This window comes from Streptomyces mobaraensis NBRC 13819 = DSM 40847 (assembly GCF_017916255.1).
Lineage (GTDB): Bacteria > Actinomycetota > Actinomycetes > Streptomycetales > Streptomycetaceae > Streptomyces > Streptomyces mobaraensis.
The window spans coordinates 854,172-911,842 of the sequence record NZ_CP072827.1; the positions used below are offsets into that span (position 1 = coordinate 854,172).

Below are 57,671 nucleotides of genomic sequence, written 5' to 3' on the forward strand. Positions count from 1 at the left end.
CAGCAGCCGCTGCTGCGGGTCCATGGCCAGCGCCTCGCGGGGGCTGATGCCGAACAGCGCGGCGTCGAACCGGTCGGCGTCCTCGATGAAGCCGCCCTCGCGGGTGTAGGTGGTGCCGGGGTGGGCGGGGTCGGGATCGTAGACGGCTTCCAGGTCCCAGCCCCGGTTCTCGGGGAACGGGGTGATCGCGTCGCGCCCGTCGGCCACCAGACGCCAGAGGTCCTCGGGGCCGGCGACGCCGCCCGGGAAGCGGCAGGCCATGCCGACGACGGCGATCGGATCGTCGTCGGGCGCCGTGGTCAGGGCGGCGGGCGGGACGTCCCGCGCGTCCTCGCCGAGGAGTTCGGCGAGGATCCGGCGGCTCAGCGCCTCCGGGGTCGGGTGGTCGAAGACCACCGTCGCCGGGAGCGGCAGGCCCGTCGCCGCGCGCAGCCGGTTGCGGAGCTCCACGGCGGTGAGCGACACGAAGCCGATCTCGTTGAACGGCCTTCCGGGCTCGACCCGTACCTCCTGCCCGAGCACGGCGACGGCGTGCGCGGCCACCAAGTCGACCAGCACCCGGACCCGTTCGGCCTCGGGCAGTCCCTCCAGCCGCCGGCGCAGCGCGGACGCGGCCGTGTCGGGCTCCTCCTCTTCCCGTACCCGGGGAGCGCGTTCGGCGCGCCGGGACCACCAGGCCGACAGGGTCGGCAACAGGGCGTCCAGCCGGGCGAGTTCGTCGGGGTCGGCCAGTTCGAGGAGGGCCGCGAGCCCGTCGTGGTCCTCGTCGGCGACGGCCGTCCAGAACCGCTCCTCCAGCGGGTCCCGGTCGCCGGGTCGGGTCTCGACCCAGTAGCCGCGCCGCTGGAAGGCGTAGGTGGGCAGGTCGGCGAGGCGGCGGGTGGCGGGCGGGAAGGCCGGGGCCCAGTCCACGGCGAGGCCGCGGGTGTGCGCCTCGGCCACGGAGGTGAGGAAGCGGCGCCAGTCGCCCTCGTCGCGGCGGAGCGAGCCGACGGCGACGGCGGGCATGTCCGCGTCCTGCGCGGCCTCCTCGATGCCGACGGTGAGGACGGGGTGCGGGCTGCACTCGACGAACGCGCCCTCGCCCTGGGCGAGCAGGTCGCGGACGACGGGCGCGAAGCGGACGGTCTCGCGGAGGTTGCGGTACCAGTAGTCGGCGTCCAGCCCGGCGGTGTCGACCGTCCCGCCGGTGAGCGTGGAGTGGAAGGGGACGGTCCCGGTGCGCGGCCGGATGCCGGCCAGGTCGGCGAGGACGCGCTCGCGGACGCGCTCCACCTGGGCGGAGTGGGAGGCGTAGTCGACGGGAACGCGCCGGGCGCGGATCTCCCGCGCCTCGCAGCGGGCCAGCAGCTCCTCCAGGGCGGCGGGTTCACCGGACACGACGGTGGACTGCGGCCCGTTGACGGCGGCGACGGACGCCCGGTCGCCGAGGCCGTCCAGCAGTCCGGCGACGGCGTCCGCGCCGAGGGTGACGGCCACCATGCCGCCGCTGCCGGACAGGATCTCGCCGATGGCCCGGGAGCGCAGCGCGGCCACCCGGGCGCCGTCCTCCAGCGACAGGCCGCCCGCGACGCAGGCGGCGGCGATCTCGCCCTGCGAGTGCCCGACGACGCCGACGGGCTCCACGCCCATCGACCGCCACAGCGCCGCGAGCGACACCATCACGGCCCACAGCACCGGCTGGACGACGTCGACGCGCTCCAGCCCGGGGGCGCCGGGCGTGCCGCGCAGGACGTCGGTCAACGACCAGTCCACGTACGGTTTCAGGGCCCGCTCGCACGCCTCGGCGCTCTCCCGGAAGACCGTGCTGGTGTCGAGGAGGCCGACGGCCATGCCGGCCCACTGGGAGCCCTGGCCGGGGAAGACGAAGACCGCGCCGTCGTGGGTGGCGGCGGCCTCGCCGGTGACCAGGCCGGGCGCGGCACCGGAGGCCGCCAGTTCCCGTACGCCTGCGCCGAGTTCGCCGGGTCCGCCGACGACGACGGCCCGCTGGGCGAAGGCGGTCCGCCCGGTGGCGAGCGTCCAGCCGACGGCCGCCGGGTCGGCGTCCGGCCGGGAGTCGAGGTGCGTGGCGAGGCGTTCGGCCTGGGCGCGCAGGGCGCCCGCGCTCTTGGCGGACAGCGGCCAGGGCAGCACCTCCACGACCTCGGCGGGCGTGGCCGGCTCCTCCTCCGGCGCCTGTTCGAGGATGACGTGGGCGTTGGTGCCGCTGACGCCGAAGGAGGATACGCCGGCCCGCCGGGGGCGGCCGGTGTCCGGCCACTCCCGCCGCTCGGTGAGCAGCTCGACGGCGCCGGCCGACCAGTCGACGTGCGGGGTCGGCTCGTCGACGTGCAGGGTGCGCGGGAGGACGCCGTGTCGCAGCGCCAGCACGGTCTTGATGACGCCGGCGACGCCCGCCGCGGCCTGCGTGTGGCCGATGTTGGACTTCAACGAGCCGAGCAGCAGCGGCTGTTCGGCAGGACGGTCCTGCCCGTACGTGGCCAGGAGCGCCTGCGCCTCGATGGGGTCGCCGAGCCGGGTGCCCGTCCCGTGCGCCTCGACGGCGTCCACGTCGCGGGCGGAGAGCCGGGCGTCGGCGAGCGCCTGCCAGATGACCCGCTGCTGGGACGGGCCGTTGGGCGCGGTGAGCCCGTTGGAGGCGCCGTCCTGGTTGACGGCGGACCCGCGGACGACGGCGAGCACCGGATGCCCGTTGCGGCGCGCGTCGGAGAGCCGTTCGAGGACGAGCATGCCGACGCCCTCGCCCCAGCCGGTGCCGTCGGCCGAGGCGGCGAACGCCTTGCACCGGCCGTCGGGGGCCATCCCCCGTTGCCGGCTGAACTCGACGAACATGCCCGGCGACGCCATGACCGCCGCGCCGCCGGCCAGCGCCACCGTGGACTCGCCGCGCCGCAGCGACTGGCAGGCCAGGTGCAGGGTCACCAGCGACGAGGAGCAGGCGGTGTCGACGGTGACGGCGGGGCCCTCCAGGCCGAGGACGTACGACAGCCGGCCGGAGAGGACGCTGGCCGCGCTGCCGGAGAGCAGGTAGCCCTCGAAGTTCTCGGTGGCGCGCTGGAGGAGGGCGCCGTACTCCTGGTGGCCGGTGCCGACGAAGACTCCGGCGCGGCTGCCGCGCAGCGTCTCCGGGTCGATCCCGGCCCGTTCCAGCGCCTCCCACGAGGTCTCCAGCAGCAGCCGCTGCTGCGGGTCCATGGCCAGCGCCTCGCGCGGGCCGATGCCGAAGAACCCGGCGTCGAAGCGGTCGGCGCCGCGCAGGAAGCCGCCCTCGCGGGCGTAGCAGGTGCCCGGGTGGTCGGGGTCCGGGTGGTAGAGCGCGTCGAGGTCCCAGCCGCGGTCGGCGGGGAACGGCTCGACGGCGTCCCGTCCCTCGTCGACCAGCCGCCACAGCTCCTCGGGGCTGCCGACGCCGCCCGGGAAGCGGCAGGCCATGCCGACGACGGCGATCGGCTCGCCCGCGACGGCCTCCATCTCCTCCAGCCGGCGCCGGGTCTCGCCCAGGTCGGCGGTGACGCGCTTGAGGTAGTAGCGCAGTTTGTCCTCGGTGCGCTGCGGCGCGCCTCCGCCGCTCGCGGCGGTCTTCTCCTCGGTCCCCATGGACGCAACACCCTTCACAGTTTCGACGGCACGGTTCCCGAGCGGTCAGGAAATCCCGAGTTCCTTCTCGATGTAGTCGAAGACCTCGTCGTCGTCGGCGGCGGAGAGGTCGGTGCCGGACGCCGGTTCGTCGTCGGCCGGGACCGGCCGGTCGTCGTCCCAGCGGGCGGCGACGGCCCGCAGCCGGGTGGCGACCCGGACCCGGTCCGGGTCGTCCGCCGGCAGTGCGGCGAGGGCCGCCTCCAGCCGGTCGAGGTCGTCGAGGACGGACCGGGCGGCGGGGGCGTCCCCGTCCGGCAGCGCCTCGCGGAGGTGCCGGGCCAGGGCGGCGGCCGTCGGGTAGTCGAAGACGAGGGTGGCGGAGAGCCGGGTGCCGGTGGCGGCGGTGAGCCGGTTGCGGAGTTCGACGGCGGTCAGCGAGTCGAAGCCCAGGTCCTCGAACGGCTGGTCGGGGGCGACCGCGGCGGCTCCCGCGTGACCGAGCACCTGGGCGGCCTGGGTGCGGACCAGGTCGAGCAGGACCCGGTCGCGGCCCGCGGCGTCCAGCCCGGCGAGGCGCCGCCGCAGGTCCCCGGCGGCGTCCGGCCCGGCGGCGCGGACCGCTTGGGCGGGCGGCGGGACCAAGCCGTGGAACAGCGGCGGCAGTTGGGCCGAGGCGGCGCGCAGGGCGGCGGTCTCCAGCCGGACGGGCAGCAGCACCGGGCGGTCCGCGGCGAGGGCGGCGTCGAAGAGGGCCAGTCCCTCGTCGGCGGAGAGCGGCAGGACGCCGGAGCGGCGCATCCGCCGCCGGCCGGCCTCGTCGAGCGCGTCGGCCATGCCGCCGGTGCCCTCCCAGGGCCCCCAGGCCAGGGAGAGGGCGGGCAGCCCGGCGGCGGCCCGGTGCGCGGCGAGGGCGTCGAGGTACGCGTTGGCCGCCGCGTAACTCCCCTGCCCGGCGCCGCCGAGGGTGGCGGTGGCGGAGGAGAACAGCACGAACGCGGCGAGCGGCAGGTCCCGGGTGAGCTCGTGCAGGTGGTGGGCGGCGTCGGCCTTGGGCGCGAGGACGGCGGCGGCGCGTTCGGCGGTGAGGGCGGGGACGACGGCGTCGTCGACCACGCCGGCCGCGTGCACGACGGCGGTCAGCGGACGGTCCGCGGGCACGGCGGCGAGCGCGGCGGCCAGGGCCGTACGGTCGGACACGTCGCAGGCCCGGACGTCGACGTGGGCGCCTCGCTCCTTCAGGTCGGTGACCAGTTCCCCGGCCCCTTCGGCGGCCGGCCCCTGCCTGCCGAGCAGCAACAGGTGCCGGACACCGTGCCGTTCGACCAGGTGCCGGGCGACGAGCGCACCGAGGGCGCCGGTGCCGCCCGTGACGAGGACGGTGCCGTCGGGGCCGAGCACGGGCGGTACGGCGTCGGCCGGGAGCCGGGCCGGCGCCAGCCGGAGGACGCGCACGGCACCGTCGCGCAGGGCGAGTTGGGGCTCGCCCGCGAGGAGTGCCGTCAGCAGCTCCGGTGTCGCGTCGGTGTCCGGCGGGAGGTCGGCCAGGACGAACCGGCCCGGGTTCTCGGCCTGCGCGGCGCCCACCAGGCCCCAGACCGCGGCCAGTTCGGGGTGTGGGACGGACTCGCCGGGGCCGGTGGCCACGGCACCGCGGGTGAGGACGGCGAGGACGGACGACGCGGTGCGCTCGTCGGCGAGCCAGCGCTGGAGCAGGTCCAGCGTCTCGGCGACGGTCTCGCGGACGGGACGGCCGGGCGCCGGGGCGACCAGCGCGACGTCGGGCACGCCGGCGGCCCCGAGGAGCGGGTCGTCGGCGGGCAGGGTTTCGGCGGCGGCACCCCCTATCGACAGCCCGGGCGCCGGGCCCGGCACTCCGGCATCGGCGGCATCCGCGACGAGCCGGTCGTCAGCGGGCAGGACCTCGGCGGCGGCATCTCCCGCCCGTCGCCCCGGCGCCGGGACGACCGGCGCCGCACCGGGCACGCCGGCACCGGCCTCGTACCCGACGAGCCGGTCACCGGCCGGCAGGGCTCCGGGGAGGCCCGGCACGCCGTCGCCGAGCAGCGCCCAGGTGCGGGCCCGGGTCTCCGGCTCGGCGTCGGGGGCGGCGGTCCAGCGGAGCTCGTGGAGGGTCTCGTCCCGGCGGGCGGCCTGGAGTTGGCCGAGGGAGACCGGGCGGGCCTGGAGGGAGTCGGCGGTGAGGACGGGGGTGCCGTCGGCGTCGGCCACGGTGAGCCGCATGGCGTCCGGCCCGGCGGGGGCGAGGTGGACGCGGAGCGCGGTGGCGCCGGTCGTGTGCAGGCCGACGCGGTTCCAGCAGAAGGGCAGCCGGACGGTGTCGCCGGTGTTGCCGACGAGCCCGGCGTGCAGGGCCGCGTCCAGCAGCGCGGGGTGCACCCCGTAGCCGGCCGCGTCGGTGCGGGCCGCCTCGGGGAGGGCCACCTCGCCGAACACCTCGTCGCCGGACCGCCAGAGCGCGGTCAGGCCGCGGAAGGTGGGGCCGTAGGCGAAGCCGTCGGCGACCACGGACGGGTAGAAGTCGGTGAGGTCGACGGGGACGGCGTCCGCCGGGAGCCAGTCGCCGGACAGGTCGCGGGCGGGCTCGGGGGTGCCGGGGGCGACGGTGCCGTGGGCGTGCCGGGTCCACTCGGCGCCGTCGTCGGGCCGCGAGTGGACGGCCACGGCGCGCCGGCCGTCGGCGTCGGGGGCGCCGACGGTGAGCTGGACGTCGGCCGGGCGGGTGCCGGTGAGGATCAGCGGCGCCTCCTGGTTCAGCTCCTCGACCGTGCCGCAGCCGACGCGGCGGGCGGCGTCCAGGACGAGGTCGAGGTAGGCGGTGCCGGGGACGATGACGGTGCCGAGGACGACGTGGTCGGCGATCCACGGGTGGCTGCGGGTGGAGATCCGGCCGGTGAGGACGAGCCGGTCGTCGTCGGCCGGCCGTACGGCGGCGGTGAGCAGCGGGTGTCCGGCGGCGTCGAGGCCGAGCGCGGCGGGTCCCGCCGGGCCGTCGCCGGCGTCGGCGGGCCGCAGCCAGTGGCGTTCGCCCTGGAACGCGTAGGTGGGCAGGTCCAGGTGCGGGGTGGGTCCGGCGGGCAGGGCGGCGGCGAGGCCGGTGCGGGCGCCGCGCGCCCAGGCGTGGGCGAAGGCGGTGCGGACGGTCTCGGGCTCGGGCCGGTCCCGGCGCAGCAGGGGGACGGCGGTGAGGTCGCCGCCGTCCTCGGCCGCGGTGTCCTGGGCGAGGGCGGACAGCACACCGGCGGGGCCGAGTTCGAGGCAGGTGCGCACGCCCTGGGCGAGGAGGCGGCGGACGCCGTCGCGGAACCGGATGGTGTCGCGGACGTGCCGCACCCAGTAGCCGGGGTCGCGGGCCTCGTCGGCGGTGAGGGTGCGGCCGGTGAGGTCGGAGACGAGCGGGAGGGCGGGCGCATGGAGGGTGACGCGGTCGAGGACGGCGCGGAAGCCGTCCAGCATGCCGTCCATGCGCGGGGAGTGGAAGGCGTGGCTGACGTCGAGGCGCTTGGTGCGGCGGCCGTCGGCGGCGAACCGTCCGGCGATCTCGCGGACGGTGTCCTCGTCGCCGGAGACGACGACGGCGCGGGGGCCGTTGACGGCGGCGACGGCCGCGAGGTGGGCGCGGTCCGCCAGCAGCGGCAGTACCTCCTCCTCGTCCGCCTGGACGGCCGTCATGCCGCCGCCGCTGGGCAAGCGGGCCATGAGGCGGCCGCGGGCGGCGACGACGGTCGCCGCGTCCTCCAGGGAGAACACCCCGGCGGCGTGCGCGGCGGCCAGTTCGCCGATGGAGTGCCCGAGGAGGGCGTCCGGGCGCAGCTCCCACGCTTCCAGGAGCCGGAAGAGGGCGGTTTCCAGGGCGAACAGGGTGGTCTGGGCGTGCAGGGTGCCCTTGAGGAGGGCGGGGTCGCCGGTGCCGAGGACGAGGGCGCGGGTCTCGGCGCCGAGGCCGTCGCCCAGGGCCTCGCACACGTCGTCGAGGGCACGGGCGAACGCCGGGTGACCTGCGTGAAGTTCGGCACCGGCGCCGGCGCGCTGGGCGCCCTGGCCGGTGAAGAGGAACGCGGTCTTGCCGGCGCGCCGGACGGTGTCGCGGACCAGGCGGGGCGCGGAGACGCCGTCGCGCAGCGCGTCGAGGCCGGTCAGCAGGTCGTCGCGGGTGGTGCCGGTGACGGTGGCGCGGTGCTCCAGGGCGGCGCGGGAGCGGACGAGGACGCGGGCGAGGTCGCCGGGGCGCCAGTCGGGGTGGGTGCGGACGGCGTCGGCCAGCCGGGCGGCCTGGGCGCGCAGCGCCTCGGGGCTCCGGGCGGACACGGCCCACAGCAAGGGGCCTTCCCCGTCCGGCAGTTCCTCTGCGGAGGACGGGCCGTCGCCCTGTTCGAGGACGACGTGGGCGTTGGTGCCGCTGATGCCGAACGACGAGACGGCGGCGCGGCGCGGGCGTCCTGTCTCGGGCCAGTCGACCGGTTCGGTGAGCAGGGAGACGGCGCCGGAGGACCAGTCGACGTGTGGGGTGGGCGCGTCGACGTGCAGGGTGCGCGGGAGGGTGCCGTGGCGCATGGCGAGAACGGTCTTGATGACGCCGGCGACACCGGCGGCGAGCTGGGTGTGGCCGATGTTGGACTTCACCGAACCCAGCCACAACGGCCGGTCGGCGGGCCGCCCTTGGCCGTAGGTGGCGAGCAGCGCCTGGGCCTCGATGGGGTCGCCGAGGGAGGTACCGGTGCCGTGCGCCTCGACGGCGTCGACCTGGTCGGGGGTGAGCCCGGCGTCGGCGAGGGCCTCGCGGACGACCCGCTGCTGGGAGGGGCCGCTGGGGGCGGTGAGCCCGTTGGAGGCGCCGTCCTGGTTGACGGCGGAGCCGCGGACGACGGCGAGGACGGGGTGGCCGTTGCGGCGCGCGTCGGAGAGCCGTTCGAGCAGCAGGACGCCGCCGCCCTCGCCCCACGCGGTGCCGTCGGCGCCGGCGGCGAACGCCTTGCACCGGCCGTCGGGAGCGAGCCCGCGCTGCCGGCTGAACTCGACGAACATGCGCGGCTCGGCCATCACGGCCATCCCGCCGGCCAGGGCGAGGGTGGACTCGCCGCGCCGCAGCGACTGGCAGGCCAGGTGCAGTGCGACCAGCGACGACGAGCAGGCGGTGTCGACGGTGACGGCCGGGCCCTCCAGGCCGAGGACGTAGGCGAGCCGCCCGGAGGCGACGCTGACGGTGGTGCCGGTCAGCAGGTAGCCCTCGGCGCCGTCGGAGCCCTGCCGGGCGCCGGTGGCGTAGCCGAGCGGCGCGGTGCCGACGAAGACGCCGGTGCGGCTGCCGCGGACGGACTCCGGGTCGATGCCGGCCCGTTCGAACGCCTCCCAGGCGGTCTCCAGCAGCAGCCGCTGCTGCGGGTCCATGGCGACGGCCTCGCGGGGACTGATGCCGAAGAACGCGGCGTCGAACCGGTCCGCGTCGCGGACGAACGCGCCGTGCCGCACATAGCTCTTGCCCACCCGGTCGGGGTCGGGGTCGTACAGCTCGTCGGTGTCCCAGCCGCGGTCCTCGGGGAACGGGCCGACGGCGTCGGTGCCGTCGGCGAGGAGCCGCCAGAAGTCCTCGGGGGAGCGTACGTCCCCGGGGAAGCGGCAGGCCATGCCGACGATCGCGACGGGTTCGCGCGCGGCGTCGGCGAGCCGCTGGTTCTCCTGCTTGAGCCGGGTCGCCTCCTTGACGGACGCGCGCAGCGCTTCCAGGACCTTCTCGTACGTTGCAGCCATCGTGGTTCTCCGCCGTCCGGGCGCTATCGGATGTCCGTCATGTCCAGGGCCATGTCCACCAGACTGTCGGCGTCCATGGTGTCGATCGATTCGGTGTCGGCCGCCTCCGGGCCACCGCCGTCGGGCGGCAACTCGCCTGTTTCGGCGGCGAGTCGGAGGAGCGGGTCGAGGAGTCCGGCCGCCCGGAGGCGGGCGACGGGGATGCCGGCGAGCAGCGCGCGCACGTCGGTCCCGTCGTCCGCGCCGGACGCGCCGGCGGTGCCGGTCGTGCCGCCGTGCGCGTCGCCGCCGTCGGGCAGCAGCAGGGCCCGCAGGTGGGCGGCGAGGTCGGCGGGGGTCGGGTGGTCGAAGACGAGGGTGGCCGGGAGCCGGAGGCCGGTGGCGGCGTTCAGGCGGTTGCGCAGTTCGACGGAGGTGAGGGAGTCGAAGCCGAGCGCCTTGAAGGGCTGCCGGTCGTGCACGTCCTCGCCCGAGGCGTGCCCGAGGACGGTCGCCGCGTGGCCGCGGACCAGGTCCAGCAGGGCGCCGTCGCGCTCTGCGGCGGGCAGGGCGGCCAGCCGCGCCCGGAGGGCGTCCCGCCCCTCCCCCGGCCCGGTCTCGGCGGTCCGCCGGGCGGGGCCGCCGGCGAGGGCGCGCAGCAGCGACGGGACGCCTCCGGGCCCGGCGGCGGCGCGCAGGGCCGTGGTGTCGAGCCGCAGGGCGACGGGCAGCGGCCGGTCGCCGGCGAGGGCGGCGGCGAACAGGTCGAGGCCCTCGGCGTCGGTGAGCGGGGCGACGCCGGAGCGCCGCATCCGGGTGTGGTCCGCGGCGTCCAGGTGGCCGGTCATGCCGCTGGCGGTCTCCCACAGGCCCCAGGCGACGGACAGGCCGGGCAGGCCGTCGGCCCGCCGCCGCCGGGCGAGCGCGTCGAGGAACGCGTTGGCGGCGGCGTAGTTGCCCTGGCCCGGGCCGCCGAGGGTGGCGGCGGCCGACGAGAACAGGACGAACGCGCCGAGCGGGGTGTCCCGGGTGAGCTCGTGGAGGTTCCAGGCGGCCCGCACCTTGGGACGCAGGACGGCGTCGACCTGCGCGGGGGTGAGAGCGGTGATCACGGCGTCGTCGAGGACCCCGGCGGCGTGCACGACGCCGGTGAGCGGGCGGTCGGCGGGGATCGCGGCGAGTACGGCGGCCAGCGCGTCCCGGTCGGCGGCGTCACAGGCGGCGACCGTGGCCTCCGCGCCCGACGCACGCAGTTCTTCGACCAGTTCGGCGACTCCGGGGGCGTCGGCGCCCCGCCGTCCGAGCAGCAGCAGGTGCCGCACGCCGTGCCGGGCGGCGAGGTCGCGGGCGACGAGCCCGCCGAGGACGCCGGTGCCGCCGGTGATCAGGACGGTGCCGGCCGGGTCGAGGGCGTCCGGCATGGTGAGGACGACCTTGCCGGTGTGCCGGGCCCGGCTCATGAAGCGGAACGCCTCGGGGGCCCGGCGAACGTCCCAGGTGGCCGCCGGGAGCGGCCGGAGCACGCCCCGCTCGAACAGCTCCATCAGCTCGCCGATCATCGCGCCGATGCGCTCGTGCCCGGCGTCGATCAGGTCGAAGTACCGGTAGGTGGCGCCCGGGTGGGCGGCCTCCTCGGTCTCCGCGTCGCGGATGTCGGTCTTGCCCATCTCGACGAACCGGCCGCCGGGTGCGAGGAGCCGCAGGGAGGCGTCGACGTACTCGTGGGCGAGGGAGTTGAGGACGACGTCCACGCCGCGCCCGCCGGTCGCCGTCCGGAAGGCCGCCTCGAAGTCCAGGTCGCGGGAGGAGGCGATCCGCTCGTCGGGCACGCCGAGGGCGCGCAGCGTGTCCCACTTGGCGGGGCTCGCGGTGGCGTACACCTCGGCGCCGAGGTGGCGGGCGATCTGGAGGGCGGCGATCCCGACGCCGCCGGTGGCCGCGTGCACGAGGAGGGTCTCGCCGGGGCGGACCGCGGCGAGGTCGACCAGTCCGTACCAGGCGGTGAGGAACGCGATGGGGACGGTGGCGGCCTCGGTGTACGTCCAGCCGTCGGGCATCCGGGCCAGCAGCCGCCGGTCGACGACGGCGTGCGGCCCGAACGCGCCGGGCACCATGCCGAACACCCGGTCGCCGGGCGCGAACTCGGTGACGTCGGGGCCGGTCTCCAGGACGACACCGGCGGCCTCGCCGCCCATGACGTCCTGGTCGACCATGCCGAGCCCGAGGACGACGTCGCGGAAGTTCATGCCGGCGGCGCGGACGGCGATCCGCACCTGGCCCGGCCCGGGCGGTCCGGCCGCCTCGGGGGCGGGGACGAGGGCGAGGTTCTCCAGGGTGCCCTTGCTGGTGACGTCGAGCCGCCAACCGGACCCGTCGCGCGGGGGCTCCAACGACCGTCCGGCGGCGGACCGGGCGAGCCTGGGAACAAGCAACTCACCCTTGCGGAGCGCGGCTTCGGGCTCGTCGGAGGCGAGGGCGGCGGGCAGGGCGTCCCGTGAGCCGGGCAGCCCGTCGACGTCCAGCAGCGCGAACCGGCCCGGGTGCTCGGTGCGGGCGGAGCGGACCATGCCCCAGACGGCAGCGTGCGCGAGGTCGTGGACGGTCTCCCCGGGCGCGGCGGGGACGGCGCCGGAGGTGACGAGGACCAGCCGCGAGGAGGCGCAGCGCTCCTCGTTCAGCCAGTCGCGCAGCAGGATCAGGAGGCGGTGCGTCACGGCCGCGGCGGCCTCGTCGGCGGGGGCGCCGGCGGTGTCGAAGCGGCAGGGGACGACGACGGTGCCGGGGACGGCCGGGGCGGCGGCGAGCGCCGCGAGGTCGGCGTGGACGGGCACGCCGGGGTGTCCGGCGGCCAGACCGAGGACGTCCTCGCCCAGCACGGCCCAGTCCGACTCGCCGTCGGTCAGGGGGGTTTCGCTCCACTCGACGTGGAAGAGGGCGTCGTGGTGCCGCGCGGTGCGGGCGGACTCCAGCTGGTCGCGGGTGAAGCTCCGGCTGACCAGGGACGCGACGGTGACGACGGGGGCGCCGGAGCCGTCGGCCGCGTGGAGGGTCAGGCCGTCGTCACCGGCGGGCGCGAGGTGGACGCGGAGCGCGGTGGCGCCGGTGGCGTGCACGGTGACGCCGGTCCAGGCGAACGGCAGCCGCACGTCGCCCGTGGAGCGGGCGGCGGCGGGGTGCAGGGCCGCGTCGAGGAGGGCCGGGTGCAGGGCGAACGCCCCTGCGGCGGCGTGCTGTTCGCGGGGCAGGCGGACCTCGGCGTAGAGGTCGTCGCCGCGTTCCCAGAGGGCGTGCAGCCCCTGGAAGGCCGGACCGTAGCCGAGGCCGTCGTCGGCCAGGCGCTCGTACAGCGTGTCGACGGGTACGGGGGTGGCGCCCGGGGGCGGCCAGGCGGCCAGGTCCCACGCCGGGGCGGCGGCCGTGCCGGGGGCGAGGAAACCGGTGGCGTGGGTGGTCCAGGCGGCGTCGGGGGCGGCGTCCTCCGGACGGGAGTGCAGGGTGAGCGGCCTGCGGCCGTCCTCGTCGGCGGCTCCCACGGAGAGCTGGACATGGACGCCGCCGCGCTCGGGCAGGACGAGCGGCGCCTGGAGCGTCAGTTCCTCCAGTACTCCATGAGCCGTCAGGTCCGCCGCACTGACGGCCAGTTCGGCCAGCGCGGCGCCGGGGACGAGGGTCGTGCCCCAGACGGCGTGGTCGGCGAGCCAGGAGTGGGTGTCGAGGGATATCCGTCCGGTGAGCAGCAGCCCGTCCCCGCCGGCCACCGGCACGGCCGCGCCGAGCAGCGGGTGCCCGGTGGCGCGCAGGCCGACGGCGGTGACGTCGCCGGTGATGCCGTCGCCCTCCAGCCAGTAGCGCTCGCGCTGGAAGGCGTAGGTGGGGAGGTCGACGCGGTGCCGGGCGCCGGCGGGGAAGACGGTGGTCCAGTCGACCGCCACACCCTGGGTGTACGCCTCGGCGAGGGAGGTGAGGAAGCGGCGCCGGCCGCCCTCGTCGCGGCGCAGCGAGCCGACGACCACGGCCGGGACGTCGGCGTCCTGCGCGGTCTCCTCGATCCCGACGGTGAGGACGGGGTGGGCGCTGCACTCGACGAACGCCCGGTGCCCGGCGGCCAGCAGGCCGTCGATGACGGACCGGAAGCGGACGGTGTTGCGGAGGTTGCGGTACCAGTAGTCCGCGTCCAGACCGGCGGTGTCGAAGACGTCGCCGGTGAGGGTGGAGTGGAAGGGGACCGTTCCGGAGCGGGGGCGGAGGTCCGCCAGCTCGCGCTGGATGCGCTCCCGGATGCGCTCGACGTGCGCGGAGTGCGAGGCGTAGTCGACCGGTACGCGACGGGCCCGGATCTCCCGGTCCTCGCAGTGCGCCAGCAGTTCGTCCAGCGCGCCCGCGTCCCCGCAGACGACGGTCGAGCGGGGGCCGTTGAGGGCGGCGACGGAGATCCGTCCCTCCCAGCGTCCGGCCAGTTCCTCCGCCTGCTCGGCGGGCAGGGCGACGGAGACCATCCCGCCCTCCCCCGCGATCTCCAGCAGCGCCCGGGAACGCAGGGCGACGACACGACCGCCGTCCTCCAGCGACAGCCCCCCGGCGACGCACGCGGCGGCGATCTCACCCTGCGAATGCCCCACCACGGCGACGGGCTCCACACCGGCCGACCGCCACAGCGCGGCCAGCGACACCATCACCGCCCACAGCACCGGCTGCACCACATCCACGCGATCCAGCCCCGGAGCACCCGGCACCTGCCGCAGCACACCGGTCAACGACCAATCCACGAACGGCGCCAAAGCCCGCTCACACTCGGCGATCCGCCCGGCGAACACCTCCGAGGAATCCAGCAGCTCCACGGCCATCCCGGCCCACTGCGACCCCTGCCCCGGGAACACGAACACCGGACCGTCGGACTCGACGACCGAGGCCACCCCGCATACGACTCCGGGAGCGGACCCGCCGTCGGCCAACGCGCGGACGCCGTCCAGCAGTTCGCCGCGACCATCACCGATCACCACCGCCCGGTGCTCGAAGGAGGACCGTCCCGACGCCAGCGACCAGCCCACCCGTGCCGGGTCGGCGTCCCCGACGGCGTCGGCGAGCCGTGCCGCCTGCGCCCGCAGGGCGTCGGGGGTACGGGCGGAGACCACCCACGGCAGGACGCCCGCGCCGGCCTCGGGCGCGGCGGCGGGCTCGTCCTCCGGCGCCTGCTCCAGGATGACGTGGGCGTTGGTGCCGCTGACACCGAAGGAGGAGACGCCGGCCCGGCGCGGCCGGCCGGTCTCGGGCCAGTCGCGGCGCTCGGTGAGCAGCTCGACGGCGCCGGAGGACCAGTCGACGTGCGGCGTCCGCTCCTCGGCGTGCAGGGTCTGCGGCAGCACGCCGTGGCGCAGGGCCATCACCGTCTTGATGACCCCGGCGGCTCCGGCGGCGGCCTGCGTGTGCCCGATGTTGGACTTGAGCGAGCCCAGCCACAGCGGCCGGTCCGCCGGGCGGCCCTTGCCGTAGGTGGCGAGGAGCGCCTGGGCCTCGATCGGGTCGCCGAGCTTCGTCCCCGTGCCGTGCGCCTCCACGGCGTCCACGTCGGCGGCGGTGAGGCCGGCGTCCTCCAGGGCGCGGCGGATGACGCGCTGCTGGGCCGGGCCGTTGGGGGCGGCGAGCGCGCTGCTGGCGCCGTCCTGGTTGACGGCGGAGCCGCGCAGCACGGCGAGGACGGGATGGCCGTTGCGGCGGGCGTCGGACAGCCGCTCGACCAGCAGCATGGCGACGCCCTCGCCCCACGCGGTGCCGTCGGCGCCGGCCGCGAAGGACTTGCACCGGCCGTCCGGGGCCAGCCCGCGCTGCCGGCTGAACTCGACGAAGGTGTTGGGCGTGACCATCACCGTGACACCGCCGGCCAGGGCGAGGGTGCAGTCGCCGCGGCGCAGCGCCTGCGCGGCGAGGTGCAGGGTGACGAGCGACGAGGAGCAGGCCGTGTCGACCGTGACGGCCGGGCCCTCGAAACCGAAGGTGTAGGCGATCCGGCCGGAGGCGACGCTGCCGGAGGTGCCGCTGCCGAGGAACCCGGCGACCGCCTCGGGCACCTCGATGCCGCGGTTGCCGTACTCGTGGTACATGAGCCCGGCGTAGACGCCGACGCGTTCGCCGCGCAGGCGGCGCGGGTCCACGCCGGCCCGTTCGACGGCCTCCCAGGCGGCTTCCAGCAGCAGCCGCTGCTGCGGGTCCATGGCGACGGCCTCGCGCGGGCTGATGCCGAAGAAGGCCGGGTCGAAGCCGTCGGCTCCCTCGATGAACCCGCCCTCGCGGACGTAGGTGGTGCCGGGGCGACCGGACTCGGGGTCGGGGTCGTAGAGGTCGTCGATCCGCCAGCCCCGGTCGGCGGGCGGCGCGCCGATGGCGTCACCGCCCTTGACCACCAACTGCCACAGCTCCTCGGGGGAGTTCACGCCGCCGGGCAGCCGGCAGCTCATGCCGACGATGGCGACGGGCTCGTGGCCGCCGTCCTCCAGCTCCTTGACGCGGCGGCGGGACTCCTTGAGTTCGGCGGTCGCCCACCGCAGGTGTTCGCGCAGCTTCTCTTCGTTGCTCACTTCGAGCCAGCTCCTCGGGGGGTGTGCGGTCCGGTGGTTCAACCGCGGTCTGCGGTGCGCAGCTCTCGAAGCGCTTCGAAGAGCTCGTCGTCGGTGGCGGTGGCGAAGTCGTCGTGCGGGCGGGCGTCGTGGCCGGTTTCCGGGGCCGGGTGCGCGGAGCCGTGGCCGGTTCCTTCGGGGCGGTCCGCGTCCCAGCGGGACAGCAGGTCCTTCAGGCGGCGGGCCACCAGCTCCCTGGTCCCGGCGTCGGCGGCGTACGGGGCCAGGGCGGCCTCCAGCCGGTCGAGTTCCCCGGCGACGGGGCTGTCCGGATCGTCGGCGGGTGCCGCGGCGGCGAACTCGGCGCAGAGGTGGTCGGCGAGGGCGGCCGCCGTCGGGTAGTCGAAGATCAGGGTGGTGGCGAGGGGCAGCCCGGTGGCCTCGTGCAGCCGGTCGCGGAGTTCCAGGTCGGCGAGGGAGTCCAGGCCGAGGTCGACGAAGCCGCGGTCGGGGGCGATATCGGCGGGGGTCGCCTCGCCGAGGACGGCGGCGGCGTGCGTCCGGACGAGCCCGAGCAGGGCGCGCCGGCGCTCGGCCGCCGGGAGGGCGGCGTAGCGGTGGCCGGGCGCGGCCTGCCGGTCGTCCGTCGGCTGGTTGTCCGTCGGCCGGTCGGCCACCGGCTGGTCGTCCGTCGGCCGGTCGTCCGTCGGCCGGTCGCCCGCGCCCGTGTCCGGCGCGGGCCGGGCCCGCCGCGCGTCGCCGGTCAGCGCCCGGAGCAGCGCCGGGGGCTTCCCCTGCTCCGCGACCCGGGCCGGGTCGAGCCGGAGGGGCAGCAGGACCGGCTCGTCGTGCGCGGCGGCGGCGTCGAGCAGCGCGAGGGCGTCGTCCGTCGCCAGCGGCAGGACGCCCGACCGGCCGAGCCGCGCCCTGCCGGTCGCGTCGAGCGCGTCGGTGAGCGCGCTGCTCCGCTCCCACAGCCCCCAGGCCAGCGACTGCGCGGGCAGGCCGCGGGAGCGGCGGTGGTGGGCGAGGGCGTCCAGGTAGGCGTTGGCCGCGGCGTAGCCGCCCTGCCCGGCGGAGCCGAACGTCCCGGCGGCGGACGAGAACATCACGAACGCTGCCAGATTCTGATGATCAGTCAGCTCATGCAGGTGCCGGGCGGCGTCCGCCTTGGGACGGAGGACGGTGTCGAGTCGCTCGGGCGTCTGCGCGTCCAGGACGCCGTCGTCGGTCACGCCCGCGACGTGGTACACGGCCGTCAGCGGGTGCGCCTCCGGTATGCCGGCGAGCAGCGCGGCGAGCGCGGCACGATCGGAGACGTCGCAGGCGGCGACGGTCGCCTCGGCGCCGAGTGCGGCCAGTTCCTCGGCCAACTCGGCCGCGTCGGGCGCGTCCTGGCCCCTGCGGGTCGCGAGCAGCAGCCTGCGCGCCCCGGCGCGGGCCAGGTGGCGGGCGACCTCGCCGCCGAGCGCGCCGGTCCCGCCGGTGACGAGTACGGTGCCGTGCGGGTCGAACGGGCGGGAGCCCGCTCCCTCCGCCCCGGCCGCCACCAGCCGCGGGACCAGGACCTCCCCGCCGCGCGCGGCCGCCTGCGGCTCGCCGCTGTCCAGGACGGCCCGCAGCACGCGCCCGTCCACGGGGGCGTCGGTGTCGAGCAGCACGAACCGCCCCGGGTGCTCGGCCTGCGCCGTCCGCAGCAGCCCGAGGGCCGCCGCGGCGGCCGGGTCGGGCACGTCCTCGCCGGGCCGGACGGCCAGGGCGCCGCGTGTGACGACGACGAGCGTCGCTCCCGCGAATCGGGGGTCCGCCGGCCAGGAGCGGGCGAGATCCAGGGCGGCGTGCGTGGCGGCGCGCAGCCCCTCGGGGCCGCCGGCCCCGGCGGGCAGGACGTGAACCAGCGTACGGGCGACGGTCGTTCCCTCGCCGACGGCCGCGCCGAGGGCGGCGAGATCCGGATACCGGACGACGGCCCCGGGCAGGTCGACCACCGGTGCGCCGTCGGTGCCGGGAGCACCGATCACGGCGACGGACACCTCGGGGGCGGGGGCGCCCCGGCCTGAGGCGGCGGGCCCTTCCTGCGGGAGGGCGGTGGCCGAGGCGGGGGCGGCGGGCTCGCGCCGCTCGTGGGTGCCGGCGGCTTGAGCGGCACCGGACGCGGCCCCGTCCCGGCCGACGCCGGCGGGTACCAGAGCCGAGGCGGACGCGGCGGGCTCCCCGACTCCGCCCCGCCCGAGGGCACCGGACGCACCAGCCGAGCCGCACGCAGCCGACCCGCCCCGGCCGACGCCGGCGGGCGCCGGAGCCAAGGCCGAAGCGGCGGACCTCCCGGCCCCATCCCGCCCGAGGGCACCGGACGCACCAGCCGAGCCGGACACAGCCGAACCGCCCCGGCCGGAAGCGGTGAGCGCCTGCACCGGCAGGGCGGACGCGGCCTGGCCCGCGGGAGGGTTCTGGCCGGGGGCCGCGGTCACGGGGATCCAGTGCACGCGGTAGAGGGCAGCCTGTGCGCCCTCCGCGTTTCCCCCGCTCGCTTCCGTCTGCGCACCGGTGAGCACCTGCCCGTCCCGTACGGTTCGCAGGACGACCGCGCCCGCCGAGGCGATCGGGGTGCCCGCCGGGTCGGCGAGGTCCAGGGCGACGGTGTCCGGGCCAGTGCGGGTGAGGTGGACGCGGAGGGCCCCGGCGCCCGCGGTGTGCACGGACACGTTCCGCCAGGCGAAGGGGAGTTGAGGCGCCTCGTCGCCGCCCTCCGTGAGCACGCCGAGGGCCTGCAGGGCGGCGTCGGCGAGGGCCGGGTGGAGGCGGTAGCGGGCGGCCTCGACCTGCCGGTCGTGGTCGAGGGCGGCCTCGGCGAAGACCTCGTCGCCGAGGCGGCGGAGGGAGCGCAGGCCGCGGAAGGCGGGCCCGTAGGCGTAACCGCGTGCGGCGGCCCGCTCGTAGAAGGCGGTGACGTCCGTCTCGGCGACGGCCTCCGGGGCCGGGCGCATCAGATCGTACGCGGCACCCCGCGCGTCCTCGGCCAGGGTGCCGCTCGCGTGGCGGGTCCAGTCGGCGCCTTCGGCGCACGCGTCGAGGGTGAGGCGGCGGCGGCCGGACGCGTCCGGGCCGGTGACGGCCAGCCGGAGGCGGACGCCGGCGTCGCCGACGACGAGCGGGGCGTGCAGGGTCAGTTCCTCGACCAGGCCGCAGCCGGCCCGCTCGGCGGCCCACAGCGCGAGCTCCAGGCAGGCCGTGCCGGGCAGCAGCGTCCGGCCGAGGACGGTGTGGTCGGCGAGCCACGGGTGGGTCCGCGCGGACAGCCGTCCGGAGTACAGCACCCCGTCGCCGTCGGGCAGTTCGACGGCCGCCGCCAGCAGTGGGTGATCGACGGCGCCGAGCCCGGCGGAGTCGACGTCCCCGGTGGCCGGGGAGTCGTCGAGCCAGTAGCGGCGGCGCTGGAACGGGTACGTCGGCAGGTCGACGCGGCGGAGGCCGGTGGCCGGCAGGGCGGCGGACCAGTCCACGGCGGCGGCGCGGACGTGCACGTCCGCGAGCGAGGCCAGCAGTCCCCGGGCGCCGCCGTCCGCGCGCAGCGCGGGGACGGCGAACGAGTCCGGACCGGCTGCCTCGGCCAAGGCGTCGAGGCCCGCCCCCAGGACGACGAACACCGTCCGGCTGCGGCCGACCAACTCGCGTACAGCGGCGGCGAGTCCGCGCGGCGACCGGTCGGCGTCGGGCCGCCAGTCGGTCCCGCCGGAGGCCGTACGGAACGGCACCTCCGCCGGGCGGGGCGACACGGCGTCGGCCGTGCCGCCGAGCACCGCGCGGGCCCCGTCCTCCAGCGACAGCGCGCCTGCCACGCAGGCCGCCGCGATCTCGCCGGTCCCGTCACCGACGACCGTCGACGGCCGGACACCGTGGTGGCGCCAGAGCGCGGCGAGGGAGACGGCGACGGCCCAGCGGGCTGCGCGAACGCCGGTGCCGCCGGCCGAGTCGACGCTCGCGGACCGCCCGGCCGCGCCGGCGGCATCGACAACCGCCTCCGCCCCGTCGGCCCCACGGGCCCCTTCAGCCGCCCGAACCGCACCGGCGCCACCGGATGTCCCGACCGCCTGCGCGTCGTCGACCGCCTTCGCCTGAGCGTTCGCCGGCGCCGCGTCGGACGCGTCAGACGCGTCGATGCGACCGGTCTCGCCGACCCTCCCGAACCCCTCCGCCGCAGTATCCGCGCCGCCCGAGCCGACGCTCGCGGACCGCCCGGCCTCGCTGGCCCCGTCGGCCCCGTCGGCCCCACGGGCCCCTTCAGCCGCCCGGACCGCACCGGCGCCGCCGGATGTCCCGACCGCCGCGATCAGCTCCCGCAGCACGTCCGCCGCTGGCCGTCCCGTCGCGCCCGCAAGCGCCCCGGCGCACTCCGCCATGTGGCGGGCGAACACCGGTGACTCGGCCAGCAGGCGGCGTACCGCGTCCCCGGACCCGACGCCGTCGTCCGGGAAGAGGAAGGCGACCTTGGCGGCGCCGCGCGCCGTGCCCGTCGCCGCTCCGGGAGCGGGCTCCCCGGCCGCCAACGCCACGATCTCCGCGCGGAGTTCGGTGCGGTCCGTGCCGACGGCCACCGCGCGGTGCTCGAAGACCGAGCGGCCGCGGGCGAGGGCCGCGCCGATGTCGGCGGCCGACTCGTCGGGGTGGGCGTCGAGGTGGGCGAGAAGGCGCGCGGCCTGGTCGCGGAGGGCTTCCGGGGTCTTGGCGGACAGGGGCCAGGGCACCGCCGACACCACGGACGGTTCCGCCTCGGCAGCGACGCTCTCGCCGGAGCCGGCGGCTCCGGAGTCCGACCCGGCGGCTCCGGCGTCCGTCCCTGCGGCTCCGGCGTCCGACCCGGCGGCCGGGGTCCCAACCGCCTCCGGCGCCTCCTCCAGCACCACGTGCGCGTTCGTCCCGCTCACGCCGAACGACGACACGCCCGCCCGCCGGGGCCGCTCCGCCGCCGGCCACGGCGTCGGCTCGGTGAGCAGGGACAGGGCGCCCGCCGACCAGTCGACGTGCGGCGACGGCTCGTCGACGTGCAGGGTGCGCGGCAGGACGCCGTTGCGCAGCGCCATCACCATCTTGATGACGCCGGCGACACCCGCCGCCGCCTGCGCGTGCCCGATGTTGGACTTCACCGAGCCGACCCGCACGGGCCGGTCGGCCGGCCGGTCCTGGCCGTAGGTCTCCAGCAGGGCCTGCGCCTCGATGGGGTCGCCGAGGGTGGTGCCCGTGCCGTGGGCCTCCACGGCGTCCACGTCGGCCGCCGCCACCCGGGCGTTGGCGAGCGCGTCGCGGATGACGCGCTGCTGGGCCGGGCCGCTGGGGGCGGTGAGGCCGCTGCTGGCGCCGTCCTGGTTGACGGCGCTGCCGCGGATGACGGCGAGGACCGGGTGCCCGTTGCGCCGGGCGTCCGACAGCCGTTCGAGGACGAGCATGCCGGCGCCCTCGCCGAGGGCGGTGCCGTCGGCCGCGGCGGCGAACGCCTTGCAGCGCGCGTCGGCGGCCAGGCCGCGCTGCCGGCTGAACTCGACGAGCGCCATCGGCGAGGCCATGACGGTGACGCCGCCCGCCAGCGCGACGGCGCTCTCGCCGAGCCGCAGCGACTGGCAGGCGAGGTGCAGGGCCACCAGCGACGAGGAGCAGGCGGTGTCGACGGTGACGGCCGGGCCCTCCAGGCCGAGGGTGTAGGCGACCCGGCCGGAGGCGACACTCGCGGCGCTGCCGTTGCCGATGTAGCCCTCGAACTCGGGCGGGACGCGCCGCAGTCGGGACGCGTAGTCCTGGTAGATCACGCCGGCGAAGACGCCGGTGCGGCTGCCGGCCAGCCCGGCCGGGTCGATGCCGGCGCGCTCCAGGGCCTCCCAGGACGTCTCCAGCAGCAGCCGCTGCTGCGGGTCCATGGCCAGCGCCTCGCGTCCGCTGATGCCGAAGAAGCCGGCGTCGAACCGGTCGGCGCCGTCGAGGAAGCCGCCCTCGCGGACGTACACCCGGCCGTGCCGGGCGGGGTCCGGGTCGTACAGCTCCGGGTCCCAGCCCCGGTCGGCGGGCAGGGCGGTGATCGCGTCCGTGCCGGCCGCGACCAGTTCCCAGAGGTCCTCGGGCGAGCGGACGCCGCCGGGGTAGCGGCAGGCCATGCCGACGACGGCGATGGGCTCGCGGACGCCGGCCTCGGCCTCGTGCAGCCGCTGCCGGGTCCTGCGCAGGTCGACGGTCAGGCGCTTGAGGTAGTCGAGAACCTTTTCGTCACTGGTCATGTCGCTTGTGGCCCTTCTCTGGCACGAACAGTTCCCGGGTGCCGGGCGGGTTGGTCGGCGCCGCCCCGCCCGGCGGTCAGGACCTGCGCAGTTCGTCGTCGACGATGTCGAGGAGCTCGTCGAGGGTCGCCGCGGTCACCGCGTCGTCGTCCCCGGCGGCGGGTTCCGCGTCGTTCTTCAGCTCGGTCAGCAGGTCGCGCAGCCGGGCCGCGATCCCGGCGCGGCCGGGGTCGCCGGCCGGCAGGGCACGGACAGCGGCCTCCAGGCCGTCGAGTTCCGCGAACCCGGGCCGGGGCGCGGCCTGTTCGTCCGTCACCAGCCGGGACCGCAGGTGCCGGGCGAGCGCGTCCGGGCTGGGGTGGTCGAAGGTGAGCGTGGCCGGCAGCCGCAGTCCGGTGGCGGCGGCGAGCCGGTTGCGCAGTTCGACGGCGCGCAGCGAGTCGAAGCCCGCTTCGAGGAAGCCCCGGCCGGTGTCGACCTCGTCGGGGGAGGCGTAGCCGAGGACGGTCGCCACGTGGGCGCGGACGAGGTCGAGCAGGACGCTCCCGCGCTCGGCGGGCGGCAGCCCCGCCAGCCGGGCGGCCAACCCGCCCTCGTCTACGGCGGGTTGGGCGGCTGCCGCCCGGCGCCCGGCCGGTGCCGCGAGCGCCCGCAGCAGCGGCGGCGGGGTGCCGGTGCCGGCCCGGAGGGCGGCGAGGTCCAGCCGGGCCGGGAGGACGAACGCCCGGTCCTGCCCGAGGGCCGCGTCGAAGAGGGCGAGCCCCTCGGCGGCGGTCAGCGGCAGGACGCCGGAGCGCCGCATCCTGGCCCGGTCGGCGTCGTCCATCGCGCCGGTCATGGCGCTGGCGTCGGCCCAGTGGCCCCACGCCATCGACAGGCCCGGCAGGCCGAGCGCCCGCCGGTGGGCGGCGAGGCCGTCCAGGAAGGCGTTGGCGGCTCCGTAGTTGGCCTGCCCGCCGTTGCCGAGGGTGCTGCCGGCACCGGAGAACAGGACGAACATCGACAGCCCCGCGTCCCGCGTCAGCTCGTGCAGGTGCCAGGCCGCGTCGGCCTTCGGCCGCAGGACCGCGCTCACCCGGTCCGGGGTCAAGGCGGTGACGACGCCGTCGTCCAGGACACCGGCCGCGTGGACGACGCCGGTCAGCGGCGGTTCGGCCGCCGCCACGACCCGCGCCAGCGCGTCCCGGTCGGCGACGTCGCAGGCCACGGCCGTCACCCGGGCGCCCAGCGCGGTGAGTTCGGTCACCAGCTCGGCGGCGCCCGGCGCGTCCGGGCCGCGCCGCCCGGCCAGCAGCAGGTTCCGTACGCCGTGGACGGTCACCAGGTGCCGGGCCAGCAGGCCGCCCAGCGTGCCGGTGCCACCGGTGATCAGCACGGTCCCGTCCCCGGGCGCGACGGCCGGCGCGTCCGCCGCTCCCGCGCGGGCCAGGCGCGGGACGAGCACCCGGCCCGCCCGGACGGCCGCCCACGGCTCGTCCGCGAACGGCACGGACGCCAGGGCGCGGACGGACGCGGGCTCCCTGTCGAGGTCCACGGCGGCGAACCGTCCCGGGTGCTCCACCCGCGCGGACCGCAGCGCGCCGTGCACGGCGGCGGCCGGCAGATCGGTGACGTCCTCGCCCTCGACGGCGCTCACCGCGCCGCGCGTCACCCACACCAGGCGGGTGTTCTCCAGGGCGGGGGCGGCGAGGCAGTCCCGGAGGACGGCCAGGGCCCGGTGGACGGCGGTGTGGGTGGCGGCGGCCGGGTCGGCGCCCGCCTCCGTCCAGGGCAGCAGCAGGACGTCCGGGGCCGCTTCGGCCGGCAGGCTCGCGACGTCGGGGTGGACGGCGGCGGAGGTGCCCGCGTCCGCCAGGGCCGCCGCCAGGGCGTCGGCCTCGGGCGAGGAGCCCAGCACGGCCCAGGTGCCGCCCTGTCCCCCGGCCCGCTCGGCGGGCTCGGTCCAGTCGAGCCAGTCGATACGGAACAGCGCGTCCCGTACGCCCGTCGCCGCGTTCCGCAGTTGCTCGGGCCGGACGGGCCGGACGGCGAGCGACGCGACGGAGGCCACCGGCCGGCCGGTGGTGTCGGTCGTGGTCAGCGACACCGTGTCCGGGCCGGTCCGGGCGAGCCGGACGCGCAGCGCCGTCGCGCCGGTGGCGTGCACCTCGACGCCCGTCCAGGCGAACGGCAGCCGGACCTGGTCCACTCCGTCCAGCAGGGTGGTGTGGAGGGCGGCGTCGAGCAGCGCCGGGTGGACGCCGAACCGGGCGGCGTCCGCCTGCTGTTCGGGGTCCAGCCGGACCTCGGCGAGGAACGCGTCCTCGGTCCGCCACGCCGCGCGCAGCCCCTGGAAGGCGGGGCCGTAGCCGAAGCCGTCGGCGGCCAGGCGCTCGTAGAGTCCGTCGAGGTCCACGGGGATCGCCGCGGCGGGCGGCCAGGCGCCGGCGGCCGGGGCGGCCGGCTCCGCCGCGGGGGCGGTGCCGAGCGTGCCGGTGGCGTGGCAGACCCAGCCGTCGTCGGTGAACTCCCTTGCGGAGGTGGCGGATCGGGAGTGGATGCCGACCGGCCGCCGTCCGTCGCCGTCGGGCGCGCCGAGCCGCACCTGCACGTCGACCGCGCCGGTCTCGGGCAGCACGAGCGGCGCCTGGAGCGTCAGTTCCTCCAGGGTGCCGCAGCCGGCCTGGTCGCCCGCGTACGCCGCGAGTTCGACCAGCGCGGTGCCGGGCAGCAGGACCGTGCCCCAGACGGCGTGGTCGGCGAGCCAGGGGTGGCTCTCCGTCGACAACCGCCCGGTGAACAACAGTCCTTCGCCCCCGGCCAGGGCCACGCCCGCGCCCAGCAGCGGGTGTCCGGCGTCGGCCAGTCCGGCCTGCCCGACGTCCCCGGCCGGACGCGGGGCGTCGACCCAGAACCGCTCGCGCTGGAAGGCGTAGGTGGGGAGGTCGACGCGGTGCCGGGCGCCGGCGGGGAAGACGGTGGTCCAGTCGACGGGGAGGCCCTGGGTGTGGGCCTCGGCGAGGGAGGTGAGGAAGCGGCGCCGGCCGCCCTCGTCGCGGCGCAGCGAGCCGACGACCACGGCCGGGACGTCGGCGTCCTGCGCGGTCTCCTCGATCCCGACGGTGAGGACGGGGTGGGCGCTGCACTCCACGAACGCCCGGTGCCCGGCGGCCAGCAGCCCCTCGACCACCGACTGGAAGCGGACGGTGCCGCGCAGGTTGCGGTACCAGTAGTCCGCATCCAGCCCGGCTGTGTCGACGACCTCGCCCGTGAGCGTGGAGTGGAAGGGGACGGTTCCGGTACGGGGACGGATGTCCGCGAGCTCCCGGCGGATGCGCTCCCGGATGCGCTCGACGTGCGCCGAGTGCGACGCGTAGTCCACCGGCACCCGCCGCGCCCTGATCTCCTCGCCCTCGCAGTGCGCCAGCAGCTCGTCCAGGGCGGCGGCCTCGCCCGACACCACCGTGGAGCGCGGGCCGTTGAGCGCGGCGACGGACACGCGTCCGTCCCACGCCGCGATCAGTGCCTCGGTGCCGGCGGCGGGCAGGGCGACGGAGACCATCCCGCCCTCCCCCGCGATCTCCAGCAGCGCCCGGGAACGCAGGGCGACGACACGAGCGCCGTCCTCCAGCGACAGACCCCCGGCGACGCACGCGGCGGCGATCTCACCCTGCGAATGCCCCACCACGGCGACGGGCTCCACACCGGCCGACCGCCACAGCGCGGCCAGCGACACCATCGCCGCCCACAGCACCGGCTGCACCACATCCACGCGATCCAGCCCCGGAGCACCCGGCACCTGCCGCAGCACACCGGTCAACGACCAATCCACGAACGGCGCCAAAGCCCGCTCACACTCGGCGATCCGCCCGGCGAACACCTCCGAGGAATCCAGCAGCTCCACGGCCATCCCGGCCCACTGCGACCCCTGACCCGGGAACACGAACACCGGACCGTCGGACTCGACGACCGAGGCCACCCCGCTCACCACACCGGCGGCGGCGACCTCGCCGCCCGCCAACGCCCGGAGTCCATCGCGCAGTTCGCCGATTCCGTCCCCGACGACCACCGCCCGGTGCTCGAACGCCGACCGTCCCGACGCCAGCGTCCAGCCCACCCGCGCCGGGTCGGCGTCCCCGACGGCGTCGGCGAGCCGGGCGGCCTGCGCCCGCAGGGCCTGCGGCGAGCGGGCGGAGACGGCCCAGGGCAGGACGCCGGTGCCGGCCTCGGGCTCGTCCGCGGGCGCGGCGGCGGGCTCGTCCTCCGGCGCCTGCTCCAGGATGACGTGGGCGTTGGTGCCGCTGATGCCGAAGGCGGAGACGCCGGCGCGGCGCGGGCGGCCGGGCGTGTCCGGCCAGGCGCGCTGCTCGGTCAGCACCTCGACGCCGCCCGCCGACCAGTCCACGTGGGTGGACAGTTCGCCGACGTGCAGGGTGCGCGGGAGGACGCCGTGCCGCAGCGCGAGCACGGTCTTGATGACGCCGGCGACGCCCGCGGCGGCCTGGGTGTGGCCGATGTTGGACTTCACCGTGCCGAGCCAGAGCGGCCGGTCGGCGGGACGCTCCTGGCCGTAGGTGGCGAGGAGCGCCTGGGCCTCGATCGGGTCGCCGAGCTTGGTGCCCGTGCCGTGTGCCTCGACGGTGTCCACGTCGGCCGCCGCCACCCGGGCGTTGGCCAGGGCCTCGCGGATGACGCGCTGCTGGGAGGGGCCGTTGGGGGCGGCGAGGCCGTTGGAGGCGCCGTCCTGGTTGACGGCGGAGCCGCGGACGACGGCGAGCACCTGGTGGCCGTTGCGGCGGGCCTCGGAGAGGCGTTCGAGCAGGACGACGCCGGCCCCCTCGGAGAGGCCGAAGCCGTCGGCGTCGTCGGAGAACGCCTTGCAGCGGCCGTCCCGCGCCAGCCCGCGGAGCCGGCTGAAGCCGACGAACGCGTCCGGGGTGGGCATCACGACGCTGCCGCCGGCGAGCGCCAGCGAGCAGTCGCCGGTGCGGAGCGCCTGGCAGGCGAGGTGCAGGGCGACCAGCGACGACGAGCAGGCCGTCTCGACGGTGACCGCCGGGCCCTCCAGGCCGAACGCGTAGGCGAGGCGGCCGGAGACGACGCTGGTGACGCTGCCCGTCACCACGTAGTCGCCGATCTCGCGCGGCGCGTCCTGGGGGCGCGGGCCGTAGCCGTTGGTCATGGCGCCGATGAACGAGCCGGTGGCGCTGCCGCGCAGGGCCTCGCGGCCGATGCCGGCCCGTTCGAACGCCTCCCAGGCGGTCTCCAGCAGCAGCCGCTGCTGCGGGTCCATGGCGACGGCCTCGCGCGGGCTGATGCCGAAGAAGCCGGCGTCGAAGCGGTCGGCGCCGTGGACGAAGCCGCCCTCGCGGACGTAGCTGGTGCCGAGCCGGTCGGGGTCGGGGTCGTAGAGGTCGTCGAGGCGCCAGCCGCGGTCGGCGGGGAAGCCGGACACGGCGTCGCCGCCGGTGGCGACGAGCCGCCAGAGGTCCTCGGGGGTCTCGACGCCGCCGGGGAACCGGCAGGCCATGCCGACGATCGCGATCGGGTCGTCGTCCGCCGCCGGGAGGGCGGGGGCCGGGGCCGCGGGGGCGGCGGGGGCGGGCGTGTCGCCGAGGATCAGGCCGGCGAGGTGGGCTGCGAGGGCGAGGGGGGTCGGGTAGTCGAAGACGAGGGTGGCGGGGAGCCGCAGGCCGGTGGCCGAGGCCAGCCGGTTGCGCAGCCCGACGGCCGTCAGCGACTCGAACCCCAGCTCCTTGAAGGCGCGTTCGGCGCCGATGGCGTCGGGCGCGGAGTGGCCGAGGACGGCCACGGCGTGCGTCCGGACGAGGTCGAGCAGGGCGCGCCGGCGGTCGGCCGGCGACAACCCGGCAAGCCGGTCGCGCAGTTCGGCGCCCTCGCCGGCGGGCGCGGCGCCGGCCGTGCCGTCGTCCTTGGCCGGGCGGGCCTGCGGCAGGTCGCGCAGCAGGGCGCTGGGCCGGGCGGAGGTGAAGAGGGGGACGAAGCGCTCCCAGTCGATGTCGGCGACCGCGACGAAGGTGTCGCGGTGGTCGAGGACCTGCCGCAGGGCGGCGAGGGCGAGGTCGGTGCGCATCAGGGGCAGGCCCTGCTCGCGCACGCGGCGGCGCCGGTCGGCCACGTCCAGGCCGTGGTCCTCCCAGGTGCGCACGGCGTCCTCCCAGACGCCCCAGGCCACGGTGGTCAGCGGGAGGCCGCGGGCCCTGCCGTGCTCGGCGAACGCGTCGATGGCGGCGTTGGCGGCGGCGTACGCGGCGTGCTCGCCGCTGCCCCAGACGCTCGCGATCGACGAGAACATCACGAAGGCGTCGAGTTCGGCCGGGTCGAGGAGATCGGCCAGGTGCCGGGCGCCGGCCATCTTGGCGCCGACGGCGTCGGCGAGGGCGTCGTACGTGGTGGTGTCGACGCGGTCCAGCTCGATGTGGGCGGCCGTGTGCAGCACGGTACGGACGGTGCGGCCGTCCTCCGCGAGCCCGGCGAGCAGGGCGGCGACGGCGGCGCGGTCGGCGAGGTCGCAGGCGGCCAGGGTGACGTCGGTGCCCGACGCCGCCAGCTCGTCGCGGAGTTCGCGGGCGCCGGGGGCGTCGGCCCCGCGGCGGCTGACGAGGACGACGTGCTCGGCCCCGGAGGCGGCCAGCCACTCGGCGAGCCGCCGGCCGAGCACTCCGGTGCCTCCGGTCACCAGGACGGTGCCGCGCGGCTTCCAGTCACGGGCCGGCCGGGCGTCGCCGAGCGGCGCGGCGAGCATCCGCCGGGCGAACAACCCGGCGGGGCGGACGGCCAGTTGGTCTTCGGCGCTCTCGGCGGCGCCGGTGGCCCGGCGGGCGGCCGCACTGCTCGGTACGGCGGTCCCGGCGGCCGATCCGGCGGTGCCACCGCCTGATGCGGCGGTCCCGATGGCCGATCCGACGGCGTCACCGCCTGATGCGGCGGCCCCGATGACCGTCCCGACGGCGCCGGCGCCCGATTCGACGCTGCCGATGACCGTCTCGGCAGCCTCGGCGCGCGGCACGGCCGTCCCGGCTCCCGTCCCGGCCGGGCCGCCCGTCGCCGGGCCGCCGGCCGTCAGTGCCGCGCAGAGCCGGTCGAGGGTCCGTTCGTCCGGGTCCGTGTCGGCGGGCAGGTCCAGGAGGCCGCCCCAGCGCTCGGAGTGCTCCACCGCGACGACCCGGCCGAGGCCCCAGACCTGGGCCTGGACCGGATCCGCCGGCGGGTCGGACGGGCCGGTGGCGACCGCGCCGCGCGTGGCGCACCACAGGGGAGCGGTGACGCCCGCGTCGCCGAGCGCCTGCACCAGGCCGAGGGTCAGGAAGACGCCGGTGCCGGTGTCGGGGCGGTCGGCCCACGGCCGGGTGTCCAGGGCGAGGAAGGACAGCACGCCCGCCGGTTCCGCGCCGGCCAGGGCGGTGCGGACGGAGTCGGCGAGGGCGTCCCGGCCGGCGTCCGCCGCGGGCGGCGAGACGGTGACGACGGAAGCGCCGCAGGTCGTCAGGGCGTCCACGGCCGCCGTCGGCCACGGATCGTCCCCGAGTCCCTCGGGCAGGACCACCAGCCAGGTGCCGGACGGCCCGGCGCCCGCGGCGCCGACGGGCTTCCAGCCGATCCGGTAGCGCCAGCCGTCCACGGCGTCGCGCTCGCGGCTCCGCCGCCGCCAGGAGGACAGGACGGGGAGGAGGGAGGCCACGGAGGTGCGCTGTTCGTCGTCCTCCACCCGCAGGGCGGCGGCGAGGGCGTCGGCGTCCCCGTCCTCGACGGCGCTCCAGAAGCCGGCCTCCGGCCCGTCGGCGGAGGACCCGGCCGCGTCCGGCGCGGTCTCCTCGAGCCAGTAACGGCGGTGCTGGAAGGCGTAGGTGGGCAGGTCGACGAGGCGGCGGGCGCCGCCGGAGAAGAGGGAGGGCCAGTCGACGGCGAGGCCCCGCGTGTACGCCTCGGCCATGGAGGTGAGGAAGCGGCGCCAGTCGCCCTCGTCGCGGCGCAGCGAGCCGACGACGACGGCGGGGACGTCCGCCTCCTGCGCGGTCTCCTCGATCCCGACGGTCAGCACGGGGTGGGCGCTGCACTCGACGAACGCCCGGTGCCCGGCGGCCAGCAGCCCCTCGACCACCGACTGGAAGCGGACGGTGTTGCGCAGGTTGCGGTACCAGTAGTCGGCGTCCAACCCGGCGGTGTCGAACACCTCGCCGGTCAGGGTGGAGTGGAACGGCACGGACCCCGAACGCGGCCGGACGTCCGCCAGTTCGTCCCGGATCCGTTCGCGGATGCGCTCGACGTGCGCCGAGTGCGACGCGTAGTCCACCGGCACCCGCCGCGCCCGGATCCCGTCGCCCTCGCAGCGTTCCAGCAGTTCGTCCAGCGCGCCCGCGTCCCCGCACACCACCGTGGAGTGGGGGCCGTTGAGCGCGGCGACGGATATTCGGCCGTCCCACGCGGCGATCAGTTCCTCCGCCGCGGCGGCCGGCAGCGCGACGGACACCATGCCGCCTTCGCCGGCGATCTCCAGCAGCGCCCGCGACCGCAGCGCCACCACCCGCGCGCCGTCCTCCAGCGACAGCCCGCCCGCCACGCACGCGGCGGCGATCTCGCCCTGCGAATGCCCGACGACGGCGGCGGGTTCGACGCCCGCGGACCGCCACAGCTCGGCGAGCGACACCATCACCGCCCACAGCGCCGGCTGGACGACGTCCACCCGGTCGAGCCCGGGAGCGCCGTCCGCGCCCCGCAGCACGTCCACCAGCGACCACTCGACGAACGGTGCGAGCGCCCGCTCGCAGTCGGCCATCCGCCCGGCGAACACCTCGCTGGAGCCGAGGAGTTCGACGGCCATGCCGAGCCACTGCGAGCCCTGGCCGGGGAAGACGAAGACGGGCCGGCCGAGGGAGCCGCCGCCGGTCGTCCCGGTCACCAGGGTGGGGGCGGCGTCGCCGGTGGTGAGGGCGGTGAGGCCGGTGAGGAGTTCCTCGCGGTCGCCGCCGATGACGACGGCGCGCTGTTCGAGGGCGGTGCGTCCGGTGGCCAGCGACCAGCCGACCTCGCCGGCGGGCCACTCGGGGTGGCCGGTGACGTCCGCGCGCAGTCGGGCCGCCTGCTCGCGGAGGGCCTCGGGGGTGCGGGCGGAGAGCAGCCACGGCAGGACGCCGGAGCCGTCGGCCACCGCGCCGGCGCCGGTGGGCTCGTCGGCGCCGTCGGCGGGGGCCTGTTCGAGGATGACGTGGGCGTTGGTGCCGCTGATGCCGAACGAGGAGACGGCGGCCCGGCGCGGCCGGGCGGCCTCGGGCCAGGCCCGCTCCTCGGTGAGCAGCGCGACGCCGCCGGCGTCCCAGTCGACGTGCGGGGTGGGCTCGTCGACGTGCAGGGTGCGCGGGAGGACGCCGTGGCGCAGCGCCATCACCATCTTGATGACACCGGCGACGCCCGCGGCGGCCTGGGTGTGGCCCAGGTTGGACTTGAGCGAGCCGAGCCACAGCGGCCGGTCCGCCGGGCGCCCCTGGCCGTAGGTGGCGAGGAGCGCCTGCGCCTCGATCGGGTCGCCGAGCTTCGTCCCCGTACCGTGCGCCTCGACGGCGTCCACGTCGGCCGGGGTGAGCCGGGCGCCGGCCAGGGCGTCGCGGATGACGCGCTGCTGCGCCGGGCCGTTGGGGGCGGAGAAGCCGCTGCTGCCGCCGTCCTGGTTGACGGCGGAGCCGCGCAGGACGGCGAGGATCCGGTGGCCGTTGCGGCGGGCGTCGGAGAGCCGTTCGAGGAGCAGGACGCCGGCGCCCTCGGCCCAGCCGGTGCCTTCCGCGCCGGCGGCGAACGAGCGGCAGCGGCCGTCCGGGGAGAGGGCGCGCTGCCGGCTGAACTCGACGAAGCCGAGGGTGTCGGCCATGACGGTGACGCCGCCGGCCAGGGCGAGCGTGCACTCCTGGCGCCGGAGCGACTGGCAGGCGAGGTGGGCGGCCACCAGGGAGGAGGAGCAGGCGGTGTCCACGGTGACCGCGGGGCCTTCGAGGCCGAGGGTGTAGGCGATGCGGCCGGAGACGACGCTGCCCTGCCCGCCGGTCATCAGATAGCCCTCGAGGTCTTCGGGGGTCTTGCGCAGGCGGGACGCGTAGTCCATCTGCATCACGCCGGCGAACACGCCGGTGCGCGTGCCGCGGACGGACGACGGGTCGATGCCGGCCCGTTCGAACGCCTCCCAGGCGGTCTCCAGCAGCAGCCGCTGCTGCGGGTGCATGGCCGTGGCCTCGCGGGGGCTGATGCCGAAGAAGTCGGCGTCGAAGCGGTCCGCGTCGTGGACGAAGCCGCCCTCCCGGACGTAGGTGCGGCCGGGGGTGTCGGGGTCCGGGTCGTAGAGGGCGTCGACGTCCCAGCCGCGGTCCTCGGGGAACGGGGTGATGGCGTCGGTGCCGGTGGCGACGAGCCGCCACAGGTCCTCGGGGGACCGGACGTCACCGGGCAGGCGGCAGGCCATGCCGACGATGGCGATGGGCTCGGACTGCGCCTCGGTCAGCTTGCGGTTCTGCTGCCGGAGCTGCTCCGCCTCCTTGAGGGAAACCCTCAGCGCCTTGATGACTTCTTCGCTGGATGCGGTCACAGCTCACTCCGAAGGTCGGTTCCGTGCCGGTCTGTTGTCGTCGGGTCGGTGGTCGTCGAGCCGGTCGCCGCCGCGTCAGTTGTCACCGAGTGCCACCCGAACGAGGCTCTGGAGGTCCATGCTGTCCAGGTCGGCCGCGTCGCCCTCGCCGTCGGGCGTGCCGTTCTCCTCGCCGACGGGGACCCCGGCGGCCTCGGCGAGCCGCAGCAGGTCCGGCAGCAGGCCGGCCTCCTGGAAGCGGGCCAGCGGGACGGCCGCGAGGGCGCGGCGGAACTCCCGCTCGTCGGGCAGGGTTTCGGGCGGCCCGTCGGGCGCCGCGGGGCGGAGCTCCGCGTGCAGGTAGCGGCCGACCGCGGCCGGGGTGGGGTGGTCGAAGATCAGGGTGGGGGGCAGCCGGCGGCCGGCGGCGGCGCCGAGCCGGTTGCGGAACTCCAGGGCCGTGAGGGAGTCCAGGCCGAGTTCCAGGAAGCCCCGGTCGAGGTCGAGGGTGTGCGGCGCGGAGTGGCCGAGGACGTCGGCGAGCCGGCCGCGGACGAGTTCGAGGAGGACGCGCTCGCGTTCGGTGTCCGGGAGCCCGGCGAGCCGCTGTTCCAGGGGCTCCTCGGCCGGCTCGGCGGGCCGCCGGGCCGGGGCCTTGACGAGACCGCGCAGCAGGGCGGGAACCTCGGCCCCGGCCCGGGCGCCCGCGGTGTCCAGCCGGGCGGGCACGAGCAGGGCGCGGCCTTCGTTCCCGCCGGCCGCGACGGCGGCGTCGAAGAGGGCGAGGCCCTGGTCGACGGCCATGGGCAGCAGCCCGGCGCGGCTCAGCCGGCGGACGTCGGCGTCGTCCAGGTGGCCGGTCATGCCGCCGGCCTCCGCCCAGAGGCCCCAGGCGAGGGAGAGGGCGGGCAGGCCGTGGGCGCGCCGGTGGTGGGCGAGGGCGTCCAGGAAGGTGTTGGCGGCGGCGTAGTTGGCCTGCCCGGCGGTGCCGAGGATGCCGGCGGCGGAGGAGAACAGCACGAAGGCGTCCAGCTTCTGATGCCTCGTCAGCTCGTGGAGGTGCCAGGCGGCGTCCGCCTTGGGGCGGGTGACGGTGTCCAGCCGGTCGGGCGTCAGGGCGGCGACGACGCCGTCGTCCAGGACGCCGGCCAGGTGCACGACGGCGGTCAGCGGCGGCTCGGCGGCGGCCACGACCGCGGCCAGGGCGTCCCGGTCGGCCGCGTCGCAGGCCGCCACGGTCACCCGGGCGCCCAGGGAGGCCAGTCGGTCCTCAAGCTCCGCCGCGCCCTCGGCGTCCGGGCCGCGCCGGCTGACGAGGAGCAGGTCGCGGACGCCGTGGGCGGTGACCAGGTGGCGGGCGAGCGTCCCGCCGAGCAGGCCGGTGCCGCCGGTGAGGAGGACGGTGCCCCCGCCGCCGAAGCCGGACGCGCTCTCGGCGGCGGTGGCCCGCGCCAGTCGGGGTACGCGTACCTCGCCCCCGCGGACGGCGAGTTGGGGCTCGTCGGCGGCGGCCAGGGCGCGCAGCAGGGCGGCGGCGGCCGGTCCGGTTCCGTCGGTGTCCAGCAGGGTGATGCGGCCGGGGTTCTCGGTCTGCGCCGAGCGGGCCAGGCCCCAGACGGGTGCGTGCGCCAGGTCGGGGACGTCCTCGCCGGGGGCGGCGGCGACCGCGCCCCGGGTGAGCAGGACCAGGCGGGAGGCGGCGAACCGTTCGTCGGCGAGCCAGGACCGCACCAGGTGCAGGGCGTGGTGGCCGGCCGTCCGCGCGGCCTCGGCGGCGTCCTCGGGCTCCGGCGCGCCGGGCTCGGGGAGCAGCGGGACGAGGACGACGCCGGGGGCGGGGGTGCCGTCGGCGACGGCCCGGGTGAGGGCCGCGAGGTCCGGGTGGGCGGTGGCGCGGGCGCCGGCGCCGCTCAGGGCCCCGGCGAGGGCGTCGGCCCCGGGCCCGGCCACGGCGAGGCGCGCGGCGGGGGCCGGCGCGGCGCCGTCGGGCAGGGCGGTCCAGGTGAGTTCGTGGAGCGGCGGGCGGGTGCCGCGCGCGGCGGCGCGCAGTTGCTCCGGGGTGACGGGCCGCAGGGTCAGCGAGGCGACGCGGGCGGCCGGGCGGCCGGTGGCGTCGGTCGCCTCCAGGGACAGGGTGTCGGTCCCGGTGCGGGAGAGGCGGACGCGGAGCGTGGTGGCTCCGGCGGCCGTCGCCGTCACGCCCGTCCAGGCGAAGGGCAGGCGGACGCCGTCGGCGCCGTCGAGCAGGCTCGCGTGCAGGGCCGCGTCGAGGAGCGCGGGGTGGACGGCGTAGGCGTCGGCGTCGCCGTGCGCTTCCTCGGGGAGCCGGACCTCGGCGAGGAGGTCGTCGCCGTGCCGCCAGGCGGCGGCGAGCCCCTGGAAGACGGGCCCGTACTCGAACCCGGTGGCGGCGAGCCGGCCGTAGGCCCCGTCCAGGTCGACGGGGGTGGCACCGGGCGGCGGCCAGGCGGCGGGGAAGGGCGCCGGGGCGGGGGCGCCGGCGCCGGCGCGGTTCCACGTCGTCCCGGCGGCGGCGGAGCCGCGCTCCACGGCGGCTCCGCCGGGGGCGCCGCCCGCGTCCCCGGTCCACGGCTCCCGCGCGCCACCGGCGGGCGAGCCGATGGCGCCGGAGGCGGCCCCGGCCGGCGCGAGCACGCCGGTGGCGTTCCGCGTCCACGTCTCCCCCGCCTCGTCCGGCGCGCCGGGCGCTCCGGAGGAGCCGGGTTCCGGGCGGGAGTGGACGGTGACGGGCCGGCGGCCGTGTTCGTCCGGCTCCCCCGCCCTGACCTGGACGGTCACCGCCGCGTCCGCCGGGTCGGCGGGGAGGACCAGGGGCGCCTCCAGCGTCAGTTCCTCGACGGTGTCGCAGCCGGTGCCGGCGCCCGCCCGCAGGGCCAGTTCCACGAGGGCGGTGCCGGGGAGCAGGACGGTTCCGCGGACGGCGTGGTCGGCGAGCCAGGGGTGGGTGGCGAGGGAGAGCCGGCCGGTGAGGACGGTGCCGTCGCCGCCGGCGAGGGTGAGGCCGGCGCCGAGCAGCGGGTGGCCGGCGCCGGCGAGCCCGGCCTCCCGGAGGTCACCCGTGGTCCGGGGCGCAGTGGCCCAGAACCGTTCGCCGCGGAACGGGTAGGTGGGCAGCTCGGGGGTGAAGCGGCGGGCGTGCTCGGGGAACAGCCGGGCCCAGTCCACCGGCAGCCCGCGGGTGTACGCCTCGGCGAGCGAGGTGAGGAACCGGCGCGGCCCGCCCTCGTCGCGGCGCAGCGACCCGGTGACGACGGCCGGGCGCCCGGCCTCCTCCGCGGTCTCCTCGACGCTCACGGTGAGGACGGGGTGCGGGCTGCACTCGACGAACGCGTGCCGGCCGCGCTCGGCGAGCTCCCGGACGGCGGGCGCGAACCGCACGGTGGTCCGCAGGTTGGTGTACCAGTACGCGGCGTCGAGCCGGGCGGTGTCGGTGATCTCGCCGGTGACGGTGGAGTGGAAGGGGACGGTCCCGGTACGCGGCCGGATGCCGGCCAGGTCGGCGAGGATCCGGTCGCGGATGCGCTCGACCTGGGCGGAGTGGGAGGCGTAGTCGACGGGGATGCGCCGCGCCCGGGTACCCCGCTGCTCGCAGCGGGTCAACAGGTCGTCCAGGGCGGCGGGTTCGCCGGAGACGACGGTAGACAGCGGCCCGTTGAGCGCGGCCACCGACACCCGTCCGCCGTATCCGGCGATCAGCTCGGCGGTGGCGTCGGCGCCGAGGGAGACGGCCACCATGCCGCCGTCGCCCGCCAGTTCCTCGCGGATGACCCGGGAGCGCAGGGCGACGACGCGGGCGCCGTCCTCCAGCGACAGGCCCCCGGCGACGCAGGCGGCGGCGATCTCGCCCTGGGAGTGTCCGACGACGGCGACCGGTTCCACGCCCGCCGACCGCCACAGCCCGGCGAGGGAGACCATGACCGCCCACAGGACGGGCTGGACGACGTCCACCCGGTCCAGGCCGGGGGCCCCGGGGCGCCGCCGGAGCACGTCAATCAGCGACCAGTCCACGAACGGGTCGAGCGCGCGTTCGCAGGCGGCGACCTGTTCGGCGAACTCCACGCTGGAGTCGAGGAGTTCGACGGCCATGCCCGCCCACTGCGAGCCCTGTCCCGGGAACACGAACACCGCTCCGGCGAGCGGCTCCGCCGTGCCGGTGACGGCCTCGGGAGCGTCCTCACCCCGGGCGACGGCCTCCAGGCCGCGCCGCAGCTCGTCCCGGCCGTCGCCGACGACCACCGCGCGGTGCGGGAACGCCGACCGTCCGGCCGCCAGCGACCAGCCGGCCGCCGCCGGGTCGTCCGGGGCGCCGGTCGCGAGGCGTCCGGCCTGCTCCCGCAGGGCCTCCGGGGTACGGGCGGAGACGACCCACGGCACGACGCCCGCGCCGCCCCCGTCCTCGGCCGGCGTCCCGTCGTCCGGCGCCTGCTCGACGATGACGTGGGCGTTGGTGCCGCTGATGCCGAATCCGGAGACGCCCGCGCGGCGCGGCCGTCCGGTGTCCGGCCAGGGCCGCTCCTCGGTCAGCACCTCGACCGCGCCCGTCGACCAGTCGACGCTCGGCGACGGCTCGTCGACGTGCAGGGTGCGCGGCAGGACGCCGTTGCGCAGCGCCATCACCATCTTGATGACGCCGGCCACGCCGGCCGCCGCCTGGGTGTGCCCGATGTTGGACTTGAGCGATCCCAGCCACAACGGCCGTTCCGACGACCGCCCTTGACCATAGGTGGCGAGCAGCGCCTCCGCCTCGATCGGGTCGCCGAGCCGCGTCCCCGTCCCGTGCGCCTCGACCGCGTCGACCTCGTCGGCGGCCAGTCCCGCGGCGGCGAGGGCCTCCCGGACCAGGCGTCGCTGGGCCCGGCCGTTGGGGGCGGTGAGTCCGTTGGAGGCGCCGTCCTGGTTGACGGCGGAGCCCCGGATGACGGCGAGCACGGGGTGGCCGTGGCGGCGCGCCTCGGAGAGGGGTTCCAGCAGCAGGAGCCCGACGCCCTCGCCCCAGGCCGTGCCGTCCGCCGCCGCCGCGAACGCCTTGCACCGCCCGTCGGGGGCCAGCCCGCGCTGCCGGCTGAACTGGACGAACAGGCCGGGCGCCGACATCACCGTCGCCCCGCCGGCCAGGGCGAGGGAGCACTCGCCGCGCCGCAGGGCCTGGCAGGCGAGGTGCAGGGCGACCAGGGACGAGGAGCAGGCGGTGTCCACGGTGAGCGCGGGCCCGTCCAGCCCGAGCACGTACGACAGGCGCCCGGAGAGGACGCTGCCCTCGGTGCCGGTGAGCAGGTGGCCCTCGATGCCCTCGGCCGGTTCGTACAGGCGGGGGCCGTACTCCTGCCGCATGGCGCCGACGAACACGCCGGTGTCGGACGAGCGCAGTCCGGCCGGGTCGATCCCGGCGCGCTCGCACGCCTCCCAGGCGGTTTCCAGCAGCAGCCGCTGCTGCGGCTCCATGGCCAGCGCCTCGCGCGGGCTGATGCCGAAGAAGTCGGCGTCGAAGCGGTCGGCGTCGTGCAGGAACGATCCGTGCCGGACGTAGGTGGTGCCGGGCCGGTCGGGGTCGGGGTGCTGGAGGGCGCCGAGGTCCCAGCCGCGTCCGGTGGGGAACTCCGAGCGGGTCTCCCGGCCTTCCGCGACCAGCCGCCACAGGTCCTCGGGGCTGCGGACGTCCCCGGGGAAGCGGCAGCCGATGCCGACGATGGCGATCGGTTCGTCGGCGTCCGGGCGCCCGGCGGTCCGGCGGGCGGCGGTGGGCTCGGGACGCGGGTCGAGCAGCAGTGTGCGCAGGTGCTCGGCGAGGGCGGCGGGCGTCGGGTGGTCGTAGAGCAGGCCGGTCGGCAGCGGGAGTCCGACGGCGTCCCGGAGCCGGTTGCGGAGGGCGACGCCGGCGGCCGAGTCGAGGCCCAGCTCGCGGAAGGTGCGGTCGTCCCCGGCGGCGGGCCCGGTGCCACCGAGGAGGGCGGTCGCGTGCGCGCGGACCAACTCTTCGAGCACGCACCGCTGTTCGGGCAGGGAGAGCGGGGCGAGGCGGCCGGCGAGGGCGGAGCCGGAGTCCGGCTCGGGGGCGGCGCTCCGGAAGGGGTACGAGGGCAGCTCCACGCGCCGCGCCGCGGCGAGGCCGGGCAGGGCCGTCCAGTCGGCGCCCACGCCGTGGGCGTGGAGTTCGGCGAGCGCGGTGAGGAAGCGGCCGGGGCCGCCGTGGTCCCGGCGCAGCGTCTCCACGACGACGCCGTCCGCGCCGGCGTCGTCGAGCGTGTCCTGGAGGCCGACGGCGAGGACGGGGTGCGGGGAGACCTCGGCGAACGCCCGGTGGCCGGCCCGGACGAGCGCGCGGGCCGCCGCGTCGAAGCGGACCGGCTCGGTGATGTTGCGGCACCAGTAGGCGCCGTCCAGTTCGCGGGTGTCGAGGCGGTCGCCGGTGACGGAGGAGTAGAACGGTATGCGGGACGGTCCCGGCGCGATGCCGCGCAGCTCCGCCGTCAACCAGTCGTGCTGCGACCGTAGTTGGTGCGAGTGGGCGGCGAGCCCGTTGCTCAGCTTCCGGGCGCGGACGCCGTCCGCCGCGAGTTCGTCCAGCAGCTCGGCGACGGCCGGGCGCTCCCCGGAGACCAGGGTGGCGCGCGGGCCATTGGCGCCGGCGAAGACCAGCCGGTCGCCGAACCGGGCGAGCCTGGGCGTCAGTTCGTCGGGGGTCAGGAGGACGGAGGCCATGTCCCCGCTCCCGGCCAGGCGGGCCTGCGCCGCGCTCCAGGGCACGACGACGCGGGCCGCGTCCTCCAGGCTCAGCGCCCCGGCGACGTGCGCGGCGGCGATCTCCCCCAGGCTGGCGCCGACGACGGCGGCGGGCTCCACACCGTGGGCGCGCCAGAGGGCGGCGAGGGCGACCATGACGGCGAACAGCACCGGCTGGACGACGTCCACCCGCCCGGTGTCGGGTCCGCCTTCCGCGCCACGCAGGACGTCGAGGAGGGACCAGCCGGTCAGCGGGTCGAGCACGGCGGCGCAGGCGTGCAGCCGGTCGCGGAACACCGGGGAGCGGTCGAGGAGTTCGCGTGCCATGCCGGGCCACTGGGTGCCCTGCCCGGGGAAGACGAACACGGCCCGCCCGCCGTCCGCCCCGCCGGGCACGGCCACGCCCCGGACGATCGCGGGGTCGCTGTCGCCCGCCGCGAGGGCGGTCAGGGCCCGCACGGCGTCGGCACGGTCGGCGACGAGCAGGACGGCCCGGTGCGGGAACAGGGGCCGGGTGGCGGCCAGCGAGAGGCCGACGTCGCCGAGCGCGTCCTCGGGACGCTCCTCGACGTGCCGCGCCAACCGCCCGGCCAGGGCCCGCAGCGCGCCTTCACCGCGCGCGGAGACCGTCCAGGGGACGGGGACGGGAGCCACGGCGCCGGACGCCGGGCCCGTGGTGTCGGACACCGGGAGGGCGGCTCGCGTCGCGACCGGTTCACGCACGGCCCGTTCCGTCGCGACCGATCGCGGCGTCGCCGGCTCTCCCGACGTCGCTTCGCCCGCGGCCGGTCGCGGCGCGGAGGGTTCCCAGGCGGCCGGTTCGCGCCCGGCCCGTTCCGTCGCAGCCGGTCGCGGCGTCGCCGACTCCCCCGACGTCGCTGCACCCGCGGCCGGTCGCGGCGCGGGCGATTCCCAGGCGGCCGGTTCGCGCACGGCCCGTTCCCTCCCGGCCGGTTCCGCCAGAGCCGCAGCCTCGCCGAGCGCCCGGTCCGGCCCGCCCGCCGCAACGGCCGCCGCCGCGGCAGCGCCCGGCGCCTCCAGTCGGACGCCGTCGACGGTCGCGCCGCCCCGGTCGCCCCCGGCCACGCCCGCCAGGGCGGCGAGGAAGTCGGCGACGCGGTCGCCCTCCGCGTACTCCGCGGCCGCGGGCCCGCCTTCGGCGGCGAGCCGCACCACGCAGTGGACGCGGTCCCCGTCTCGCACCGCGTGCGACCACGGCTTGAGGACGACGGCGAAGGCGGCGGACGCGGGCGTCGAGCCGAGGCGCGCGGCACCGGCCACGGCGAGGGCGTGCCGGCCGGCGCGCAGTTCGCGGACCGCGCGGGCGACGGCGGGCCCGTACGCCGGTTCCGGCGCGGCGCCGGTCCCGGTCAGGCGGAGGGCGGCGGCGACGGTCTCCACCGCCGCGCCGGACGGAACGGAACCGGGACCGCCGCCGAGGAAAAGGCCGGCCGGGACGCCGTGCGCCCCCGGCACGATCCCCGCGTTCTCCAGCGCCGCCCAGCCGAGTTCCGCCAACAGCCGGGATTCCGCACCGAGCCGTCCCGCCGCTTCCGCGGAAAGACCGAAGAATTCCGCGTCGAACAATGCGGGATCGCACCAGGAGTCGGCGTGCGGAGCCGGCTCCTCGGCAATTCCGTCACCCGGCCCGCCGGCAAGCGTCAACCGTATGTCCGCCGGGTCCAGGGCCCACGGCGTGCGGCCGGCCATTCCGACGACGGCCACCGCCTCGTCGGGGGCGAAGGGCGGTTCCGGCGCAAGGCGATCGGAATTGCTCATGGGTCTACTCCCCGTTACCCGGCTGCGCTCTCGGACATGAATAGGACGCGGCCCTTCACCGCTTTCTTTCCGGACTTCTCCGGACGACTCCGGGCACCCTAGCGCGACCGTCTTGGCACCGTCTTGAAGCCGTCTTGGATCGCTCTTGGACGGCGAACCGGTGACGGAGGAAACAAGAAAGAAACAATGGGGTTCACGGAATTACGGCGGTGAAATCCACCGCGCCCGGTCGCCGACGTGAACCCTTTCCGAACGGAGGCCGACGGGAGCGTCGCGCCGACCGCCCCCGGGAAGGCTCAGGACGGCTTTCCGGAAGGGGGCCGACCGGAGGGCAGGGGTCCGGCACCCCTGCCGGTTTCCCACGCGCCGCACCAGCGGCCTTACGCCTCGCACGTGTTGTTCGTCACGTTTATCCGAGGTCATTCTGTGTCAATGGGACCCCTCTCGTCGATCTTGCCCGGAAGGCACTGGTGCGTACGGAGGAGTCCTGTTGGATCATCTGCCGTCCGGGAACGGAAGCCAGGCTGCCCACGTCAGGAAAAAAGGGGCACACTTGGCGGCGGAGGTGCGAACGAACGTGCGCCTCCGATCGTCATGCCGGGAAACGGTCCGGGAGCCGGCGGGGGGCGGCCATTCCCGGGTACCGGCCGCCGCCGGGAGTCGTGACAGGAGGAAAGTGTCGATGTCCATAACCGCCGGGTTACAGATCAGCGTTCTGGGTCCGCTGGAGGTCCGGGCCGGAGGACTGCCGGTGGACCTGGGGCCGGCCCGCCAACGCGCCGTGCTGGCCGCTCTTTTGTTGACACCGGGTGAAGCGGTTACCACCGAACGGCTGACCGAGGCCGTATGGCCGCGCAACCCGCCCAGCGCCGTGATGACCACTCTGCACAGCTATGTGTCCAATCTGCGGAGGAAATTGGAACCAAGCAGTCCACCACGGTGCCGCAACCGGATTCTGCGCCGGGAGGCTTCCGGATACGTCCTCGCCGTGGAACCCGAACGCATCGACGTCTGCCGTTTCGAACAACTGCTCCGCGACGGCCGCCGGCTACTCCTGGAGGGCCGCCACCAGGCCGCCGCCCGCACCCTGGAGTCCTGCCTGGCCCTGTGGCGCGGCACGCCCTACCCGGAGATGTGCGACGACGCCCTGGGCACCCAGGCCGCGGCCCGCCTGGAGGAGCTGCGGCTGCTGGCCCTGGAGAGCCGCTGGGAGGCCGAACTGGCCCAGGAGCAGGACTACTCCGTGATCGCCGCCGACCTGGCGACGCTCAGCATGAAGTTCCCCACCCGGGAGCGGCTGAGCTGGCTGCACATGCAGGCCCTCTACCGGGCGGGCCGCCAGGCGGAGGCGCTCAAGGTCTACCACCAGACGCGTCGCCTGCTGGCGGACGAGTACGGCGTCGACCCGTGCCCGGAGCTGCAGGACCTGTTCGGTTCCATCCTCCGGGGCGCGTCGGCCGCCGGGCGGGCACGCCCGGGCGCGATGCTCTAGCGGCTTCGACGGCTCCGGCGGCTCCGACGGCTCCGGCGGTCCCCACCGGGCGGGCGGCCGCACGGGCGGTCGCGCGGGGCGCACTGCCGGACACCGCGCGCCGGGAGTATCCGGCCGTTTCCCGCAACTCACCGCAGCGGTACGCCCCTTGCCTCATCCTGGAGTCCACACTTCCGGACTTCCGGCCGAGAGCGAAGGAGTTCAGGTGGGGAAACCGCGACTGCCGCTCGCCGAGTACGTCGCCGGCCTGCCCAAGGCGGCCGTGTACGGTGCCCTGTTCTTCACCGACACCGAGGACCGCCCGCTGCAGTTGCGGTCCTCGGTGAAACAGGGGCTGTGGCAGTTCCCGGGCGGGGACATGGACCCCGGCGAGACCCCGTTCGGCACGGCCGTGCGGGAGTGCCGGGAGGAGACGGGCATCGTCTTCACCGGCCGGCCGCGGCTGCTCGCCGTGGACTTCGACGCGCCGGGGCCCTGGCCGGTGGCGAAGACGGGGTTCGTCTTCGACGGCGGCCGGCTCGGCCGGGACGCCCTGTCGCGGATCGTCCTGGACCCCGGCGAGCACGACGCCTGGGAGGTGCGGCCGATGGACGACTGGGCCAGGACGATGGACAGCCGCTCCTGGCGGCGGCTCGCCGCCGTCAACCGGGCGCGGCGTACCGGCACCACGGTCTACCTGGAGAACGTCCCGGACCCCGCCTGCTGACGCGTGGCCCCGGCGGTCCGGCGGGCGCCGCGCCGTCAGCGGCGTACGTGCCCGTACCGGGCGGCGAGCCCGTCGAGTTCGGGCTCGCCGAACCGCTCCCGCAGCGCCCGGAACGCCGCGGCCTTCTCCGGCCCGAACAGCCGGACGAGGCCGGCGGCGTAGGTCTCGGCGGAGAGGAACGCCGGCGGGTCGCTCTTGGTGTGGAACTTGTCGGCGTACATGACCAGTTCCTCCTCGGCCGTCGTCGCGACGTAGTCCGCCTCCGGCAGCGGCAGCCCCTGCCGCCGGATGTCCTCCCGGGTGACACCGACGCCGGTGTGGCACGAGCAGAACCGGCAGAGCCGCTCCGGGAATCCCTCCCGGCGCAGGATTTCGTGCCCGATCACCCCGTGCCGGATGTACTCGCCGAGCCGCGGCCGACCCTCCGCGTCCAACAGCTCGTAGACCCCGATGTCGTGCAGCAGCGCCCCCGCCCGCACCAGCTCCGCGTCCGCCTCCGGCACGGCCCGCGCCCGCAGCCGCTCGGCGATCTCCGCGACGACGCGGCAGTGGGTGTGCACGAGCTCGAACGCCTCCGGGGTGGGCGCGTACTTCTCGTGGAGGGCACGGATGTCGTCGGGTGTCGGCAGGGAGGACATCCCCGCAGCGTAACCAATCCGGAAGGGACGGAGCGACAGCGTGCGGGGCGCGGGGGCGCGCACGGGTACGGCACGGGTCCCGCCGACCGGGAACCGCCCGGCCCCCGCCCGGCGTTCTCGGAAGCGGGACGCGGGGGCCGGTGCGGGCGGCGTCCCGTTCCCCGTACGGCGAGGACGTGATGGCCGATGAGCACGCTGGTTCCCGGAGCCACCCTGGAGTTGCCCGACGGCGCCCTGACCGTGGAGGTGACGGGCCCCTACGACGTGTCGGTGCTGATCACCGGCGCGGACGGGAAGGTGTCCGGCGACGCCGACTTCGTCTTCTACAACCAGCCGTCGGCGCCCGGCGTCCGGCTCCGGCCGGGCCGGGTCGTGGTGGACCGTGCGGCCCTCCGCCCGGGGGCCAGCCGGCTGACGGTCGTCGTCAGCCCCGAGGACCCCGGGGCCCGGCCGGCCGCGCTGCCCGTCCCGGGGCTGCGGGTCTCCGGTCCGGGCGGCCGGGACCTCGCCCGGTTCGCGCCGCCGCGGCCGACGGACGAGACCGTGCTGCTCCTCGCCGAGGTCTACCGCCGCGGCCCCGGCTGGCGGCTGCGGGCGCTGGGCCAGGGGTACGCGGACGGCCTGGCCGGCGTGGCGCGGGACTTCGGCGTCGAGGTGGCGGACGAGCCCGGCGCCCCTTCCGGGACGACGGTTGCCGGACCCGCCTCCCCCACCGCGACGGCCCCCGCCGAACCCGTGCCGGACGACGCGCGCGCGTTCGCCGCCCTCGTCAACGCCGAGCGCGCCCGGGCCGGTGTGCCGCCGGTGGCCGCGGACGCGCGACTCGCCGAGGCCGCGCGCCGGCACGCCGACGGCATGGCCCGGCAGGGCCGGCTGGGGTCCGAGGGCCCGTCCGGCATCTCGGTGTTCCAGCAGGTCACGGCGTGCGGTTACGCGTACCTCGGGCTGGCGGAGCAGCTCGTGTCGGGGCCGCGGTCGCCCGCCGGGTTCCTGGAGTTCTGCCTGGGGGACGCCCGTTCGTCGGGCCCGGTGCGGGACCCCGCCCTCACGGCGGTCGGGCTGGCCCGCGCGGTGGACGGGCGCTCCGGCGACACGTTCTGGACGGCGCTGTGGGCCCGGCCGTTCACGCCCGACGGCCTGGCCCGCACGGCCGCCGGCGTCCTCGCCCTCACCAACACCCACCGCATCGCCGCCGGCCTGCGCCCCCTCTCCGCCGATCCCCGGCTCACGGCCGCGGCCCAGGCGCACAGCGCGGACATGGCGGCGCGCGGCTACCACTCCCACGTCTCCCCGGACGGCGGCCGGCCGTGGGACCGCGCCGTCTCGGCGGGCTGCGTCCACCGTTCCATAGGCGAGAACATCGCGTGCGGCCAGCGCTCCCCCGCCGAGGTCGTCGAAGGCTGGATGAACAGCCCCGGCCACCGCGCCAACATCCTCACCCCGTCCTTCACCCACCTCGGCACGGGCTTCGCGGGCGGCGGCCCGGCGGGCACCTACTGGACGCAGCTCTTCGGCGGCGCCGCGTGAGCGGCCGTACGGCCGCGACCGGCGAACCCTCCCACGGCACTTGGCGGACCACCGCCGTGACCGTCCGTCACCGGATGCTCACCGCTTCACGCGCGGCGGGCGCCGCCGGACGAGGATGCGGAGGGTGGCCCGGGCGTCCCGGCGGCGTTGGGGGCTGCGGGCGGCGACCGAGGCGACGACGACCGCCAGCAACGTGACGGCGCCCGTGAGTCCCGTGGCGGCGGCCAGCACGGCCGCGTTGTTCAGTGCGGGGGGAAGCAGGGACATGGCAGAACCTCCTGGGCGGACGGCCCGGTGGTCCGGGTCACCGGTCCGTGCTCCCGTGGGAACCTCTACGCCGGATTTCCAGCGACCTCCGGGCGATTGAGGAGCCCGTCGTTACGCTGATACGAAGCATCGGAAAAAGTGTCCGGCGAAGTCTCGCGTCACGTACGGCGTGAACGGATTCACCACGCGGATGGCGGAACGTTCGGGCCCCACAAGCACACCGACGGGCCTCTTTGGGGACGGTCGGGGAGGGAAAGGGACCCGTCCGTCGGCTCCGTCGGCATAACACCGGAAACCCTCCGGAAAGACACGTTCGCGACGGCCACGTGAACGGCCCGTCGCGCAGTCCTTCGCCTCGCTCGCGTACTTGAGCGAACGCGCGCGGAATCCGCGGCGGGCACACCGCCGATGAGCGCGCGGGCCGGGGGCATTCGGCCGTCCGATTCAAGTCGCCTGCCCGCTCGCCCGGTTCCTCCCGCACGGGAAGGATCTTCTCCCGAGGCCCCTCCCAAGTCCCGTGCGGCGCCGCCGGCCTCCGCCGGGGACGCCTCCCTTCCGCTCGCCTCTGGGCATCGGACGTCCCATATGCCAAGATCACCCGACGAAGAGACGCATGTCGCGAAGGACCGGCATGCGGCCGAGCACTGCTCCGGGAACGGTGACCCATGTCCGTGCAGATGGCGACCGGGCCCGCGGCCCGTGACGAGGAAGCCGGTTTCCGCGAACGGGCGGCGGACGACGCGTCCGCGCTGCGGCTGCGGGTCCTCGGGCCGATGTCGGCCCAGTACGACGGTGCCGAGCTGGCCCTCGGCCCCCGGCGCCACCGCGCGCTGCTGGCCCTGCTCCTGGTCCGGCTCGGCCGGGTCGTGCCCACCGGGGTGCTCGTCGACGACCTGTGGGGCTACGCGCCCCCGCGCCGCGCCGTGGCCACCCTGCAGTCCTACGTCTGCCACCTCCGCCGCGCCCTGGACTCCCCCGCCGGCCGCACCGGCCCCTCCCTGCTGCACTACCGCGCGCCGGGCTACGTCCTGCGGCTGGCCCCGGAACAGGTGGACGTCCAGCGCTTCGAGCTGACCGTGGCCGCCGGCAACCGGCTGCTGGAGCGCCGGAACCTGCCGGCCGCGCGGGACGTCTTCACGGAGGCGCTCGGCCTCTGGCAGGGCTCCCCCTACCAGGAGTTCGAGGAGATCGGGGCACTGGCCGACGAGAGCGGGCGGCTGGAGCAGATACGCCTGACGGCCGTCGAAGGGCTGGCCGAGGCGCGGCTGGGGCTCGGCGAGGTGGCCGTCGTCGCCGCCGAACTCGCCCCCGAGGCACGGCGGCACCCCACCCGCGAGCGGCTGGTCGGCCATCTGATGACCGCGCTGTCCGCGCTCGGGCGGCAGGCCGAGGCGCTGCGCGTGCACGAACGCACCCGGGCCTGCCTCGCCGAGGAGTTCGGCGTGGACATCGGCGCGGAGCTGCGGCGTGTCCACGCGGCCGTCCTGCGGCAGGAACCGCTGGAGAGACCGCCCGCACCACCGGCGTCCCGCACTCCCCCGGCCCCGGCCGGCGGCCCCGGGCTGCTGCTCGGCCCGGGCCCCTGGCCGCCGGACACGTGGCCCGCCGGGAACGCACCGCGCGTCCCGGGCGAACTCCGCGTCGCCACCCTGCAGTCGATCAGCATCGGCGTCATCCCGCCCGCGCTGCGCGTCTGGTACCAGGAGAACCCGGCCTCACAGGTCGTCCTCACCGAGTACATGAACGCCGCCGAACTCCAGGCCGCCGTCACCTCCGGAGCGGCCGACGTGGCCGTCGGCCCGCTCCCCGACTCATGGCCGCACCCGGTACGCCTGCTGGGCACCGAGGAGTTCGCCATCGTCCTGCCGCCCGACGACCCGGTCGCCGCCGCCTCGGGCGCCCGGATGCCGTTCACCGTCCTGCGCGACCGCGCCTGGGTGCGGCTGGCGCCCCGCAACGGCCTCGCCCGGTTCCTCGACGAGGGCTGCGCCGCGGCCGGGTTCCACCCGCGGACGGCGATGCTCACCGAGCTGAGCGCCGCCGCCCCGATGCTCACCCACTCCGGCCTGGGCCCCGCCCTCATCCCCGCGAACATGGTCCCCCGGCACTTCCCCGGCCGGGTGATCCTCCCCGACCCGCCCATCCGCCGCACCCTGGCCGCCTACGCGAACGGCCCGCTCGACGCGGTGGCCGCCGCGTTCGTGGAGACCCTCGCCGCCCGCTCCAGCGTCGGCCCGTGACGCCGCGCGGGACCCGCCCCGCCGGTACGCGGCGACGGCCGCGGCCATCCGCTCCACGATCCGGGTCAGGATCGCCTCCGTGGTGCCGAAGTTGATCCGGACGAACCCCTCGCCCGCCGTGCCGCAGTCGCGCCCGTCGACGAGCGTCACCCCGGCCCGGTCCGCGAAGAAGCCCGCGAGATCCGCTTCCGGCAGGCCGAGGCCGCGCAGGTCGGCCCAGCCGAGATAGGTGCCCTCGGGCGGTACGTGACCGGCCTCCGGCAGGTGCGCGGCCAGCAGGCCGGCGAGCAGCCGCCGGTTGCGGTCCAGCCGGGCGAGCACCGCGTCGAGCCACGGGCGCCCCTCCCGGTAGGCGGCGACGGCGGCCACCGCGCCCAGGGTGGCCGTCCCGTCGGTGGCCAGCCGGCCGAGCCGGGCCCACCGCTCCCGGTCGGCGTCGTTGTGGAGCAGCATCTGGGCGCACTTCAGGCCGGCGAGGTTCCACGCCTTGGACGCCGAGGTGGCCGTCAGGGTGTGATGCGCGGCGGCCTCCGACAGGGAGGCGTACGGCGTGTGCCGCCGCCCGGCGAGCACCAGCGGGGAGTGCACCTCGTCGGAGAAGACGCGTCCCTGACGCTTCGTCACCAGCGCGCAGACAGAACGCAGTTCGCCGGGTTCCATGACCCGGCCCGTCGGGTTGTGCGGGTTGCACAGCAGCAGCAGGTGTCCGCCGGCGGCGAACGCGGCGTCCAGCGCGTCGAGGTCGAGGACGTACCGGCCGCCTGCCGCCCGGGACATGGGGACCTGGAGGACGTCGCGGCCCAGCAGCCGCGGGACGACCAGGAACGGCGTGTACGCGGGCACCGGCACGATCACCGGGGAGCCGGGGCGGGAGAAGTGCTCGACGGCGACGTGCAGCGCCCGGACCACGTCGGGCAGCAGCCGGACGTCGTCCCCGGACACCTCCCAGCCGTGGCTCTCCCGTTGCCAGGCGGCGCAGGCCGCGCCCGCCTCGGCGGCCAGGGAGGGGGTGAGGTAGCCGAGCACGTCCCGGTCGACGGCGGCGCGCAGCGCGGCGAGGACCGGCGGGGCGGTGCCGTAGTCGGTCTCGGCGGCACAGGCACCGAGGCCGTCCGGTCCGGCCGTCTCCCACTTCAGCCGGCCGGGGCGGCGGAGGGCGGCGGCCTCGACGTCGGCCACGGCGCCGGCCGCGTACCGGACGCTCATTCGGTCAGGACGTGCTGTCCGGCCGCCATGCTCGCCTCCCAGTTCCGCCCGTCGAACTCCACGAATTCGATGTGCTCGGCGGCCTCCAGGTCCAGGCAGCGCGCGTTGACGCTGAAGTACCCGGTGGGGTGCGAGCGGGGGCGGTAGAAGGGCATGATGCCGCACACGGCGCAGAACGTGTGGTCCGCGACGCGGTTGCCGAACCGGTAGGGCTTGAGGAACTCCTGCCCGCGGTGCAGCTCGAACCGCTCCTCCGGGACCATGAGTTCCTGGTGCCCGGACTTGTAGCAGATGCCGCAGTTGCACAGGGTGATGGTGAGGTTGCGGCTGGCGGCGGCGGAGAACGCCACGCCGCCGCAGTGGCAGGAGCCCTCGTACCAGACACGTTCGATCTCCGCCTCGGGCGTGGCGTCGCGGTCAGCCGGCACGGTGGTCCACCCCCGCCAGGGCGTGCTCGCCGGCGGTCCCGGCCAGGTCGTCGAGCGACGGCAGGACGGCGGTCATCGGCAGGTCGGGGTGCGGGCGCAGCGAGTCGTGCGCGTGTGAGACGTGCCCGGGACCCGCCGGCTTGCGGGTGAAGAAGATCAGCATGTCGCGGGTGGCGGGCCGTTCGGGATCGACGGCGATCACGGGCGAGACGCTGTGCTTCCGCTCGTGGTCGACGAGGAGGAGGGTGTCGAGGAAGTGGCGGTGCCGCTCCTCGCCGAGCAGCAGCCCGGGGTCGGCCTCGTGCCAGCGGGCGGCGTTGGCCTCGCGCATGTCGTGGATGAACGTCGCCGCGCTGTCGTCGGTCATATTGGTGCTGCCGAGCAGGGTGGTCATGGTGTGGTCCACGCCGTCGCTGTGCACGCCCTCCAGCGCCGGCTCGCCCCGGAGCCGGGCGTCGGTGACGGTCCGCAGGTTGAACAGGGTGCAGATCCACTGCGGCGACGCGTAGTCGAGGTACGGCCGGTGGGCCATCGCGACATCCTCGATCACCAGGAACTTGAAGGCGAGCAGCGCCTGGAAGGCGGTGTTCTGCTGGAGGTCGTCGCGCACCTCCTCGAAGACCCGCAGTTCGCCCGAGTCGTGCCGGACGAAGTCCTCCTCCTTGGAGAGGACGAACGGCTGGAACTCCAGCCGGCGCGCCCGCCGCTCCACCGGGTCGAGGCAGAACCGGCCGTTGCGCGACTTCCGGAACGGCAGGGTGGGGTCGTTCCGCAGACCGTCGCTCACGTGCCGCAGCCGTTCCAGGTCCGCGTCGGAGGCGCCCAGGAACCTGAGGATCTCCGTCATCCGCGCGCCCTCGACGAAGACCGCCCGGTCGCGGACGTACCGGGATCTGACGTCCGCTATTTCGGAGACGGCGTCGACGGTGAATTCCGAGGTTGTCACTCGACCTCCATGGTGATGGGTCGGACGAGGGCAGGCCGTCACCATGGCCGCGGCCCCGCATTTCCGCGGTCAACGTAGGGAGGGCGGGAATGCCGTGTCAAGTGCCCGGAATTTCCGCGCGGTTATCGGGAAGGCCGGGTGAACGACACCGGCGGAGCGCGTCGACACCGCGTTCACAACGCGTCGACGTTTCGTCGACGGGCCGCTGCTAGCTTTTCGGCCCGTCAGCGCAATTGCCGTCCGTACCGGAGAAAAGCTAGGGGTGCTCGTGGCGAAAGAGAGCCGTACGGCGATCGGCTTCGAAGAGGGCCGCAACGACGGCGCCAAGTGGTTCGGCGACCTCACCCGCTCGCGGTTCGCGGGGCCCGTCACCCCGCACCACCGGGTGCTGTCCCGCGAGGTCTCGCCGGAGACGCTCGCCGTGCACGCGGGGACGTACGAGGACCCGGTGACGGGCGCGGTGGGCACCCCGGTCTTCCAGACCAGCACCTTCCTGCTGGACGACGCCAGTTACGCGGCCTTCTCCGACGGGACCTCCCGCGACGTCCCGATCTACACCCGGTACGGCAACCCCTCGCAGTGGTCCGTGCAGGAGAAGATCGCCGCGCTGGAGGGCAGCCGCAGCGCGCTGGTGACGTCCTCCGGGATGAGCGCCACCGCCAGCACGATCTACGCCCTGACCAACGCGGGCAGCCACATCGTCTCGGCCTACGACGTCTACGGCGGCACCTACAACCTGCTGCGCGAGGACATGCCGTCGGCCGGCCGCGAGGTGACGTTCGTCGACCCCTGCGACCTGGACGCGGTGCGCGCGGCGATCCGCCCCGAGACCCAGCTGCTGTTCTTCGAGACGCTGACCAACCCGCTGCTGAAGGCGCCGTCGGTACGCGGCCTGGCGAAGATCGCGAAGGAGGCCAACGCCCTTCTCGTGGTGGACAACACCTTCCTCACCCCGGTCAACATGCGCCCCCTGGAGCTCGGCGCGGACGTCGTCGTGCACAGCGCCACCAAGTACCTCGCCGGGCACAGCGACCTGACCGCCGGCGCGGTCGTCGGCCGGCGGAAGTTCCTGGACCGGATCTGGGCACAGGCCCTGCGCTTCGGCGGCACCCTCGAACCGCTCTCCGCCTTCCTCCTGGAACGCGGAATGAAGACCCTTCCGCTGCGCGTCCGCGCGCAGAATGCCAACGCGGCGGAAGTGGCGCGTTTCCTGGCCGGGCACGAACGCATCGCGGCCGTTCACCATCCGGAACTCGGCGGCCCCCGCTATGCCGGTCTGGAACGCGCGGACTACGGCGGATTCGGCGGCATGGTGAGTTTCGAGGTGCGCGGCGGCGACGAAGCCGCCCTGGAATTCATGAAGAAACTCCGGATTCCCTATGTGGCGACGAGTCTGGGCGGCGTGGAATCCCTGGTGAGCATGCCGAGCAATACCTCGCACAGTTCGCTCACCGCCCGCCAGCGGTCCCGGATCGGCATCAATCCCGGCCTGGTCCGGTTCTCGGTCGGCATCGAGAACGTCCGCGATCTGGTCCGGGACCTGGACGAGGCGCTCGGCGCTCCGGCAGAGGAGGACAAGCGATGAGGAACAGCTTCAACACGGCCGGCTTCAGCGAAGTGGTCCACGAGATCCGCAACGACCCCGCCGAGGCGGCGTTCCTCTACACGGCGGAGGCGCAGTCCTCGCCGTACCGGGGGCTGTCGGCGAGGATCGGTCCGGCGCTGTTCGGCACGGTGAAGTCCGCGCGGCGCTTCTCGGTGGAGCTCCGGGACGTCTCCGACGCGCCCGGCGCCGACGGCCCGCTGCCCATGCACCTGGCCCTCACCGGCATCGCCTCCTGCGCGCTGACCACGCTGGTCGGCGGCGGCAGCGCCCAGTCGGTGGTCTTCGAGAGCGCCGACATGGACATCGCCTGGGACGGCGGCGCGGTGGCGAGCCGGATCGACGTGGGCGGGGTGCCGGACGACGCGACGGTCGCCGAACTCGTCGACCAGGTCGAGCGGTTCAGCCCCAACTACACCACGCTGATCCGGCCGGTCCCGGTCGCCCTGCGCCACGGGCCGGGCGCCGCCCCCGCGAGCGCCGGTACGGCGGAGGGCGCGCCGGCCGCCGGGCGTCCGGCCGCCTGCCAGGTCCGCTGGATCAGCGGCACCCAGCTCACATCCGCCCCACTGGGCCCGGAGCCGGGCGAGGAGCTGCGGGTGGACGCGCCCAAGCAGCTCACCGGCGTCGACTGGGGTCCGAACCCGCAGGAGTACCTGCTGATGGGCCTCGCCGCCGACGTGGCCTCGCACCTGGGCCGGCTCGCCCGCGAACTGACCGGCCGGGCCGTGACCTGGCGGGTCGCCGTCCGGGGCACGGAGGACGTCGGGGGGCTGCTCCAGGCGGACCCGTCGGCCGTCGTCCAGCTCCAGGACATGGAGTGCGCGGTGGCGGAGCCCGCGGGGCTCTCCGGTACGGAGCTGGAGAAGGTCGTGGTGGCCGCCTGGGCCGCGTCGGAGGTGCGGTACCTGATCGAGGCGGCCCCGGCCGTCCGGCTGACCTCGCACCGGGTGGAGTCGTGTCCGGTATGAACCGAGACGGCGCCCTCCGCGTCCTCGCCGTCGGCGCGGGACCGGCCAACCTGAGCCTGGCCGCGCTGGCCGAGCCGGTCGACGGCCTCCGCGTCACCGCCCTGGAGGCCCGCGACTCCGTCGCCTGGCACCCCGGCCTGCTCTGGACCGACTCCCGGCTCCAGGTGAGCGCGGTGAAGGACCTGGTCACCCTCGTCGATCCGCGCAGCCGCTTCGGCTTCCTGAACTTCCTGCACGAGCGGGGCCGGCTGTACCGGCACCTGATCGCCGCCGCGGACCACGTCAGCCGCAAGGAGTTCGACCAGTACTTCACGTGGGCCGCCCAGCAGTTGGACGTCCGGCTCGGCGAGCGCGTCGAGGCGGTGGAGCACGACGGCGACGGGTTCGCCGTCCGCACCGGCCGGCGCGTCCACCGGGCGGACCACGTGGTGCTCGGCGTCGGCCGGACCCCGTACGTCCCCGACTGCGCCCGCGGCGTCACCGGCCGCCGCCTGTGGCACGCCGCCGACCACCTCGGCCGGGACGACCGGCTGGACGGCCGGGACGTGCTGCTGGTCGGCGGCGGGCAGAGCGCGGCCGAGGTGGCGCTCGACCTGATGTCCGGCCGGGCCGGGCTGCCGCGCCGGCTGACCTGGGTCACCGGGCGCGAGGGCTTCGCCCCGCTGGACGACTCGCCGTTCGCCGACGAGTGGTTCAACCCCCGCTACGTCGAGTACTTCCGGGAGCTCCCGGCCGGCCGGCGCGCCGCCCTGCTGGAGCGGCAGCGGTCCGCCGGCACCGGGATCACCCGCGAGCTGCTGGCCCGGGTGTACGAGCGGCTGTACGCGCTCGACTACCTGACGGACGGCCCGTTCACCCACGACCTGCTGGCCGGGGTGCGGCTGACCGGGCTCGCGGACGCCGACGGCGGGTTCCGCGCCGAGCTGGAGGACACCGTCACCGGCGGCCGGCGCGCCCTGTCCTGTGACACGGTCGTACTTGCGACCGGCTACCACACCGAACTCCCGTCCTGCATGGAGCCGTTGCACGACCGGATGCCCGTCGCCGACGGCGGCTACGCGGTGGAGGCCGACTACCGGGTGCGCTGGGACGGCCCCGACCGGCACCGGATCTACGTCCAGGGCGCGGCACGCCACACTCATGGCGTCGCCGACCCCAACCTCTCGTTGGCGGCCTGGCGTTCGGCCGTGATCCTCAACAGCCTGCTGGGCCGGGAGCACTACGACCTCAAGGCGGACGAGTCGGCCCTCGGCCCCAAGGACCGCGTGGGGGCCCGCCCGTGACCGCCGAGACCCGCCCGCGCCTCTACCGCGAGGTGTTCGCCGTCCCGGGCATGACCCGCTCGGTGCTGCTGATGTTCGTCGCCCGGCTGCCGGTCACGGCGATGGGGCTGACCCTGACCCTGCACGTGGTCAACGGCCTGCACCGGGGCTACGTGGCCGCCGGTCTCGTCGCGACCTCGACGACGGTCGGCACCATGGTCGGCGCCCCGGCGGTCGGCCGGGCCCTGGACCGGCACGGCCTGCGGCCGGTGGTCGCGGTCTGCGCCACGGTGGCCACCGCGTACTGGATCGGCGTCCCCTGGCTGCCGTACGAGGCCCTGCTGGTCGCCGCGTTCCCGGCGGGCGCGCTGGTGATCCCGGTGAGTTCGCTCTCCCGGCAGGTGATCACGGCCCTGGTGCCGGAGGACCGGCGGCGCACGGCGTTCTCGGTGGACGCCGTCGCGATGGAGACGTCCTTCATCGTCGGCCCGGCCGTCGGCATCTACCTGGCGACCCAGTTCTCCAGCCGGCTCGCCCTGACGGTGATCGGCGCGGTCGTCGCGGTGACGGCGGTGCTGCTGTACGCGCAGAATCCGCCGCTGCGTGGCAAGAAGGAGGCCGCGGCCCCCGCCCCGGGCGGCCCGCGGACCTGGCTCGACGGGCGGATGACGGCCACACTGCTGATCTCCATGGGCGTGCTGTTCGTGCTCGGCGGGACGGAACTGGCCCTGGTGGCCGTGCTCCGGGCCGGCGGCGAGACCGCGTGGACCGGGGTGGCGGTCGCCATCCTCGCCCTGGGGTCGATCGTCGGCGGCGTCGTCCACGGCGCCCTCCCGCGCTCGCTGCCGCAGTCCGCGCTGATGGCGCTGCTGTCGCTGCTGGTGATCCCGGCCGGCCTGGTCTCCGGGCCGTGGTGGCTGCTCGGACTGGCGCTGGTGCCCATGCAGTTGGTGTGCGCGCCGACGCTGGCGGCCATCGCCGAGAGCGTCAGCCGGCTCGCGCCGCCGCACGCCCGCGGCATGGCCATGGGCCTCCAGGACTCGGCGACCCGGCTCGGCGGCGCCCTCAGCTCCCCGGCGATCGGCTTCGTCATGGACCGCACGTCGCCCGGCTGGGGCTTCGCCGCCTCCGGCGCCGGCGGGCTGCTGCTCGTGGCCGCCGCCGGGGTGTGCGCGGGCGGCGCCCGGCTCCGCACCCGCCGACCCGCGGCCGACCGGCCGCCCACAGACCTCCCCACCACTGAACCCTCCATCGGAATGGACAGGTGACGACAATGACGACGACGGACACGGACGCCGCGTCCTGGGCGGCCTCCGCCCGCATCTACAACTCTGCCGTCGCCGCGTGGGCGATCGGCGCGGCCTGGGAGGTGGGCGCGCTCGACGAGCTCCAGGAGCGGGGCGCCCTGGACACGGCCGAGTTCGCCGCCCGCCACGACCTCGACCCGGCGTCCACGCTCGGCATGTTCCGGGCGCTCGCCTCGGTCGGCGTCGTCCGCCGGGACGGCACCCGGGTGGTGCCGGCGGAGGACTTCGCCGAGATCCAGCGCACCCGCTCCCTCTTCCACTGGCTGGTGCGCGGCAGCGGCGAGCTGTTCCGCCAGATGCCGTCGGTGCTGCGCAACGAGAACCGCGTCGGCACCTTCTACCAGCGCGACCCCGTCGCCATCGCCCGTTCCTGCAAGGAGATCAGCGTCTTCTGCTACGACCCGTGGTTCTGGCGGGCGATGGAGGGGCTGGACTTCGACGTCCGGGTGGCGGCCGACCTGGGCTGCGGCAGCGGCGAGCGGCTGATGCAGATCCTGCGCCGGCACCCCGACGCCCGCGGCCTGGGCGTGGACATCGCGGGTGACTCGCTGAAGGTGGCGGCGGCCGACGCGGCGGACGCCGGTCTCGCCGGCCGGCTGTCCTTCGTCGAGGCGGACATGCTGACCATGGACCCGCGCCCGGAGTTCACCGAGGTGGACCTGCTGACCTGCTTCATGGCCGGGCACGACTTCTGGCCGCGCGAGCAGTGCGTGGCGACCCTCGCCCGGCTGCGCGAACTCTTCCCCAACGCCCGCCGGTTCCTGCTCGGCGACGCCACCCGCTCGGTGGGCGTGCCCGACGCGGAGATGCCGGTGTTCATGCTCGGCTTCGAGGTCGCCCACGACCTGATGGGCACCTTCATGCCCACCATGGCCGACTGGGAGGGCGTCTTCGCGGAGAGCGGCTGGCGGCTGCGGCACAAGCACGACATCGGCATGGTCGCCAACGAGGTCATCTTCGAACTCGAACCCCGGTGACGGCCGGGGCGACCACGGCATGACGGGACGACGGCCGGCGGGCCACAGGGGTGAACAGGCGTGAAGCGAGGGCCGATGACGGCGAAGAGGGAACGGGCGACGGGCGGCGGGGTGCGTGACGTTCCCTTCGTCCACGAGGTGTTCGAGGAGCGGGCCCGCCGGCACCCGGACGAGCGGGCCGTGGTCTGCGGCACCGACGCGCTCGGCCGGGCGGAGCTCGACGCCCGGGCCAACCGGTTGGCCCGCCATCTGATCGCCCGGGGCGTGGGGCCGGAGACGCGGGTGGCCGTGGTGCTGCCCCGCTCGGCGGACGCGCTGGTGGCGCTGTTCGCGGTACTCAAGGCCGGTGGCACCTACGTCCCGGTGGACCCCGCGCAGCCGGCCGGCCGGATCGCGGCCGTGGTCCGCGCGGCGGACTGCGCGGTGGTGCTGGACGGTCCGGTGGACCTCGACGGCTTGCCGGACACCCCCGTCACCGATGCCGACCGCCTGGCACCCCTGGACCCCGCCCACGCCGCGTACGTCGTCCACACCTCGGGCTCGACCGGCACGCCCAAGGGCGTCGTCGTCGAACACCGCGCCCTGGCCGCCCTGTTGCACCACCACGTCGCCCCGCAGTACACGGAGGTGGCGGCCGGCGACCGGCTGCGGGTCGCCCTCGTCTCCCCGCTCGCCTTCGACGCGTCCTGGGACCCGGTGCTGGCCATGGTGGCCGGCCACGAGCTGCACCTGCTGGACGACGACACCCGCCGCGACCCGGCCGCGCTCACCGCGTACGTGACCCGGCACGGCGTCGACGTCGTCGACCTCACCCCGTCCCACCTGGAACAGCTGCTGCCGCACGGCCTGGTCCGCGACCCGGCGGCCCGGCCCCGGCTCGTCGTCCTGGGC

The 57,671-nt window shown here is 76.3% G+C and carries 18 protein-coding genes and 3 pseudogenes (2 of these 21 cut by a window edge); 10 read left to right on the top strand and 11 right to left on the bottom strand.

Features of this window, described 5'->3' with window-relative positions:
• The 6 genes and pseudogenes from J7W19_RS03235 to J7W19_RS03260 form a co-directional block, all read right to left on the bottom strand.
• A pseudogene (locus J7W19_RS03235) lies at positions 1-3,618 on the bottom strand (type I polyketide synthase) (its annotated part extends 2,595 nt beyond the left edge of the window); the annotation flags it as partial.
• Positions 3,619-3,645: 27 nt separating this feature from the next.
• Positions 3,646-9,348, bottom strand: a complete 5,703-nt coding sequence (locus J7W19_RS03240; RefSeq protein WP_004951565.1) for a type I polyketide synthase — start codon at positions 9,346-9,348, stop codon at positions 3,646-3,648.
• A 23-nt stretch (positions 9,349-9,371) separates the two neighbouring features.
• Positions 9,372-15,899, bottom strand: a complete 6,528-nt coding sequence (locus J7W19_RS03245; protein ID WP_210455269.1) for a type I polyketide synthase — start codon at positions 15,897-15,899, stop codon at positions 9,372-9,374.
• Positions 15,900-15,937: 38 nt separating this feature from the next.
• Positions 15,938-22,114: pseudogene (locus J7W19_RS03250) on the bottom strand (type I polyketide synthase); the annotation flags it as partial.
• A 103-nt stretch (positions 22,115-22,217) separates the two neighbouring features.
• On the bottom strand, positions 22,218-32,711 hold the full coding sequence (locus J7W19_RS03255; protein WP_004951699.1) for a type I polyketide synthase: 10,494 nt from the start codon (positions 32,709-32,711) through the stop codon (positions 22,218-22,220).
• 75 nt (positions 32,712-32,786) lie between these two features.
• Entirely contained in the window at positions 32,787-41,210 is an 8,424-nt protein-coding gene (locus tag J7W19_RS03260; protein ID WP_210455271.1) for a type I polyketide synthase, read from the bottom strand.
• A gap of 682 nt (positions 41,211-41,892) precedes the next feature.
• Between J7W19_RS03260 and J7W19_RS03265 the strand changes: the two genes are divergently transcribed.
• Positions 41,893-42,702 (top strand): AfsR/SARP family transcriptional regulator, encoded by an 810-nt coding sequence (locus J7W19_RS03265; RefSeq protein ID WP_078587786.1) that lies wholly within the window; start codon positions 41,893-41,895, stop codon positions 42,700-42,702.
• 205 nt (positions 42,703-42,907) lie between these two features.
• Positions 42,908-43,408 (top strand): NUDIX domain-containing protein, encoded by a 501-nt coding sequence (locus tag J7W19_RS03270; protein WP_004940985.1) that lies wholly within the window; start codon positions 42,908-42,910, stop codon positions 43,406-43,408.
• A 35-nt stretch (positions 43,409-43,443) separates the two neighbouring features.
• On the opposite strand, the gene J7W19_RS03275 is transcribed toward J7W19_RS03270, so the two are convergent.
• A complete protein-coding gene (locus J7W19_RS03275) occupies positions 43,444-44,046 on the bottom strand; it encodes an HD domain-containing protein (RefSeq protein WP_004940982.1) in 603 nt (200 codons plus the stop codon).
• Positions 44,047-44,232: 186 nt separating this feature from the next.
• On the opposite strand from J7W19_RS03275, the gene J7W19_RS03280 reads away from it, so the two are divergent.
• Positions 44,233-45,573, top strand: a complete 1,341-nt coding sequence (locus J7W19_RS03280) for a CAP domain-containing protein (protein WP_004940979.1) — start codon at positions 44,233-44,235, stop codon at positions 45,571-45,573.
• 78 nt (positions 45,574-45,651) lie between these two features.
• Here the strand turns inward: J7W19_RS03280 and J7W19_RS03285 are convergent, their stop codons facing one another.
• The gene (locus tag J7W19_RS03285; protein WP_004940976.1) at positions 45,652-45,840 is read right to left on the bottom strand and encodes a hypothetical protein; all 189 of its coding nucleotides are present in this window, start codon (positions 45,838-45,840) and stop codon (positions 45,652-45,654) included.
• 665 nt (positions 45,841-46,505) lie between these two features.
• On the opposite strand from J7W19_RS03285, the gene J7W19_RS03290 reads away from it, so the two are divergent.
• Positions 46,506-48,080 carry a BTAD domain-containing putative transcriptional regulator gene (locus J7W19_RS03290; protein WP_004940974.1) on the top strand — a complete coding sequence of 525 codons (1,575 nt, stop codon included), beginning with the start codon at positions 46,506-46,508 and terminating at the stop codon, positions 48,078-48,080.
• A gap of 60 nt (positions 48,081-48,140) precedes the next feature.
• On the opposite strand, the pseudogene J7W19_RS32685 reads toward J7W19_RS03290, so the two are convergent.
• The 3 genes and pseudogenes from J7W19_RS32685 to J7W19_RS03300 all read right to left on the bottom strand — a co-directional run.
• A pseudogene (locus J7W19_RS32685) lies at positions 48,141-49,286 on the bottom strand (MalY/PatB family protein); the annotation flags it as partial.
• Positions 49,283-49,714, bottom strand: a complete 432-nt coding sequence (locus J7W19_RS03295) for a GFA family protein (RefSeq protein ID WP_004940968.1) — start codon at positions 49,712-49,714, stop codon at positions 49,283-49,285. The pseudogene J7W19_RS32685 and the gene J7W19_RS03295, both read right to left, overlap by 4 nt.
• On the bottom strand, positions 49,704-50,660 hold the full coding sequence (locus tag J7W19_RS03300) for a 2OG-Fe dioxygenase family protein (RefSeq protein ID WP_004940967.1): 957 nt from the start codon (positions 50,658-50,660) through the stop codon (positions 49,704-49,706). Before J7W19_RS03300 ends, J7W19_RS03295 begins: the two co-directional genes overlap by 11 nt.
• A gap of 268 nt (positions 50,661-50,928) precedes the next feature.
• Here J7W19_RS03300 and J7W19_RS03305 point away from each other — a divergent pair, with 268 nt between their 5' ends.
• From J7W19_RS03305 to J7W19_RS03330, 6 genes are all read left to right on the top strand, one after another.
• Positions 50,929-52,245 (top strand): trans-sulfuration enzyme family protein, encoded by a 1,317-nt coding sequence (locus J7W19_RS03305; protein WP_233478060.1) that lies wholly within the window; start codon positions 50,929-50,931, stop codon positions 52,243-52,245.
• Positions 52,242-53,234: an OsmC family protein gene (locus tag J7W19_RS03310; RefSeq protein WP_004940961.1), complete on the top strand. Its 993-nt coding sequence runs from the start codon at positions 52,242-52,244 to the stop codon at positions 53,232-53,234. Before J7W19_RS03305 ends, J7W19_RS03310 begins: the two co-directional genes overlap by 4 nt.
• On the top strand, positions 53,231-54,517 hold the full coding sequence (locus J7W19_RS03315; protein ID WP_004940956.1) for a lysine N(6)-hydroxylase/L-ornithine N(5)-oxygenase family protein: 1,287 nt from the start codon (positions 53,231-53,233) through the stop codon (positions 54,515-54,517). Before J7W19_RS03310 ends, J7W19_RS03315 begins: the two co-directional genes overlap by 4 nt.
• The gene (locus J7W19_RS03320) at positions 54,514-55,764 is read left to right on the top strand and encodes an MFS transporter (protein ID WP_004940953.1); all 1,251 of its coding nucleotides are present in this window, start codon (positions 54,514-54,516) and stop codon (positions 55,762-55,764) included. Before J7W19_RS03315 ends, J7W19_RS03320 begins: the two co-directional genes overlap by 4 nt.
• A gap of 5 nt (positions 55,765-55,769) precedes the next feature.
• Positions 55,770-56,780 (top strand): class I SAM-dependent methyltransferase, encoded by a 1,011-nt coding sequence (locus J7W19_RS03325; RefSeq protein ID WP_004940951.1) that lies wholly within the window; start codon positions 55,770-55,772, stop codon positions 56,778-56,780.
• Between the two features lie 75 nt (positions 56,781-56,855).
• Positions 56,856-57,671, top strand: partial view of a non-ribosomal peptide synthetase gene (locus J7W19_RS03330; RefSeq protein ID WP_004940948.1) — the 5' end (the start) only. 7,962 nt of this gene lie beyond the right edge of the window; 816 of the gene's 8,778 nt are visible here — the first part of the coding sequence; the start codon lies at positions 56,856-56,858; its stop codon lies beyond the right edge, outside the window.

What these genes read in the sequence shown, in the direction of transcription:
- J7W19_RS03260 (WP_210455271.1), bottom strand. Translation starts at nt 41,210, where the DNA reads ATGAGCAATTCCGATCGCCTTGCGCCGGAACCGCCCTTCGCCCCCGAC.
- J7W19_RS03280 (WP_004940979.1), top strand. Translation starts at nt 44,233, where the DNA reads ATGAGCACGCTGGTTCCCGGAGCCACCCTGGAGTTGCCCGACGGCGCC.
- J7W19_RS03265 (WP_078587786.1), top strand. Translation starts at nt 41,893, where the DNA reads ATGTCCATAACCGCCGGGTTACAGATCAGCGTTCTGGGTCCGCTGGAG.
- J7W19_RS03285 (WP_004940976.1), bottom strand. Translation starts at nt 45,840, where the DNA reads ATGTCCCTGCTTCCCCCCGCACTGAACAACGCGGCCGTGCTGGCCGCC.
- J7W19_RS03240 (WP_004951565.1), bottom strand. Translation starts at nt 9,348, where the DNA reads ATGGCTGCAACGTACGAGAAGGTCCTGGAAGCGCTGCGCGCGTCCGTC.
- J7W19_RS03325 (WP_004940951.1), top strand. Translation starts at nt 55,770, where the DNA reads ATGACGACGACGGACACGGACGCCGCGTCCTGGGCGGCCTCCGCCCGC.
- J7W19_RS03315 (WP_004940956.1), top strand. Translation starts at nt 53,231, where the DNA reads ATGAACCGAGACGGCGCCCTCCGCGTCCTCGCCGTCGGCGCGGGACCG.
- J7W19_RS03275 (WP_004940982.1), bottom strand. Translation starts at nt 44,046, where the DNA reads ATGTCCTCCCTGCCGACACCCGACGACATCCGTGCCCTCCACGAGAAG.
- J7W19_RS03290 (WP_004940974.1), top strand. Translation starts at nt 46,506, where the DNA reads ATGTCCGTGCAGATGGCGACCGGGCCCGCGGCCCGTGACGAGGAAGCC.
- J7W19_RS03310 (WP_004940961.1), top strand. Translation starts at nt 52,242, where the DNA reads ATGAGGAACAGCTTCAACACGGCCGGCTTCAGCGAAGTGGTCCACGAG.